This is a genomic window from Arthrobacter sp. P1_B3, assembly GCF_056406615.1.
This window is the reverse complement of record NZ_JBFTZV010000014.1, coordinates 56,706-114,376: the sequence shown is the minus strand read 5'-3', so window position 1 is coordinate 114,376 and position 57,671 is coordinate 56,706. Positions and strand designations below refer to the sequence as shown.

General features: G+C 65.4%; 47 protein-coding genes (2 of these 47 cut by a window edge). 22 read left to right on the top strand and 25 right to left on the bottom strand.

Annotated elements, in window-relative coordinates:
• The 10 genes from AC1D2F_RS15320 to AC1D2F_RS15275 form a co-directional block, all read right to left on the bottom strand.
• Positions 1–1,116 carry the 5' portion of a phosphotransferase gene (locus tag AC1D2F_RS15320; protein ID WP_229995383.1) on the bottom strand. Its footprint begins 12 nt before the window's first position, so 1,116 of the gene's 1,128 nt are visible here — the first part of the coding sequence; it begins with the start codon at positions 1,114–1,116; its stop codon lies beyond the left edge, outside the window.
• Positions 1,117–1,121: 5 nt separating this feature from the next.
• Entirely contained in the window at positions 1,122–2,252 is a 1,131-nt protein-coding gene (locus AC1D2F_RS15315) for a phosphotransferase (RefSeq protein ID WP_229995384.1), read from the bottom strand.
• Positions 2,249–3,571, bottom strand: a complete 1,323-nt coding sequence (locus tag AC1D2F_RS15310) for a phosphotransferase family protein (RefSeq protein WP_229995385.1) — start codon at positions 3,569–3,571, stop codon at positions 2,249–2,251. Before AC1D2F_RS15310 ends, AC1D2F_RS15315 begins: the two co-directional genes overlap by 4 nt.
• A complete protein-coding gene (locus AC1D2F_RS15305) occupies positions 3,568–5,454 on the bottom strand; it encodes an ABC transporter ATP-binding protein (protein ID WP_229995386.1) in 1,887 nt (628 codons plus the stop codon). Before AC1D2F_RS15305 ends, AC1D2F_RS15310 begins: the two co-directional genes overlap by 4 nt.
• Positions 5,451–6,626 (bottom strand): glycosyltransferase family 4 protein, encoded by a 1,176-nt coding sequence (locus tag AC1D2F_RS15300; protein ID WP_229995387.1) that lies wholly within the window; start codon positions 6,624–6,626, stop codon positions 5,451–5,453. Before AC1D2F_RS15300 ends, AC1D2F_RS15305 begins: the two co-directional genes overlap by 4 nt.
• Complete coding sequence (locus AC1D2F_RS15295) at positions 6,623–7,843, bottom strand: glycosyltransferase (protein ID WP_229995388.1); 1,221 nt, start codon at positions 7,841–7,843, stop codon at positions 6,623–6,625. Before AC1D2F_RS15295 ends, AC1D2F_RS15300 begins: the two co-directional genes overlap by 4 nt.
• Positions 7,830–9,080: a glycosyltransferase family protein gene (locus AC1D2F_RS15290; protein WP_364744410.1), complete on the bottom strand. Its 1,251-nt coding sequence runs from the start codon at positions 9,078–9,080 to the stop codon at positions 7,830–7,832. Before AC1D2F_RS15290 ends, AC1D2F_RS15295 begins: the two co-directional genes overlap by 14 nt.
• Positions 9,081–9,334: 254 nt before the next feature.
• Positions 9,335–10,867, bottom strand: coding sequence for a sensor histidine kinase (locus AC1D2F_RS15285; RefSeq protein ID WP_476967074.1), 1,533 nt, complete (start codon positions 10,865–10,867; stop codon positions 9,335–9,337).
• 51 nt (positions 10,868–10,918) lie between these two features.
• On the bottom strand, positions 10,919–11,584 hold the full coding sequence (locus tag AC1D2F_RS15280; RefSeq protein WP_229995391.1) for a response regulator transcription factor: 666 nt from the start codon (positions 11,582–11,584) through the stop codon (positions 10,919–10,921).
• Between the two features lie 475 nt (positions 11,585–12,059).
• Positions 12,060–12,956, bottom strand: a complete 897-nt coding sequence (locus tag AC1D2F_RS15275) for a serine hydrolase (RefSeq protein WP_476967073.1) — start codon at positions 12,954–12,956, stop codon at positions 12,060–12,062.
• Positions 12,957–13,092: 136 nt separating this feature from the next.
• Between AC1D2F_RS15275 and AC1D2F_RS15270 the strand changes: the two genes are divergently transcribed.
• Together AC1D2F_RS15270 and AC1D2F_RS15265 are read left to right on the top strand one after the other, a co-directional pair.
• Positions 13,093–14,013 (top strand): 2-hydroxyacid dehydrogenase, encoded by a 921-nt coding sequence (locus tag AC1D2F_RS15270; protein ID WP_476967072.1) that lies wholly within the window; start codon positions 13,093–13,095, stop codon positions 14,011–14,013.
• A 124-nt stretch (positions 14,014–14,137) separates the two neighbouring features.
• Positions 14,138–17,341, top strand: a complete 3,204-nt coding sequence (locus AC1D2F_RS15265) for an HAD-IA family hydrolase (protein WP_476967071.1) — start codon at positions 14,138–14,140, stop codon at positions 17,339–17,341.
• Here the strand turns inward: AC1D2F_RS15265 and AC1D2F_RS15260 are convergent.
• Both AC1D2F_RS15260 and AC1D2F_RS15255 read right to left on the bottom strand, forming a co-directional pair.
• Entirely contained in the window at positions 17,309–19,954 is a 2,646-nt protein-coding gene (locus AC1D2F_RS15260; RefSeq protein WP_476967070.1) for a cation-translocating P-type ATPase, read from the bottom strand. The two genes, AC1D2F_RS15265 and AC1D2F_RS15260, sit on opposite strands and share 33 nt — an antisense overlap.
• 134 nt (positions 19,955–20,088) lie before the next feature.
• Positions 20,089–20,559, bottom strand: a complete 471-nt coding sequence (locus AC1D2F_RS15255; protein WP_476967069.1) for a pyridoxamine 5'-phosphate oxidase family protein — start codon at positions 20,557–20,559, stop codon at positions 20,089–20,091.
• A 248-nt stretch (positions 20,560–20,807) separates the two neighbouring features.
• On the opposite strand from AC1D2F_RS15255, the gene ppsA reads away from it, so the two are divergent.
• A complete protein-coding gene (gene ppsA, locus AC1D2F_RS15250; protein WP_476967068.1) occupies positions 20,808–23,189 on the top strand; it encodes a phosphoenolpyruvate synthase in 2,382 nt (793 codons plus the stop codon).
• 17 nt (positions 23,190–23,206) lie between these two features.
• Here the strand turns inward: ppsA and AC1D2F_RS15245 are convergent, their stop codons facing one another.
• From AC1D2F_RS15245 to AC1D2F_RS15235, 3 genes are all read right to left on the bottom strand, one after another.
• Entirely contained in the window at positions 23,207–23,659 is a 453-nt protein-coding gene (locus tag AC1D2F_RS15245) for a universal stress protein (protein ID WP_476967067.1), read from the bottom strand.
• 240 nt (positions 23,660–23,899) lie between these two features.
• A complete protein-coding gene (locus AC1D2F_RS15240) occupies positions 23,900–24,637 on the bottom strand; it encodes a VOC family protein (protein WP_364744300.1) in 738 nt (245 codons plus the stop codon).
• A 45-nt stretch (positions 24,638–24,682) separates the two neighbouring features.
• A complete protein-coding gene (locus tag AC1D2F_RS15235; RefSeq protein WP_364744303.1) occupies positions 24,683–25,063 on the bottom strand; it encodes a VOC family protein in 381 nt (126 codons plus the stop codon).
• A 207-nt stretch (positions 25,064–25,270) separates the two neighbouring features.
• On the opposite strand from AC1D2F_RS15235, the gene AC1D2F_RS15230 reads away from it, so the two are divergent.
• The 6 genes from AC1D2F_RS15230 to AC1D2F_RS15205 all read left to right on the top strand — a co-directional run bounded on the left by AC1D2F_RS15230 (position 25,271) and on the right by AC1D2F_RS15205 (position 33,534).
• Positions 25,271–27,013 (top strand): ABC transporter ATP-binding protein, encoded by a 1,743-nt coding sequence (locus AC1D2F_RS15230; protein ID WP_229992097.1) that lies wholly within the window; start codon positions 25,271–25,273, stop codon positions 27,011–27,013.
• Entirely contained in the window at positions 27,010–29,037 is a 2,028-nt protein-coding gene (locus tag AC1D2F_RS15225) for an ABC transporter ATP-binding protein (protein ID WP_476967066.1), read from the top strand. The genes AC1D2F_RS15230 and AC1D2F_RS15225 overlap by 4 nt, the downstream gene beginning before the upstream one ends.
• A 630-nt stretch (positions 29,038–29,667) precedes the next feature.
• A complete protein-coding gene (locus AC1D2F_RS15220; protein ID WP_229992096.1) occupies positions 29,668–31,023 on the top strand; it encodes an MFS transporter in 1,356 nt (451 codons plus the stop codon).
• Positions 31,020–31,823, top strand: coding sequence for a putative hydro-lyase (locus AC1D2F_RS15215; RefSeq protein WP_476967065.1), 804 nt, complete (start codon positions 31,020–31,022; stop codon positions 31,821–31,823). The genes AC1D2F_RS15220 and AC1D2F_RS15215 overlap by 4 nt, the downstream gene beginning before the upstream one ends.
• Before the next feature lie 417 nt (positions 31,824–32,240).
• On the top strand, positions 32,241–32,606 hold the full coding sequence (locus tag AC1D2F_RS15210) for a VOC family protein (RefSeq protein ID WP_229992094.1): 366 nt from the start codon (positions 32,241–32,243) through the stop codon (positions 32,604–32,606).
• A 45-nt stretch (positions 32,607–32,651) separates the two neighbouring features.
• Positions 32,652–33,534, top strand: a protein-coding gene (locus AC1D2F_RS15205; protein ID WP_476967064.1) for an IS5 family transposase whose coding sequence is annotated in 2 segments (ribosomal slippage) — positions 32,652–33,011 and positions 33,013–33,534 — 882 coding nt in all. Because the reading frame shifts where the segments join, the coding sequence is not laid out codon by codon here.
• Positions 33,535–33,600: 66 nt separating this feature from the next.
• On the opposite strand, the gene AC1D2F_RS15200 is transcribed toward AC1D2F_RS15205, so the two are convergent.
• Genes AC1D2F_RS15200 through AC1D2F_RS15180 form a run of 5 tightly spaced genes read right to left on the bottom strand, consistent with a single transcriptional unit; the run spans position 33,601 to position 39,354 of the window.
• Positions 33,601–34,680 (bottom strand): LacI family DNA-binding transcriptional regulator, encoded by a 1,080-nt coding sequence (locus AC1D2F_RS15200; protein ID WP_229992092.1) that lies wholly within the window; start codon positions 34,678–34,680, stop codon positions 33,601–33,603.
• 38 nt (positions 34,681–34,718) lie between these two features.
• Positions 34,719–35,624, bottom strand: coding sequence for a carbohydrate ABC transporter permease (locus AC1D2F_RS15195; RefSeq protein ID WP_229992091.1), 906 nt, complete (start codon positions 35,622–35,624; stop codon positions 34,719–34,721).
• On the bottom strand, positions 35,621–36,502 hold the full coding sequence (locus tag AC1D2F_RS15190) for a carbohydrate ABC transporter permease (RefSeq protein ID WP_229992090.1): 882 nt from the start codon (positions 36,500–36,502) through the stop codon (positions 35,621–35,623). The genes AC1D2F_RS15195 and AC1D2F_RS15190 overlap by 4 nt, the downstream gene beginning before the upstream one ends.
• Before the next feature lie 44 nt (positions 36,503–36,546).
• The gene (locus AC1D2F_RS15185; protein WP_229992089.1) at positions 36,547–37,878 is read right to left on the bottom strand and encodes an ABC transporter substrate-binding protein; all 1,332 of its coding nucleotides are present in this window, start codon (positions 37,876–37,878) and stop codon (positions 36,547–36,549) included.
• 39 nt (positions 37,879–37,917) lie between these two features.
• Complete coding sequence (locus tag AC1D2F_RS15180; protein WP_476967063.1) at positions 37,918–39,354, bottom strand: glycoside hydrolase; 1,437 nt, start codon at positions 39,352–39,354, stop codon at positions 37,918–37,920.
• 159 nt (positions 39,355–39,513) lie between these two features.
• Between AC1D2F_RS15180 and AC1D2F_RS15175 the strand changes: the two genes are divergently transcribed.
• A complete protein-coding gene (locus AC1D2F_RS15175) occupies positions 39,514–39,735 on the top strand; it encodes a hypothetical protein (protein ID WP_229992087.1) in 222 nt (73 codons plus the stop codon).
• Between the two features lie 136 nt (positions 39,736–39,871).
• Here AC1D2F_RS15175 and AC1D2F_RS15170 read toward each other — a convergent pair whose 3' ends face one another.
• Complete coding sequence (locus AC1D2F_RS15170; RefSeq protein WP_476967062.1) at positions 39,872–40,309, bottom strand: GH32 C-terminal domain-containing protein; 438 nt, start codon at positions 40,307–40,309, stop codon at positions 39,872–39,874.
• A 454-nt stretch (positions 40,310–40,763) separates the two neighbouring features.
• On the opposite strand from AC1D2F_RS15170, the gene AC1D2F_RS15165 reads away from it, so the two are divergent.
• Positions 40,764–41,426 (top strand): plasmid pRiA4b ORF-3 family protein, encoded by a 663-nt coding sequence (locus AC1D2F_RS15165; protein ID WP_229992111.1) that lies wholly within the window; start codon positions 40,764–40,766, stop codon positions 41,424–41,426.
• A gap of 18 nt (positions 41,427–41,444) precedes the next feature.
• Here the strand turns inward: AC1D2F_RS15165 and AC1D2F_RS15160 are convergent, their stop codons facing one another.
• From AC1D2F_RS15160 to AC1D2F_RS15150, 3 genes are all read right to left on the bottom strand, one after another.
• Complete coding sequence (locus tag AC1D2F_RS15160; protein ID WP_229992086.1) at positions 41,445–42,530, bottom strand: AAA family ATPase; 1,086 nt, start codon at positions 42,528–42,530, stop codon at positions 41,445–41,447.
• A gap of 611 nt (positions 42,531–43,141) precedes the next feature.
• A complete protein-coding gene (locus AC1D2F_RS15155) occupies positions 43,142–43,636 on the bottom strand; it encodes a DUF1801 domain-containing protein (RefSeq protein WP_476967061.1) in 495 nt (164 codons plus the stop codon).
• A 231-nt stretch (positions 43,637–43,867) separates the two neighbouring features.
• Positions 43,868–44,473 carry a TetR family transcriptional regulator gene (locus AC1D2F_RS15150; RefSeq protein WP_476967060.1) on the bottom strand — a complete coding sequence of 202 codons (606 nt, stop codon included), beginning with the start codon at positions 44,471–44,473 and terminating at the stop codon, positions 43,868–43,870.
• An 83-nt stretch (positions 44,474–44,556) separates the two neighbouring features.
• On the opposite strand from AC1D2F_RS15150, the gene AC1D2F_RS15145 reads away from it, so the two are divergent.
• The 5 genes from AC1D2F_RS15145 to AC1D2F_RS15125 all read left to right on the top strand — a co-directional run bounded on the left by AC1D2F_RS15145 (position 44,557) and on the right by AC1D2F_RS15125 (position 50,972).
• Complete coding sequence (locus AC1D2F_RS15145) at positions 44,557–45,336, top strand: SDR family NAD(P)-dependent oxidoreductase (protein ID WP_476967078.1); 780 nt, start codon at positions 44,557–44,559, stop codon at positions 45,334–45,336.
• A gap of 238 nt (positions 45,337–45,574) precedes the next feature.
• Positions 45,575–46,477, top strand: a complete 903-nt coding sequence (locus AC1D2F_RS15140) for an aminoglycoside phosphotransferase family protein (protein WP_476967059.1) — start codon at positions 45,575–45,577, stop codon at positions 46,475–46,477.
• Positions 46,478–46,518: 41 nt separating this feature from the next.
• Positions 46,519–47,997 carry an HNH endonuclease signature motif containing protein gene (locus AC1D2F_RS15135; RefSeq protein ID WP_476967058.1) on the top strand — a complete coding sequence of 493 codons (1,479 nt, stop codon included), beginning with the start codon at positions 46,519–46,521 and terminating at the stop codon, positions 47,995–47,997.
• A gap of 172 nt (positions 47,998–48,169) precedes the next feature.
• The gene (locus tag AC1D2F_RS15130) at positions 48,170–49,462 is read left to right on the top strand and encodes a C-glycoside deglycosidase beta subunit domain-containing protein (protein WP_476967077.1); all 1,293 of its coding nucleotides are present in this window, start codon (positions 48,170–48,172) and stop codon (positions 49,460–49,462) included.
• Positions 49,463–49,493: 31 nt separating this feature from the next.
• A complete protein-coding gene (locus tag AC1D2F_RS15125) occupies positions 49,494–50,972 on the top strand; it encodes a C-glycoside deglycosidase beta subunit domain-containing protein (RefSeq protein ID WP_364744327.1) in 1,479 nt (492 codons plus the stop codon).
• A 65-nt stretch (positions 50,973–51,037) separates the two neighbouring features.
• On the opposite strand, the gene AC1D2F_RS15120 is transcribed toward AC1D2F_RS15125, so the two are convergent.
• A complete protein-coding gene (locus tag AC1D2F_RS15120) occupies positions 51,038–51,982 on the bottom strand; it encodes a LysR family transcriptional regulator (protein WP_476967057.1) in 945 nt (314 codons plus the stop codon).
• A 228-nt stretch (positions 51,983–52,210) separates the two neighbouring features.
• Here AC1D2F_RS15120 and AC1D2F_RS15115 point away from each other — a divergent pair, with 228 nt between their 5' ends.
• The 6 genes in view from AC1D2F_RS15115 to AC1D2F_RS15090 are tightly spaced (at most 54 nt apart) and all read left to right on the top strand, a layout consistent with a single transcriptional unit that may run on beyond the window.
• Positions 52,211–53,500: an ABC transporter substrate-binding protein gene (locus tag AC1D2F_RS15115; RefSeq protein WP_476967056.1), complete on the top strand. Its 1,290-nt coding sequence runs from the start codon at positions 52,211–52,213 to the stop codon at positions 53,498–53,500.
• 54 nt (positions 53,501–53,554) lie between these two features.
• Positions 53,555–54,514 carry a carbohydrate ABC transporter permease gene (locus AC1D2F_RS15110; protein ID WP_476967055.1) on the top strand — a complete coding sequence of 320 codons (960 nt, stop codon included), beginning with the start codon at positions 53,555–53,557 and terminating at the stop codon, positions 54,512–54,514.
• A gap of 3 nt (positions 54,515–54,517) precedes the next feature.
• A complete protein-coding gene (locus AC1D2F_RS15105; RefSeq protein WP_229992078.1) occupies positions 54,518–55,354 on the top strand; it encodes a carbohydrate ABC transporter permease in 837 nt (278 codons plus the stop codon).
• Between the two features lie 6 nt (positions 55,355–55,360).
• Positions 55,361–55,732, top strand: a complete 372-nt coding sequence (locus tag AC1D2F_RS15100; RefSeq protein WP_229992077.1) for a nuclear transport factor 2 family protein — start codon at positions 55,361–55,363, stop codon at positions 55,730–55,732.
• A gap of 30 nt (positions 55,733–55,762) precedes the next feature.
• Entirely contained in the window at positions 55,763–56,539 is a 777-nt protein-coding gene (locus tag AC1D2F_RS15095) for a TIM barrel protein (RefSeq protein WP_476967054.1), read from the top strand.
• On the top strand, positions 56,536–57,671 hold the 5' portion of the coding sequence (locus tag AC1D2F_RS15090; protein ID WP_476967053.1) for a GMC oxidoreductase. It continues 424 nt past the right edge of the window; 1,136 of the gene's 1,560 nt are visible here — the first part of the coding sequence; its start codon is at positions 56,536–56,538; its stop codon lies beyond the right edge, outside the window. Before AC1D2F_RS15095 ends, AC1D2F_RS15090 begins: the two co-directional genes overlap by 4 nt.

Below are 57,671 nucleotides of genomic sequence, written 5' to 3'. Positions count from 1 at the left end.
CTCCACTTTAGCGGCCGGAACCCCCTCGGCCAGGGCCTGTTCACCATCCGGAAGGAGAAACTCCTCTGCCACGGCCGCCCACTGCGGCCGGAAGGAATAGAGGCAGCCCAGCCGCAAGCGGGTCGCGGCAGCGTAGGCGTCGAACCGGGCGGGGGTGACCCGCAGTTCGTCGGCGGTGGCGATGACGTGACGGTGGGCGGTTTGGTACCTTTCGGCGGTCAGGCGGTGTTGGCGCAGGCGCAGGCGCAGGTGCACGGCAAGGTTCGCGAGGTCGGCGGCGGCCTCGGCCCGGCCGGCTTCGTCGAAGTCCAGCAGCCCCAGGGGAGCGCCGGGATCCCCGGTGAATATCTGCTTGTCGTGGAGGTCGCCGTGGGACCACACGAGTGGGTCCGGATCGGTCCGGAGCAGTTTTTGGGCGGTCTGCCCTGCGGCCACACGCACGGCGGTGCGCTCGGGCTGTGCTGCCGGAATATCCCCGGCGTGCACCAGCCACCGGTGCACGATGCGTTGCAGGTTCTCCAGTTCGACGGCGGCCGTCCGGGGCGGGAGCGCCTCAAGGGTCAGGCGGTGCTCCGGAGCCCGGGCCAGGGAATGCTGCCGGACCCAGGCCCGGGACCATTCTTGCCAGGCTTCTTCGAACACGTCATCACTGACGGCTGGGTCGTTTCCGAGCTCGAACAGGGAACGGCCGGGCAGCGCCATGATCGTGAGGCAGCCCGGGGTGCAGGAAACAATTTCCGGGGTGCGGAAGTCCCCGGCGCCGAGGAGCTCGTTCATCCGGGCGTGCCTGCCCACCGCTTCGTCGGACTGGCGGGCCCGGAAGATCTTGAGGTAGTGCTCCCCGGCCCTGACCACGGCCCGTTTGTGGGCCCGGTGCACCACCACCTCACCCAGCGGCGACGCGTGCTTCAGGGCGGGCAGACGCCGGTCGCGGCCGTCCCGCAGAAGCTCCAGCTGCCCCGCCCGGAGGTGGGCCGCCCGGACCCCTGCCCGGTCGGCGGCGGCCAGTTCCAGGACATAGTCCTCCGCGGAGTCGTCGGGCCAGGACCGGATGACCTGCCATTCGAAGTTGTCCGCATCCAGGACGGCGGCCGGGACGGGCGGGTGCCAGCCCATGTGGATCAGCTCCGGGATCCGAGGGACCGGCTGGCGGCCAGGATGGTGGATCCGAAGGACTCACGCTGCTTTACCCGGTCTTCGAGAACGCGGGTCGCCAGCAACGAGCCCGAAGGGAGCGAAGAACAGGCCAGTCGCAGCCAGCGTGCGTCCGCGTAGGCATCGAACCGATCCGGGCTGACCTGCAATTGCTCGGCGACGGCCAGCACCACCGTGTGGGCCTTCAGGTATCGCGCCGACGTCAGGTTATTGCGCCACATGCGCCGCTCCAGATGGAAATCCAGGTAGGCGAGGTCGCGGGCGGCCTCGGCCCGGGCAGTATCGTCGAAGTCCAGCAGCCCGAACGGGGACCGGCCGTCGCCGGCGATAATCTGCCGGTCGTGCAGGTCTCCGTGGGCCCATACCAGCGGGTCCGGTACCGAGCCGAGCAGGTTCGCCGTGACGTAATCTGCCATGGCGATCAAGGTGTCGCGTTGGGTGGACAGTTCCGGAACATTCGCTGTGTGGCGCAGCCATCGTTTCAACCAACGGGCCACGGCCTTCGCTTCCACTTCCGGTGAATGGACCGGCAGGGCGCCCAGAACGGTTTGTCTGCTGGCATCAGACGCCGCGCTCAGCTGGGCGAGCCACGCGCGGGACCACTCTTCCCATGCGCCGGCAAACTCCTTCTCGCCGATCGTGAAGTAGTCCTCGCCGATTTCGCCCAGCGTCGGTCCGGAGAGGGCGCTCAAAACGAGGGTGTCCGGGGAGCTCTGAAGTACCTCGGGCGCCGTAAAGGCGCCGGCGTCCAGCAGGAGGTCCGTCTGAGCGCACCGTTCGGCCGGGACTGCGGCCCTGCCGGGCCGGAAGACCTTGATGTAGCAACCCTCCGCCCGGATGATGGCCCGCGTGTACGGCCAGTGGGCAATGATTTCCCCGCGCTGTCTTTCGGTCCGAAGGGCCGGCAGCTCGGGATCGTCCTCCGGCAGGACCTCAAAGCGGCCATGGCTCAAATGTGCTCCCCGGACGCCGGGCCGTCCCGCAGTCTCGACCTCCAGCAGGTATTCTCCGGGTTCTTTATCGGGCCACGCCTTGTGGACGCGCCACGCGGTGCCGGCGTCGTCGGTGTAATTCCAAAGCGGTGGGTGCCAGATCATGCGATCAACTCCAGGGCTCGGCGGATATGCCAGCTCGTGTCGGCCGGCCAGTCGCTGGCCCGGTTCCGGAACGGGTCGACGCTGTTCAGGAACAGCCGGAACGCCGCCCAGGTCTCCACCCTGGCCTGCGATACGTGGCCGCCAGCCTCGCGGTAACCGTCGATCAGCTGGGCCGTCTTGCGGCCACCGGCCACGGGCCCGGCACCTGGGGGGTCTGCGATGTCCTCCACCGCGGCAAACGACCCAAGGTCCCTCGCCGGGTCGGAGGTCCTGACACGGTCGAAATCGATGATGCGGACGGCCGGGCCGTCCACCAGGACCTGGTCCGCCGAGAAATCGCCATGGACCAGCACTTGCGCGGGCCCGTGGGGGCCGGCGGCGCCGACGGTTGCCAGGAGCCGGCTGGTGAGCCGGGCTACCGGAGCCTCGAGCCCCGGGAGCAGGCAGGTGATCATGGACCGCGTGGCGGCGAGCTGCCGTACCAGGTCTTCCACCTCCGCCGCGGGGTCCGGCCCGGTTCCCGCGTCCATTCCATGGATCGCCGCCAGGGCTTGGCCGGCCCGGTAGGCGGCCGGGTCGTTGTCGCCGCCGCTCAGGTCTCCGTGGCCCCAGTCCGGGGAGGCGCTGATGCCGTGCGCGGCGCATTCCACGTCGGCGAGTTCGGGCAGGACCGGGATGCCGTTGCTCTCCAGCCGCTGCCGCAGGCGGAGGCCTGCGGCAGCTTCGTCAGCTTGGACAGCGGTCTTGACGACGACGGGCACCGTCGCCGAAGGGACCCTGGCAACGAGCCTGCGCTCCGGGTTGTATCTCAGCACGCTGACCGGGGGGTCCAGGAACCGCTCTGCCGCGGGGAGTGCTCCGAGCCGTCCGAGCCCGTGGTCCCGGAGCCACCGCAGGTTGGGGCGCAGCGGCCAGTCCTCCTCGATGGGGCCGACAGCCACCACGACGTCGGCGTGGGGATGATCGGGTTGGACCAGCAGGATGCCGCCGCCGCGCTTTTGCGAACTGTCCGCCCGCCGCTGCAGTTTCTCGGCGTGCTCCGGTGCTGTGGTCGATGCCCAGCCGTAGCTGCCGGCCCCGTAGCCGGCCCGGCGGAAGGCGACGAGGGCCGAGTTGTGCGGTTTGTAGCGGGTCCTGGTGATCCGGACGCTTTCGCCCAGGAGCTCGGAGAGCAGCTCGTCGTCGAGGACCCAGTTCAGGCCCGGGATCCGGGTGTCCCGGGCCGCCAGGGCACGGTCAGCTTCGCGCCGCTGCGGCTGCAGCCATTGTCCCTGCAGCCGTTGTCCCTGCAGCCTTTGTCCCTGCGGGGCGATGCTCATGACGGCACCTTGAACAGGTCACCCGGTTCTGCCGTCTGCTGCCGATGGACCCAGTCGGCGAAGCGGGAATCGGGATCTGTCAGCAATAACTGCGGCGGCCCATCTTCGAGGATTTTGCCGTCTTCGAGCCAGATCACCCGGTCGCATGATTGGGCCGAGTTGACGTCGTGGGTAATCGTGATGGAGGTCTGGCCTTGGGTGAGTGTGTCCAATGCACTGAGGACCGAATCCCGTGAGGCCGGATCAAGCCCGGCCGTCGCCTCGTCCAGAATCACAATGGGGGCCTTGCGGAGCATGGCGCGGGCGACGGCCAGCCGTTGACGCTGGCCCCCGGAAAGATCGTTGGCCGCCTCGCCGAGGACGGTTTCGTAGCCCTGGGGCAGTGCGCGGATGAAACCGTCGGCCTGGGCAAGGGCCGCCACGGCTTCGATCTCCTCATCGGTGGCATCGAGGCGGCCGAACCTGATGTTCTCCCGGACCGAAGTTCCAAACAGCACGGAGTCCTGGAGGAGGATTGAGACATGGGCACGCACGGAAGCGATCTTCAGGGACCGCAGGTCCTCACCTCCGAGGCTGACACTCCCCTCCCAAGGGTCCACCATCCGAAGGATCATGCTGGCCAGCGTTGACTTCCCGGCCCCGGAGGGCCCCAGCACGGCGCAGTGCTGACCCGCCGGTATGGTCAGGGTGATCCCCTTGAGCACCGCGGTTCCGTCGAAGTGACCGGCCCAGACGTTGTCGAACACGATGTCCGGGTGCGGGTTCTTGAGGGCGACGGCGTGCGGTGCCTCGGGCACGTCGCTCTGGGCCTCAAGCAGGTCTGCCACCCGTTCCCCGGAGGCCGTCGCGCGGGCGATACGGCTCGTGTACCTGGCCACATCCTTGAGCGGCCTTAGCCCGGTCTTCACGTAAAACAGGAAAACGACCAGATCACCGGGGGTCATCGCATGCTGCATCACCCTCCAGCCGCCGGCAGCCAGGACTACCGCCGTTGCGATTCCCGTCAGGACGTCGGTCTTCCGTTGCAGGCTGGCGGCCAGCCGCAGCGTGGTCACACCGGAGCCAAGTGCCGCCTGATTGCTCTTGCTGAAGCCCGAGCTGATGGTGTCTTCGAGTCCATACGCCTGGACTTCGCGCATTGCTCCGAGCGTCTGCGCGGCGGTGGTGGCAAGGGCGCTTTCGCCCTTGCGTGACTTGCGGGCCGCGGTGGTAATCGATCCCGAGCTCCTGCGGGACAACAAGACGAATATCCCGATGGACACGAACGTCACCAGGGCGATCAAAGGATCGAGCCAGAGCATAATGATCATCATTGCGATCAGCGACACGGTATTCCCGATGAGCGGGAGCCCCGCCGTGACGGCCACATCCTGCAGCCGGGACACGTCCCCGACGAGCCGCTGGACAGTGTCGCCGGTGGACGCGCGGCTGTGGTGGCGCATCGACAGGCCCTGGAGGTGGCGGAAGGTACGGGCGCGCAATTCGGAGGAAATCCGGGTACCCACGAGCGCAAACGAAATCGCGGACACGTAGCTGGCCAGGGCCCTGATGAGGCTGATGACGATCACTGCGCCGGCGCAGAGGAGCAGCACCTCCGCGCTCGCCTCCACGCTGAGCGGGGACCTGCGCAGATTGGCGCCGAGTGAGTGTGAGACGGAGTCCAGGACGATCTTCACTGGCCACGGCTCAAGAAGCCGGAAGAGGATTTCCGCGGCCATGGCAATGAATCCCCAGGTGATGAGCAGCCTGTGCCCGCGCAAATGCGGGCGGACGCACCGCAAGGTCCGCCGCAGCGGTGTGGGTTCAGCCGGCGCGTGGGTGCGGGTCCTTCGCCATAGGGTCCGCCAGCTGCGGGGGTGCGCATGCCTGGAAGCGGTGGTCATTGCCTTGCCAGTCTGCGTGCAGGCGGCAGTGCCTCGGTGATCCGGGACAGCACACTGCTCCAGCTGAACCTCAGCACGGCGTCGCTGCGGGCCTCGAGCCCCAGCCTGTCCCGCAGATTCGGGTCTTCGCCGAGCCGGATAAGGGCGTCCGCGAGTGCGGCGGGGTTCCCGGGCGGGACGAGGATCCCGGTGCGGCCGTCCTGGATGATGGACGGGATCTGGCCCACGGCGCTCGCGATCACGGGCAGCGCGGCCGCCATGTACTCAAAGACCTTCAGCGGCGAGAAGTAATCGTCCTGGCCGGGCGCGTCCGGGGGATAGGGGGCGGCGGCGGCGTCGAAGTCTGCCAGGAGGCCGGGCACGGCGGCCGGCGCAACGGCGCCGGTGAACACCGTCGGCACGCCGAGGGACCCGGCGAGGCGCTCGAGGTCCTCCCGGCCGGGGCCGTCACCCACCACGTGGACGTGCCAGCGCAGGCCCGGGTCAACGGTCTGTTGGTTGGCCAGGGCCACACCGTGCAGAAGGCTGGGGACACCGTGCCAGGGCTTCAAGGTTCCGACAAACCCGACCGTGAGGTGGTCCGGATTCCGGCGGCCGGGGCGGCGGGCCGGGATCCGCTCGACGTTCACGCCGTTCGGTGCCAGCACGGTCCTCGCGGTCGGCACCCGCGCCCGCACCCAGCGCACCACAGGATCCGAGACGCACGCAACGACGTCGGCCGTTGCGGCGTTGCGGCGGAACACCGTCTCAGCTTTTTTCACATCCAGCAACTGACGGTACCGCTGCTGCTCCTCGATGAGCGGGGCATTGACCTCAAGTACTGACGGCACATCCAGGATGCGGGCCACCACGGATAGTGCCGGGCTGAACAGCGAATAGCGCTCGTAGAACAGCCCGCAGCCGTTGCGAAGGACCTCGTCCGCCAGGCCCAGCGCGGCGTCCTGGACCGCCCGTTCCCGCGCGGGGCCGGGGACGGATTCCGGCTTGACTTCGACGACGTCGAGATCGGCAAGATCCTTGGGCCGCTCGGTGCCGAGCCGGGTGCAGTAGACCGTGACGGCGGCGCCGGTCCCGCGCCACGCCCGGACGATTTCCTGGACGTGCACGGAGGAACCCTTGGTGCCGAAAACAGGCACGCCCGGGTCGGCGCAGAGGTAGGCAACGCGTGTCATGCGACTCTCCTTTCGGAACGGGAGAGGGACCTCAGGAGTTCGGCCTGGCGGTGGACGTCGTAGTCCTCCTCGATCAGGGCGCGCGCATTGCGCGACACGGCGACCCTGTCTTTGGCGGGGGAGCTGAGCGTGCGGATGCCGCGGGCCAGGGCGTGCGGGCTGCCCGGCCGGACCAGGACTCCGGTGGAGCCGTTCCGGACCACCTCGGGGATTCCGGTGACGGACGTGCTGACGCAGGGGACGCCCGTGGCCATGGCCTCGAGCAACACCGTGGGCATGCCGTCCGCGTTGCCGTCGGCGCCGATCACGCAGGGCGCCACGAAGATATCGGCGGCGTGGAGCAGTTCGTGGATCTGGTCCTGGGTCTGGGGGCCGAGGAGGCGGACGTGCTCGCGTAGCCGGAGCTGATCGATGCTGGCCTCCAGCTCCTCGGCCATGATCCCGGTCCCGGCGATCCGGAGGTCCATTTTGACCCCCTGGTCCAGCAGTTCGGCGGCCGCGGGCAGCAGGTGCTGGAAGCCTTTCTTCTCTACCAGGCGACCGACGGCGGCGATCCGCAGGGTGGCTCCGAGCGGGCGGGGCTCCCGGTACGGGAAGCGCTCCAGCTCCAGGCCGTTACGCACCAGATGGAGCCTGGACGTCGAGTCCGGGAAGCGGCGGCGCAGGTAGCGCATGTTGTACTGGCTGATGGTCACGGCGTGGTGGGCCTGCTCCAGCTTGATCCGCAGATCCTCGTTTTGGACCGATTCATGGAAGATATCCACCGCGTGGGCGGTGAACGAGAACGGGATTCCGGTGATGAGGGACGCCAGCCGGGCCACGGTGGTGGCGCCCGAGGCGAAGTGGACGTGCATGTGCTGGATGTTCCGGGCCTGGAAGGCGGTGGCCAGATTGATGGCCTGGACGGCGTCGTCTGCCGTGGCGGCGGCGAGTTCGCCCAAATTCCGGCCGACGGCGGCCGTGAGCCCGGCCGCCTCGGCCATCCGGAGGCTCTCCCACAGGGCCACAGTCTTGATGGGTCGGTCAATGTACGTCACCGGTGCCTGGACCCGGGCGAGTTCAGGGTGGAACCGGGGGTCGTTGGTGGGCCGGAGGGAGAAGATCTCGATCCGGTCCCCCGCCGCCTCGCGGGCAAGGATCTCAGAAACGATGAACGTTTCGGAGAAACGCGGATACATCTTCAGGACGTACGCCGTCCCCGGTTCAAACGGCGACACGGCTGTCACCACCCTTCGCGCGCGTTCCGGCAACGCTTTCGTTCGCCTGGAACTGATCGGCACTGACCTGATCGGCGCTGAACTGATCGGAATCGGCCAGCGGCTGCAGCAGCTCGGCGGCCAGCTGCGGAACCCGGATCAAGCCGTCCAGCACCGCGCGGCGCCGGTCCACAGTGGTGCCGAGCCGGGCGGCAAGCCAGCCGGCAAGGATCTCGGGCGTCAGCGTGCCAATGTCGTGTTGCTCCAGGTACCCGGCCGCGGCCAGGGACGCGGCCCGGATCTGCTGCTCGGCGCGCGACTGAGTGCGTGGCACGATCAGCGCGGGGACAGGGGTGCTCATGATCTCGCACACCGTGTTGTAGCCGCCCATAGCGACGACGGCGGCGGCGTGCCGGATGTGGAACACGATGTCATCGACTGCGGACACCACTTTGACGCCGGGACGGGCGTGCTGGCGGAGGTCGTTGAGCTGCTCGGCGGGCATCTGCGGTCCGGCGACCAGTAAGTGTCCCAGCCCGTCCGGAACCGGTGCGGCGACGGCGATGCGGGCCAGGGCATAGCCGTCCGAGCCCCCGCCGACCGTCGTCATGAAATACCGGCCGGGCATGCAGCTGGTGCCGGAAACCGAAGGGCGCCCCTCAGCGAGGTAGCCCGTGTACCGGATGAGCTTTCGGAGGGCGAACGGTATCTCGCCGCAGGCCACGGGATCGTGGACGGCGGGATCACCGTAGACCCAGATGGCATCGAACAGGGCCTTGACCACGCGGGGCCCGCCCAGCCTGGCCCATTCGCTGAGGGCCGCGGCGGGCGAGTCAAGGACCTCGCGGAGGCCGAGGACCACGCGCACGGGCCCGGCGGTGCGTGCGCGCCGCAAGGCTATTTCGAGTTCGCCGTGGACGCCGGTGGCGTGCCGGTCCACCACCACCAGATGGGGGGCGAAGCCGGCCAGCGTTGCCTGCAGCAGGCTGGCCCGCAACGGCACGAGCTCATGCATGGGCAACGTCAGGTTCCGGGGCAGGTAGCCCGCGGACCCCTTGGCCACGCCGGGAAGAAGCACCCAGTCCCAGCCCTCGGGCAACCGGAACGCCGGGGCCAGTGCGGTGCCGGTGATGAGGATTCCGGTGACGGGGCGGCCGATCAGCCCGGGAAGCTGATTGTTCAGAGCATGGGCCAGTGCCAGATTCCGACGCACATGTCCCAGGCCCACTGAATCATGTGAGTACAGCACTATCCGCATTGGCTCCACTGCAAATCCTCCCCCGCCCCCGGTGCCCCGGATATGGCTGCGATCGCAACTGTGTCCGGTGCCGGCGCTGTCTGATGGTAGTTATCAGCCTGCGCCCCGAGAGTGAGGGCGGGATGAGGAGAAGATTAAGGATTTCTCATCCAACGCCGTGCCTAAGCGGCCCCGTGCTTAGGCACGGGCCAAGGTTGGATGCGGGCGTGAGTCAGCCGGCGGGCCAAATCCGACGCGGACGCCGGTGGACCAGCTCAGACGCGGACGCTGGCGGACTGCAAGGGGATCCCGATCAGGAACGTGGCCCCGTGGCCGTATTCGGATTCCACGGTGGCCTGGCCCCCGTGCGCCTGGGCGATGGCCGAGACGATTGCGAGGCCCAGTCCCGAACCTTCCTCGCCGCGGCCCGTGTGCGCCCGGCCGAACCGTTCGAAGATCCGTTCCTGATCCTCGGCTGCGATGCCGATCCCGTCGTCGCGCACCCACAGCAGGAGGGTGTCCTGTGGGGGCAGCGAAGTGCCGTCGTCCGCCGTCGAGCGCTCAATCCGGGAGCCGAGCGCGATCGTGGAGGACTGCCCGGTGTACTTGACGGCGTTGGCGGCGAGCTGGACCAGGGCCTGGGTGAGGCGCTGCGGATCCGCCTCCACCACGTAGTCGGCCCTTTCATCGATCTGCCAGTTTCGGTCGGCCAGGACGTGCACTTTCTCCATGACCTGGTCCAGGAGCTCCGGGATCCGGACGGGTTCACGCCGGATGAACCCGGGGTCGCCCGAGTTGGCGAGCAGCAGGAGATCGTCCACCAGGCGCTGCATCCGGTCCACCTCGTCCAGCAGCACGTCCCTCGTGGCAATGACATCGTCAGGATCATCCACCGTCACCAGCTCGAGGTGCCCACGGAGAATGGTCAGCGGGGTCCGCAGCTCATGGCCGGCGTCGTCCAGGAACTGCTGCTGTTGCTGGGCGCCCTCATCCAGCCTTTCCAGCATGGTGTTGAAGGTCTTGGCAAGCAGGGTGACGTCGTCCTCGCCCTTGCGGACCTCCACCCGCTGCGTGAGGTCTTCCGGGCCCACCGCCCTGGAAGTCTCGCGCATACGGCGGAGAGGGTCGAGCAACCGCCCGGCAACGATGCCGCCGATCACCGCGGCAGCCGAAAGCATGCCGAGGGCCACCATCGAATATGTCCGGACCGAGCTTGCGTTGTGTTCTTCCTGGTCGCCCGCGTCCCGGCCGACCAGGAAGAATGTCCCTGGGGCGCCCTTCATGGGCACCACCACAGCCCTGAGCGGGCGGCCGTCCGAGTTCAGCTCGCCGAAGGACACGCCGAACGGGTTCCGGAGATGGGCGGCGTCGGCAAACATCGTGCTGTCCAGGAGGTCTCGGTCCCCGCTGCCCTCAACGGTCCATGCCACCCGTCCGTCCACGATCCCGGCCATGACCTCGTTGCTGCGCGGTTCGATATCCTCGGCGGCCTCGTGAAGCGCGCTGATGTACGTCCTGTTGGCGTAGTCCCCGGACGTTTTCTTTTTGGTCTGGACGATCTTGACCACGGAGTTGGCCTTGTCCAGCACCGCCTGGTCGATCCTGGCATCGGACTCCTGGAACTGGACCACGAACGTGACCAGCCCCGCGGTGACCAGCCCGGCGAGCATCATGCCCAGCATCGCGGCCACCACGCGGAATCGCACCGAGTGGATCTTTGCGCCCCAGCCGGACGGGTCCTGGGATTCCGTCGAAGGGGAGACAGCCGCCTGGCCGTCCCCGCCGGGGTGTTCATCCACAGTGGCCACTTCCCTTCCTGTGACGATCAGCTGGCCTTGCAGCGTTTTGCAGTGTTCTGCCTAGCTCAGGCGGTACCCGGCGCCGCGGGTGGTGAGGATGCGCTCGGCGCCGAGTTTCATCCGCAATTGGCGCACGTACACGTCCACCACATTGGACGTGCCGTCGAAGTCGTAGCCCCAGACGTGGCTGAGCAGTTGCTGCCGGCTCAGGACCTGCCCAGGGTGGAGCAGGAACATTTCCACCAAGGCGAATTCGCGGGCGGAGAGCTCCACCATCCGGCCGTCGACGCTGACCGTGCGGGTGAGCAGGTTCAACTCCAGGGGCCCGTAGCGCATAACGCTTCCCGCCAGCACATCGCCGGTGTCCCCCTTGCGTATCCGCGCCCGGATGCGGGCCACGAGTTCCTCAAAATGGAACGGCTTGACGATGTAATCGTCCGCGCCGCCCTCCAGCGCCGCGACGGTGTCGGTGGACGAGCTGCGGGCTGTGAGGACAATGACCGGGATGCCCACCTGGCCTCGGCGCAGTGCCGCGAGGACGGCGTAACCATCCAGGCGGGGGAGTCCAATGTCGAGGAGCAGGAGATCGAATTCGCCGCTGGACGCGTAGTCCACGGCCGAGACGCCGTCGGCGACGACGGTGGGCGCGTAGCCGGCTGCGCGCAGGCCCTTTTCGATGAAGCGGGAGATGCGTTCTTCGTCTTCTGCAATGAGGATGCGGATCAAGGTTACTCCCTGGAAAAAGCCCGGATCCGGGAGGTCCCCCCTGGGCCGCGCGTCGGCGCGGGCCTTATTCGCGGGATCCTGGCCTGCCCCAATACTGCGGCGTCTCGTGCACACGAGCCGGAGAATATCCGAAGCCCCAGCAGCCTCGATCTGCCCGGAATGCGGGCGGGGTCCGGGCCCCATAGTGCGGGGCCCGCGGGTTGGTCGGCGCGTTTCCGGTCAGGGCGGCGCGTCGGGCCGTGCGGGACCGGAGGCCCCGGCGTCGGCGGGACGGCCGGTTCGTAATTCAAAAGGAATCAACATCTGGTGCTCCTCCAGGGGACGCCCAGCATCGTGGAGTTCCGTCGGGCAGCTGCGGCTGAGACTATTCCCGCTTCTTTCATCCTGCCCCCGTAATGGAGCGTGCGCCACCTTTGAGGGGTCGATTTTCAGCCTATTAACAGCTCACACGCAACATCACGCCAAGTCTGTCGTGTTAGCGCCCGAACAGGGCGCCGGTGACCTGGTGAGTCAGGTCGTGGATGAGGTCCAGACGGTTCGCGCTGTCGGCGTCGTCCGGGCCCCACGTGTAGATGACCACCGCGTAGGAGCGGTCCCCGGCGCTGAGCAGCGCGGCGTCGTGGACGTAGCCCTGCACCACACCGTACTTGTGGTGGACCGTGATGCCGGGGGAGAGCGCCGCCGGGATGAGTTCCTCGTCATTGGTGTGCTGCATGTAGCCGAGCAGCTCCGCGGTGTGATCCGGGTTGAGCAGCTTGCCCGTGGCGAGCTGCTGGAGGAGCAGGACCATGTCCGTCGGGGCGATGAGGTTTTTCTCGGGATCGTAGGTGATGCCGAGGGTTGCGGCGTAGGCGGTGAGGTTGGGGTAGCCGATATCCCGCATCAGCAGCAGCCACGAGTCGTCGCTGCTGGTGTTGATCATGGCCTTGAGCTGGAACGCGGCATTGAACGAGCCCAGGGGAGCATCGAGTGACTTTTCGCCGGTCTCCACGAGGTGGTAGTAGGCGGCGGCGGTCAGGACCTTCGCGGTGCTCGCCGCCGTGTACGGTGCCACGTCGCCGTAGCTTTGCAGCTGGCCGTCGCGGGTGTCCATCACGGCGACGCCGATCCTGTGATCGGGGTGTTCGCCGATGATCCGCTGGATCTCGGCGGGGAGGTCGACGACGGCGGGCGGCGGGGTGGCCGGGGCAGCGGCGGACGGGCTCGGCGCCTGCTGGTGGGCGACGGTCAGGAAATCTCCTTCCGTTGACGGGACGGTGCGGATGGAGCCGAGAACCACGACGGCGGCCAGCACCAGCGCGGCGGCGGCCCAGACCAGGACCATGTTCCTGCGGTGGGTGGGAGCGGCCGGCCGGGGGCCCGGAATCGTCATGTGCGTGGGCCTTCCGGACTCGACTGGGGTGACGCCTCCGACGTTAGGCCGGGCTGGGGGCGAAGTCCACGGAGCGCGCGGGGCGCGGCCAAAGTCGGACGAAACTCCCGCATCCTGGTCCACTACGCTGGCACTCATGAGCCGGAAAATTACTGTCAGCCTGCCGGACGCCGCGTTGCGTAAATACCTTCAGCCGCACGCGGACGTCACGATCCTGGAATGGGACCTCACCGGTGAGCCGCCCCTGCCCCGGATCGACATCGTGGTGCCGCCCTACATGGGGGGCCCGCAGGTCCTGCAGGGCCTGGAATCGGTGGACACCGCCCTGGTGCAGAGCCAGTCGATCGGGTACGACGGCGTGGCGGAGTTCCTGCCGTCCGGACGGGTCTTCGCCAACGCGTCCGGCGTGCACGAAACCTCCACGGCGGAGCTGGCACTCGCCCTGATCCTCGCCAGCCAGCGCGAGTTGCCCCGCCTGATCCAGAACCAGCAGGAGGGCAGCTGGGATGCCAGGCCCACCGCCAGCCTGGCCGACCGCCGCGTCCTGATCGTTGGCTACGGCGGGGTGGGCAAGGCGATCGAGGACCGGCTCCTGCCGTTCGAGGCGTCGGTGACCCGGGTGGCCAGCACGGCACGGATGGATGAACGCGGCCAGGTCCACGGCATTGCGGAACTCCCGGCGTTGCTGCCGGTGCACGACATCGTGGTGGTGGGGGTTCCGCTCAGCGACTCCACCCGGCACCTGATTGATGACGCTTTCCTCGCGGCCATGCCGGACGGCGCCCTGGTGGTGAACGTGGCCCGCGGCCCGGTGGCGGACACCGATGCCTTGGTCCGGCACACCGCCTCCGGACGGATCCGCGCCGCGCTGGACGTCACCGATCCCGAGCCCCTGCCGCAGGACCACCCGCTGTGGCAGGCCCCGGGTGTCATCATCAGCCCGCACGTGGGCGGGGCGAGCTCGGCGATGCGGCCGCGGATGGGCCGGCTGCTGCAGCGGCAGATCGAGCTCATGCTGGCAGGTGAGCCGCCGGTGAATGTGGTGCTGAACGGCTGACAGCTGAGCGGCTGGGATCGACGGGTCCAAGGCCCCTGTCTTTGCCGCCCTCAGCGGAGTAGCACTGAATAGCCAGGGCTGCGGTCGGTGATGCAATCCGCGCCCGCCGAGGGAGGAACCGCGCATGGCGCCCGAACCGCAGGAGTGGAGTGCATCGTCCACGGCGGCATCTGCCATGTCCCGGTTCGATGCCGTCATTTTTGACCTCGACGGGGTGGTCACTGACACAGCTGAAATTCACGAGATGGCGTGGAAGGAGCTATTCGATGGCGTCCTCCAGGATCCACGAGTACCCGGCACGGCCGGTGGGGACCCCTTCACGGGCAGCGACTACCGGCGCTTCGTCGACGGTCGTCTGAGGGAAGAGGGCATCCGCGCCTTCCTCGAATCGCGGGGAATCGCCATTCCGGCAGGACAACCTTCCGATCCGCCCGGTACATGGTCCGTAGCTGGACTCAGTGCCCGCAAGAACGAGATCTTTAATCGGAGACTCAAGAAGGGCCGTGTTCGGGTGTTTGCCGGGACGGTGGACCTGCTCCGGAGACTGCGTAAGGGGCACATGAGGACGGTGCTTGCCTCCTCAAGCCGGAACGCCCGTGCCATTTTGAAACGCGCCAGGCTGCTGGACGATTTTGATCTCATTATTGACGGGCGGGCTGCAGCGGATCTCCACCTGCCCGGGAAACCTGATCCTGCCCTTTTTCTCGAGGCGGCCCGTCAAATTCGTGTGCCCGCGGCGCGGGTGGCCGTAATTGAAGACGCGGTGGCTGGTGTCCAGGCCGCGCGGGCCGGAGGCTTCGGGCTGGTTGTCGGGATCGACCGGGCCGGGCAGCGTGCCGAGTTGGAAGCGGCAGGAGCCGACGTGGTGCTCAATGATGTCAGCGAATTCGATATCGGCCTTGTTCTTGCCGATCCCTGGCATCTCATCTACGAAGGCATGGATCCTGCCCACGAGGGCCATCGGGAGGCGCTGACCACCCTGGGCAACGGGTACATGGCTGTCAGGGGAGCCGCGCCGGAAAGCGCTGCAGACGGAATTCATTATCCGGGAACGTACCTGGCCGGGATCTATAACCGCCTCACGAGCGAGGTCCATGGGCAGCAGACCGAGGATGAGCACATGGTGAATGCGCCGAACTGGCTGCCTGTGGACGTTGCCGTGGTACCTGGCCGCTGGTGGTCGGCTGGAGGGCTCCGGTTACGCAGTGAGCACCGCGAACTCGATATGAGGCGGGCACTATTGTCCCGGACGGTCGTGCTCGAGACCGATGACGGCCGCCAGCTGGAAGTCATGCAGCGGCGCCTCATATCCGCGGCGCAGCCCCATTTGGCGGCGCTGGAAACGACGTTGACGGCGCGCGGCTGGGACGGGCAGCTGCTGGTTCGCGCCGCTCTCGATGCGGGGGTCACCAATTCAAACATTCACGCCGATGCCCTGCTGGCCCACCGGCATCTGCGTCCCGTGTCTTTTGGAACGACGGCAACCGGAACCGACTGGATCGAGGTGGCCACCAGCAGCAGCCATATCAGGATTTGCACGGCTGCCCGAATTCTTGGGCCTATGGCCGGGGTCCAGGAGCAACAACCAGCGCCGGACGCCACTGCGGCTACCCGGCTGAAAGGCAGGCTGTACCGTGATGCCCTGCTTGAGCTGCGGGCCGGGGCGCCAACAGCCTTCTGCAAAATGGTTGCGGTGGTTTCTTCGCGGGACACAGCCATATCGTCACCCCTTGGAGGGGCCCTGGATGTCTTGGCGCGGGCACCGGCTGGCTTCGACCAGATCCTGGCGGCACATGAGTCTGCCTGGCAGCGTTTGCTGGCCGCCTTTGCTTTGGAACTGAACACCGACCGGCAAACACAGCTGATCCTGAACCTTCATGTATTTCATGTCCTCCAGACCCTCACGCCGCATGCGGCCGAGCTGGATGCCGGCGTTCCTGCCCGGGGGCTGCATGGAGAAGGGTATCGCGGCCACGTGTTCTGGGATGAGTTGTTCGTCCTGCCCGTGCTCACATCCCGGCTGCCTGCCACCGCCAAGTCCTTGCTCGACTACCGCTGGCGGAGGCTGGACGCGGCGCGCGATGCCGCACGGAAGGCAGGGCTGCGGGGAGCGATGTACCCCTGGCAGAGCGGGAGCAACGGGCGGGAGGAAACCCCGCATTGGAAATTCAACCCTCGACTCAATGACTGGGTGGAGGATTATTCCAGCCTTCAACGCCATTCGGGCCTGGCGATTGCCTATAACACCTGGCAGTACTTCGAGGCCACCGGAGACCGGGCTTGGTTGACCGAGCGGGGGGCTGACATCCTGGTCGAAGTCGCGCGTCTGTTCGCTTCGATGGCCATGCATGATGCCGAGACAGACCGGTTCCACATCATGGGCGTGATGGGACCGGACGAATACCACACCGGCTACCCCGACCGGCCGGGGGAAGGGGTCAATGACAACGCCTATACCAACGTGATGGCCGCCTGGATCTGCGGGAGGGCGCTCCACCTCTTGAGGGGTGCGCTGCAGCCCCACGAGCAAGAGGACCTGGCATCGCGGCTGGACGTCGCGCCGGAGGAACTGAACCTTTGGGAACACATAAGCCACCGCATGTATGTCCCGTTCCACGGGGCCGGAATCATCAGCCAATTTGAGGGATACAGCGGCCTCAAAGAACTCGACTGGGAACACTACCGCCACCTCTACGGCAATATCGAACGCCTCGATCTGATCCTCGAAGCAGAACACCAAACACCCAACGACTACATGCTGGCCAAGCAGGCCGACGCCCTGATGCTGCTCTACCTGCTCGGGGAGCAGCAGCTGACCGATTTTCTCGGAACTCTCGGCTACTGCGTAGACTCAACCATGCTGGCCAGGACTGTTGACTTCTACCTCGCCCGAACGGCCCATGGATCGACCCTGAGCCGCATGGTCCATGCCTCCGTCCTGGCCGCCATGGACCCGGAACGGGCCTGGAGTACCTTCCGTGAAGCGCTCGACGCCGATCTCGACGACACGCAGGGCGGCACAACCCGTGCCGGAATCCACCTCGGCGCCATGGCGGGCAGCATCGACACCGTGCAACGAAGCTTCGCCGGGCTCCGGATGGAACAGGACGAACTGGTCTTTGATCCCCGGCTGCCCGCGGGTTTGCGCAGACTGGGCTTCATCGTCCGGTACCGGGACCAGCCGCTGGAGGTGGTCTTGGACCACAAACGGCTGACGGTGGCCGCCGCCGCAGGCGCCGGACATCCCGTAAGGGTGCGTCTGGGCCCTGACGCGGTCAGGTTGCATGCCGGGAAGTCACACAGCTTCCATCTTGGACCTGCGCGCTAAGTGATTCCCGTGACGCAGCCTCTTGTACAGGTAGTCGGCGGCCAGCACCGCCGGGACGGCAAGCAATGCCATTGCCCATCCCTGCGGGGGCGGAGGGGCCTGGCCCAGCAATGCTGCGACCGGTTCCACGCCGAGAAAAACTCCCAACGCCGCGAGTTCAAACAGGACGGACCACAGAAGCAGGCGGTTAGTGAACCAGCCCAACTGCCACGGCGGCCGGGTGGAGCTGCGGCAGGCGTAGGCGTTTGCCATCTGCCCCATCACCACGGCGGCGAAGGCTGCACCGGAAGCCGAAAGCAGCACGCTAGTGGAAGGAGGCGGACCGCCAAAGCTCCATCCGCCTTCCCTCAGCACGACGACAAAAGCCATCATCTCCACGAGCGCCTCGACGGGCCCGAGCAGGGCGAAGACGCGGACCAGTAAGTCTCTGTCCATCAGGTGACGGCGCTCGGGCGGACGCTTCATGAGGCCTTTGCTCGGTGGTTCCGCTCCCAGCGCCAGCGCCGGCAGCAAGTCTGTGCCGATGTCCAGGAACAGGATCTGCAGCACGCCAAGGGCAAGCGGAAAGGCGCCCCCGGAGAAGGCCCAGATCACGAACGGTGTCAGCTCAGCCACGTTGTCGGTTAGGTGGTAGGTGAGGAACCGGCGGATATTGGCATACGTGGCGCGACCCTGCTCGATGGCGGCCACTATTGTGGCGAAGTCATCGTCCAGCAGGACCAGGTCTGCCGCTTCCCTTGCCACGTCGGTGCCGGCAACTCCCATGGCGATGCCCACGTCCGCTTCCTGCAGCGCTGGCCCATCGTTCACCCCGTCCCCGGTCATCGCCACAACATGCCCGCGTCCCTGCAACGCCCTGGCGACCCGCAGTTTCTGTTCGGGGGACACCCGGCTGATGACGACGCCGTCGTGATCCAGCATGGCGCCGAGGACCTCTTGGTCCTCGGGCAGTTCAGCGCCTTCCAACACCCGCTCGTCGCCCAGCATCAAGCCGACCTCACGGGCGATTGCCGCCGCCGTCGTCGGGTGGTCCCCTGTGACCATGGCAACCTTGACGCCAGCTTCCCGGGCTGTTCGCAGGGCCTGCGCGACAGCGGGTCGGGGTGGATCATGAAGCCCGATGAGACCCAGAAGTGTCAGCCCGGACTCCACCGAATCAGCTGTCAGGGAGCCCTCCGCCAGCTCATTGAGCTCGGCTGGCGTCAGGGAGCGCTCGGCAACGGCCAGCAGACGCAGCCCCTGGCTGGCCATCCGCAGTATTTGCTGATCCACGTCAGCGGTGCCGGAGGAGAGGTGCGGGCGGTCGCGGTCGGCCGGCACACAAAGGGGGAGGACTGCTTCCGGCGCCCCCTTCATCGATAGCGTGGTCCCCACGATCACCGATTCACGCCGCCGCCCCGGGCTGAATCCGAATCGGATCGCAGACTCCCGGTCCGGCCAGCCGGCAGGGTTGACCAGCCGGTGCAAGAGCGCGGCCAGTGCCGCCTCCATGGGGTCGCCTTCCGGATACCACTCACCGTCGCGCACAGTGATCGTTCCCCTTGATGCCAAGGCCGCAGCTGCGCTGACCCTGCCCGCCCGGGCGATAGCCTGTTCACTGCCCGCTACGGAGGCGATCGGTTCGTACCCTTTTCCAGCCACGGTCACGGTACCCTCCGGCGTCCACACCTGCACGGCGCTCATCCGGTTCTGTGTCAGTGTGCCGGTCTTGTCCGTGCAGATGAAAGTTGTCGAGCCAAGGGTCTCGACTGCCTGCAGATGCCTAACGAGCGCCTTCCTGTGGGCCATCCTTTGGGCCCCCATCGCCAACGACAGGGTTACCGTGGGCAGTAGCCCTTCGGGGATCAGGGCTACCGAGACTCCGATCGCGAAGAGGAATCCGCTGTGCCAAGAGACACCTATGGCTGCAGATATCAGGAAGAACAGCAGCCCCACGCCCAGGGCCACGACGGCGATGGTCCGGACGATTCGCCTCAGCTCCATCGTCAGCGGACTTGGCGGCGGCTGGACCGTTGCGGTGAGCGCGGTGATTTCCGCGAGCCGGGTCCTCCGTCCGGTTGCTGTAACGATGCCCTCGGCCTCTCCGTTGGTCAGGAAGGTCCCTCCGATTCCGGCGTCCATCGGCTGCTTGGTGACGGCATCACTTTCCCCGGTCAGCATCGACTCATCAACGGTGCAGCTGTCCGTGAATCCGAACTGAAGGTCCGCCGGTATGCGGTCGCCTGCGGAGAGAATGACGACGTCCCCGGGCACGAGGTCTGCTGCGTCCAGGCTGACCGAACGGCCGTCCCGGCGGACCCGGACCTGCGATGGCAGCAGGGCACGTAACTTGGCGGCGGCATGTTCGGCGCGTTCTTCTTGCACGTAGGAAAACAGGCCGTTAATGAGGACCACGGCTACGACGGCCACTCCGAGCTGTGGCATGCCGGCGATGAAGGCCATCGCGGCGGCAACCCACAGAAGCGCGGCGAAGAAGTGAGTGAATTCCCTCAGGAAGCGGCCCCAGGCCGGGGCGGACGCGACTTCCGGTATGCGGTTGGGGCCATGCCGGGCGAGCAGGGACTGCGCCTCCCGGGCGGACAGGCCCGTCGCATGTGGCAAGTTCCCGATCATTACCGGTCCTGCCAGCGGGCGCCCCCAAGCAACGCTGGGACAGCACCCCCTACCCGCCAAGCACGCATGGTTCCCCCTTTCATGGGGCAACGCGGCTCTGCCGGGGGCTCACTCCGGCCGGGTGCAGATTTCCGTCATTCCAACCCGGCGCGGGTGGCATCGTCCAGCGGGCCCGACCAGGTCAGCGGCCGGGCGATCTGGAAGCGCCTGCCGCTCACGCTGCCCGGGACAATCCGTACGAAGTGATCCTTGTTTCCGGTCTCCCACGGAAAGAGGAGCGGCCCAATCGTGTCCAAAACCTCTTGCGTGCTTTCGAGGGCTGTGGCTTGGCCCTTCACCACAACGCTCCACGCGACGCCGGCATCCGCATCGACGCCGTCGGCTTCTATGGCAACCGGGGTTCCAGCCAGGGCAGCGGAGAGTTTTGTCCCCCCACCCGTACGAAAGACCAGAGTTCCGTGTTCGATTTTGTAGTTGACGGGGAAAATGTCCGGGTGGTCATTCACCCAAACAGCGAGGCGACCCACCGAAACACTGCCCAACAGCCGCCAGCACTCTTGCGTTGCGAGGACATCTGCCACCGGTAATGATGCATCGTTCAACATGGCGCCGACCTTACGCCGTCGCCCGGTGGCCAAACAGGGCCCAAGGACCCTCGAAGCCAGCAGCGCCGGCAGGCGGCCAAGCTTGATCCCTATCCGGACTCGATACGCCGATTCACCGCACCAAGGTCATTGGGCTCTAGGTTCATCCCGGAGGGAGGCGAACGATGGTTGCACGGGCGAGGGGCTGCTGAATGCCGGGCGCCCGGGCAACTCTTGCTGGCAAGAACCATGATGGGCGGAACTTTCAAATGTTGGAACGGCGTGTGGTCTGGTTTGAGGACGTCGGCATGGGTGACGTTCCGGAAGTCGGCGGGAAGAACGCGTCACTGGGCGAGATGACCCGGTCACTCATGACCAGCGGCGTGCGCGTCCCTGCCGGTTTTGCTACAACGGCCGCCGCGTACCGGGCGTTCGTGGAGGCGAATGGCATCGATTCGGCGCTGCACCAAAGACTCCAGCTGTTTCGCGCCGGTGATGCATCGCTCCGCGACACAGGGGAGGCGCTCAGGTCCTTGGTCCTCAACAGCTCATTCCCGGACGACATTGCCGAAGCGATCGTGAGCCATTACCGGTCACTGGCTAAACGGTCCGGGCTCGATGATCCAGCCGTGGCCGTTCGTAGTAGTGCCACGGCAGAAGACTTGCCGGACGCCAGTTTCGCCGGCCAACAGGAGAGCTTCCTCAACGTTGCGGGGGAGGCGGAACTGCTCGACGCGTGTCGCCGCTGTTACGCGTCGCTGTTCACCGACAGAGCCATCAGTTATCGGGAACTGAAAAATTTCGACCACTTGAGCGTGGCCCTGTCCATTGGCGTGCAACTGATGGTGCGATCTGACGTGGGTGCCTCGGGAGTCATGTTCTCCATCGACACGGAGTCCGGCTTTCCGCGGGCGGCCGTGATCAGCGCGGCGTGGGGCCTGGGCGAAACCGTGGTCCAGGGAAGCGTCGACCCCGACAAATACGTGGTCTTCAAGCCCCTTCTCGCCGAACCGGCCATTGTCCCGATTATTGAAAAAATCCTCGGAACCAAGGCACAGAAATCGGTGTACGGGCAGAATGCGAACGGCCGCACGCGGATTGTCGATACGTCCGAGGAGGAAAGGCAGGCGTTCGTCCTCGCCGACGCCGAGATCGTCTTGCTTGCGCGCTGGGCACTGCTCGTCGAAAACCACTACGCCTGTCCGATGGATATGGAATGGGCCAAGGACGGCTTAACGGGGGAAATCTATATGGTCCAGGCACGCCCCGAAACTGTGCAGGCGCGAAAGAGCGGCACCCGGTTTACGGTTCACCGTCTTCTGCAGCAGGGCAACATACTCCTGACGGGGTCGGCCGTCGGCGATTCGATTACGCGCGGTGAGGTTTGTGTGATCCGGAATCCGGCGGACATCGAGAACTTCCGTGACGGAGCCCTGCTCGTCACGGAGATGACCGACCCCGACTGGGTGCCGGTGATGAAGCGGGCTGCCGGCATCATCACCGATCACGGCGGCCCGACCAGTCATGCCGCAATTGTGAGCAGGGAACTGGGGGTGCCGGCCGTTGTCGGCACCGGCAAGGCAACGGCGGTCCTCACGGAGGGTCAGACAGTGACTCTTTCCTGCGCCGAGGGTAACGAAGGGCGCGTCTACGAGGGCGCCCTGGCATTTGATTCTGTCGACGTCGACCTGGGGGACGTGCCCCGGACGAGGACCTCCATGATGGTCAACGTCGCCAGCCCGGCGGCAGCTTTCCGTTGGTGGCGTCTGCCGGCAGAAGGTGTGGGCCTGGCACGTATGGAATTCATCATCGCCAGCCTGATCAGGATTCACCCAATGGCCCTCGTCCACCCCGAGCGCGTGCGGGACCCCGAGGTGACCCGGCAGATCCAGGAAATCACCAAAGACCACAGCAATCCGCAGGAGTATTTCGTGGAGACCTTGGCTCTCGGCATCGCGAAGATAGCCGCTGCCTACTATCCAGGGCCGGTGATTGTCCGGTTGAGTGATTTTAAGTCCAACGAGTACGCCCACCTGATCGGCGGCGAGTACTTCGAACGGCCGGAGGAAAACCCGATGCTAGGCTTCCGGGGCGCCTCCCGCTACTACCATGACCGCTACAAAGACGGCTTCTCGCTGGAATGTAAGGCCCTGAAACGCGTGCGGGAAACTATTGGCTTCACCAACGTGATTATCATGGTGCCGTTCTGCCGCACACCCGCTGAAGCGGACCTCGTTCTGCAGACCATGGCAGCCAATGGTCTAAGGCGGGGAGACAACGGCCTGCAAATCTACATGATGTGCGAGATCCCCTCCAACGTCATTCTGGCCGAGGACTTCGCCCGGCGGTTCGACGGGTTCTCCATCGGTTCCAACGATCTGACTCAACTCATCCTGGGTGTTGACCGGGACGCGGAGGACCTGGCCGGGCTCTTCGACGAACGCAACGAAGCGGTCACCTCAATGATCAGTGACGTAATCCGAAAAGCTCATGCGGCCGGCATCAAGATCGGTATCTGCGGGCAAGGTCCCAGCGACCACCCCGATTTCGCAGCCTTCCTCGTTCGCGAAGGCATAGACTCACTGTCCCTCAATCCCGATAGCTTCCTGCACACACTTCACATCGTTGCCCAAGCAGAATCCCAGACGTAACCGGACGGTCGCCCAGTTCAGCGCTCTCCGGACTCTTGGCCCACCACAACGACCGGGCAAAAGGCGTGCGCGGCACAGGCGCTACTCACGGAGCCGATGACCTGGTTTAAGAAGCCGCCGTGGCCCCGGCGGCCCACGATCAGGAGTTGCGCATCCTTGCTCTCCTCGACCAAAACCTTCGCTGGTGTTCCAAACTTCACCGTCGTGGAGAGCCTTGGTGGATGATCCTGACCGAATGCGGTGTCAATGGCCTGATCCACCAGGCGTGCAGCGACCTCTTCCAGCTGAGTAGCCACTTCATCACTGACACGCGAGAGATGGGCCGGGAGGTAATAATCGGACAGACCAACGCAGGTTATGACCTCAAGGGGTGCGCCCAACGCCGCGGCAAAGCGCCCGGCAAGCCGCAAGGGCGCCGGCGAGTATTCAGAGCCGTCGATACCGACAACGATGCGTTCCGTGGATTCCATGGAAACACCGTGGACCCGGTATCCGTGCGGGTCTAGGGTCGAAGGTCATCGCGAGTCCACCCCGGTTCACTTAGGTCGCGAGTGGTCGGGGCGGAGGCCGGGCCGGGTCAACTGCCCGGCCCGGTGGACGGGCGCGTGAACGTGGTCCAGGGCGCTGCGACAAGCTCGCCATCACCTACCCCGCCGTCTACATCCTCCGCGTCTGCACCGCCTGGACTCGTGCAGGAACCAGGCTCCGCGTCACCGCGGGGCGAGGACGCAGAACTCGTTGCCCTCTGAGTCGGCGAGGCACACCCATGGCACATCGCCCTGGCCGACGTCGGCGTCAGTGGCGCCCAGCGCCCGCAGCCGGGCCACCTCTGCCGCTTGATCATCACCGGGGTACGGCATCAGGTCGAGATGGACACGGCCATTCACGGTCTTCCCGGCGGGCGTGCGCAGGAACTCCAGATACGGCCCGACACCCTTGGCTGAACGCAGCCTCGCATGATCGTCGGTCACTTCGTGCAGGGTCCAGTCCATCGCCTCGCCCCAGAACCGGGCCATGGCCCGCGGATCCGCGCAGCTGACCACCACCGCGGCGATCGGCCCCGTGTCCCGGTAGATCGATCGGGGCTCCAGCACGCGGAACAGGTTGCCCTCCGGGTCGGCCAGAACCGCCCATGGCACATCACCCTGGCCCACGTCGGCGGGCGTCGCACCGAGCTCCAACAGGTGCGCGACCAGCTCGGCCTGATGGGCCGCAGAGGTGGTGGTGAGATCGAGGTGCGCGCGGTACCTCACCGTCTCGGGGTCCGGGACGGTGACAACGTCGACGCAGACGGCGGCCGGGTCCGGCCAGTCGAAGCCCACGGGTTCAACATTGGTCACGCCGGGTCCTTCGCTGGAAACACCCCAGCCGAGCGCCTCCGCCCAAAACCGGCCGAGTGCCGAGTCATCGCGGGCCTTGAAATTCACCTGAACAAGTCGCAGCGCCATACCGCCCGATCCTATACAGGTAACACCCGATATGGGAGGCGCACCCTAGGGGGTCGCGGGTGAATTGGCCGTCCCGGCGGTGTCCACCACGCAGAACCTGTTGCCTTCCGGATCGGCAAGTATCACGTAGTCGGCGTCCGCCGGCCGCTGGCTCCATTCGACCCGGGTGGCGCCCAGGGCCAGCAGGCGCTGCACTTCGGCGTCCTGGGTGTCCGTGTACAGGTCCAGATGCAGGCGCGGGGGAACCTGGACGGCCGCGGGGACCCGGTCCAGGGAGATGCACGTGCCCACGCCGCCCGGCGGCTGCAGGATCACGAAGTCGCCGTCGGGCGCGTACCGCGGCTCATAGCCCAGGGCAGCCTGCCAGAAACTCATCTGGCGTTCCAGGTTGTCCACCCGGATCACGATCGAGCCAATGCTCAGCATCCGCCTCAAGCTACACCCGGGCCACCGGCCCGGCAAGCCAGCACTGTCCGGCAAGCCAGCACTGCCCGGCAAGACAGCCCGTCCGGCAAGCAAAAACATAACCGCAGGCCCACCCGCGATTCGCCCTGAGAGGAACCCAGCTATCTCCGGGTAGCCGGACGTAGACTGACCCACACAAGTGCCCGTGACGCGTGAAGTGGAGACCGGATGCTCTGGAAACTGCTCGTCGAATACCTGCGGCCGCAGCGGCGGCTGCTGTTCGCCGTCGTCGTCTTCCAGCTGGCGGCGTCCATTGCCTCGCTGTACCTGCCCACCCTGAATGCGGACATCATCGATCAGGGCGTGGCGACGGGGAACACGGAGTACATCCTGCGCATCGGCGGCCTCATGCTCCTGGTTACCCTGCTGCAGATCGTCTGCACGGTTGTGGCCGTGTATTTCGGGGCGAAGGCCGCGATGGCGATGGGCCGGGACGTCCGCGGGGCAATCTTCACCCGGGTGGCCGAATTTTCCGAGCAGGAAGTCACCCGGTTCGGCCCACCCAGCCTGATCACCCGCTCCACCAACGATGTCCAGCAGGTCCAGCAGCTGGTCCTGATGTCTGCAACGCTCATGGTCACGGCACCCATGCTCTGCATCGGCGGGGTGATCATGGCCATCCGGCAGGACCTGCAGCTGTCCTGGCTGATCGCGGTCAGCGTGCCCGTGCTCCTGATTGCGGTGGGGTCGATCATTATCCGGATGGTGCCGCTGTTCCGGCTCATGCAGACCCGGATCGACACCGTCAACCGGGTGCTGCGCGAACAGCTCACCGGCATCCGTGTGGTGCGGGCCTTCGTCCGGGAGGACGTGGAAACCGCACGCTTTGCCCGCGCCAACGAGGACGTCACGGACACCGCGCTGCGCGCCGGCCGGCTCATGGCGCTCGCGTTCCCCACCGTGATGCTGGTGCTCAACGTCTCCAGCGCCGCCGTGATCTGGTTCGGCGCGTTCCGGATCGAGGACGGGTCCATGCAGGTGGGCACACTCATCGCGTTCCTGAGCTACCTCATGCAGATCCTGATGTCCGTCATGATGGCCACGTTCATGGCGATCATGATCCCGCGCGCGGCGGTGTCGGGGGACCGGATCGGCGAGGTGCTCGGGACCGAGTCCAGCGTCCGGCCGCCGTTGCGTCCGGTTTCGCGCGCGGCCGGGCGGGCGGCGCGCGGTGAGCTGGAAATGCGCGACGTCGGGTTCGCCTACCCGGGGGCCGAGCAGCCGGTGCTCTCGGACGTGAGCTTCACCGCCCGCGCGGGGCAGACGACGGCGATCATCGGCAGCACCGGTTCCGGCAAGACCACCCTGGTGAACCTGATGCCGCGGCTGTTCGACGCGACGTCCGGCTCGGTGCGGATCGACGGTGTGGACGTGCGCGAGCTCCACCCGGACCTGCTGTGGGGGCACATCGGACTGGTCCCGCAGAAGCCCTTCCTGTTCTCCGGCACGGTGCGCAGCAACCTGCTCTACGGCAAACCCGACGCCACCGAGGACGAGCTCTGGCGGGCCCTGAGCATTGCGCAGGCGCAGGACTTTGTGGAGGAGCTCGAAGGCGGACTGGACGCGCCGATCTCACAGGGCGGCACCAACGTCTCCGGCGGCCAGCGGCAGCGGCTCGCGATCGCCCGGGCGCTCGTGAAACGGCCCGAGCTCTACATTTTTGACGACTCGTTCTCCTCGCTGGACACGGCCACGGACGCCCGGCTGCGGCAGGCGCTCAAGCAGCACACTGCCGGGGCCACGCTGGTGATCATCGCCCAGCGGGTCTCGAGCATTGTGGACGCGGACCAGATCCTGGTGCTGGATCGCGGCAGGATCGTCGCGCACGGTTCGCATGAGGAGCTGCTGGAGACGTCCGAGACGTACCAAGAGATTGTGAACTCCCAGCTCGCGGCGGAGGAGGCGGCATGAGCCGCACCGACAAGGCGCCGACGCCGGTCCCCGCCGCCGCCCCCGGGGTTTCCGGGGCGCCCGCCGCGCAGGCCCCGCTGCGGATTCCCCGCCCCGCGGGTGGGCCCGGCCGCGGCGGACCGTTTGCCGGGATGAACATCCCGGCGGAGAAGGCCATGAACTTCGGGCCGTCCGCCCGGCGGCTGCTGGGGGAGCTGAGACCCGAACGGCTGTGGCTGACGCTGGTCCTGCTGCTCGCCGTCGTGAGCGTGACGTTCTCGGTGATCGGGCCCCGGCTGCTGGGCGAAGGCACCAACCTGATCTTCGCCGGCGTCGTGTCCAAGCAGCTGCCCGCCGGGGAGACCCAGGCCCAGGTGATCGCGCAGCTGCGCGCCGCGGGGGAGACCCAGCAGGCGGACATGCTCAGCGCCATGACGCTGACGCCCGGCGCCGGGATCGACTTCGCCGCGCTGGCCACCGTGCTGCTGTGGGCGGTTGCCCTGTACGTGCTGGCCTCGGCGTTCGGCTGGCTGCAGGCGTATATCCTCAACGGCGTCGTGCAGCGCACAGTCTTCCGGCTGCGCGAACGGATCGAGGCGAAGATCAACGGGCTGCCGCTGCGCTACTTCGACTCGATCCAGCGCGGCGAGCTGCTCAGCCGGGTGACCAACGACGTCGACAACATCTCCCAAAGCCTCCAGCAGTCCATCAGCCAGGCCGTGACCTCGGTGCTGACCGTGGTGGGGGTGCTTGTGATGATGATCCTGCTCTCGCCCACGCTGGCGCTGATCGCGCTGGTGACCATTCCGCTGACCCTGGTGACGACGGCGGTGATCGCCAAACGCTCCCAGAAGCTGTTCGTGTCGCAGTGGAAACACACCGGCGAGCTGAACGGGCAGATCGAGGAGACCTACACCGGGCACGCGCTGGTGAAGGTCTTCGGCCGGCAGCGCGAAGTGGAGGAGCGGTTCCGGCAGAAGAACGTGGAGCTGTACCAGGCGAGCTTCGGCGCGCAGTTCATTTCCGGGCTGATCATGCCGGCCATGACGTTCATCGGGAACCTGGTCTACGTGGGGATCGCCGTGGTGGGCGGCCTGCAGGTGGCCTCGGGGGCGATGCAGCTGGGCGACGTGCAGGCGTTCATCCAGTACTCCCGGCAGTTCACCCAGCCGCTGGCCCAGCTGGGCTCCATGGCGAACCTGCTGCAGTCCGGCGTGGCCTCGGCCGAGCGGGTGTTTGAGCTGTTGGACACCGAGGAACAGTCGGCGGATCCTTATCCGTCGGTGGCGCCTAACGGGGGCCGCGGCCGGCTGGTGTTCGAGGACGTCTCCTTCTCCTACTCCCCGGACAAGCCGCTGATCTCAGACCTGAGTCTCGTGGCCGAGCCGGGCCAGACCGTCGCCATTGTGGGGCACACCGGCGCGGGCAAGACCACCCTGGTGAACCTGATGATGCGCTTCTACGAACTCGACGCCGGGCGGATCACACTCGACGGCGTGGACGTCACCGCGATGACCCGCAACGAGCTGCGCTCGCGGATGGGCATGGTGCTGCAGGACACCTGGCTGTTCGGCGGGACCATCCGGGACAACATCGCCTACGGCCGGCCTGGTGCTTCGGAGGACGAGATCCTGGAGGCCGCCCGGGCGACGTACGTGGACCGTTTCGTCCGGTCCCTGCCGGAGGGCTACGACACCGTGCTCGACGACGAGGGCTCCAACGTCTCCGCCGGTGAGAAGCAGCTGCTCACGATTGCCCGGGCGTTCCTGGCCCGCCCGTCCGTGCTGATCCTGGACGAGGCGACTTCTTCAGTGGATACGCGGACCGAGGTCCTGGTGCAGAAGGCCATGAGCGCGCTGCGGTCCGACCGGACTTCGTTTGTCATTGCCCACCGGCTCTCCACCATCCGCGACGCCGACCTCATCCTGGTGATGGAGTCCGGGCAGATCGTGGAGCAGGGGACGCATGCTCAGTTGCTGGCTGCGGGCGGGGCGTACGCGGCGCTGTACGCGGCGCAGTTCGCGGCTCCCGTGGCGGAGGTTTAGGGCGCAGAACATTTCTTCTGTCGGCCTCGAGACGGGTAGTTCGTCTCTGCGCGGATCGACTTTACGTCATATCCGCTATCGGTGGGATGAATGTGAGTACTGGAGTAGGGGGCGAGGTCATGCTTTCTCACCTCCGGTGGTCGAGGAAACAAGACCCCGCCGGCTCTCCCTTGGGGCAAGAACCGGCGGGATCACGCGTGAATCAAGGACTAGGGCGTGTCTCCTTATTGTCGTAGCCAGATGACGACGGCGTAGAGGACGACGCCTGCACGCGGCCTACTGCCTGACCGACTACCTCGCGCGGTCGGAAGAGCACCAGACGGCGGTCCATGCGTCGGGGCCCGAGGCTTCGAACTAGCGCTTCCCCGCCTTAAATCCGGCAAGAGCCGCGACGACTGCATCACCGTCAACCCCTTGACGGTGTGATCTGCGTCGCGTAAATTGTTCAACAAGTTCGGATTGTTCAACAATCCAACAATTGATCGCAGTCCCGACTTCCGCAGCCCATCACGGTAGCCGCACACGCACCCGGATGTCCCCACCTGCAACGACGCAGGTCCGGACAGAAAAGGCGCACAAACACCATCCGCCCGCACTCGGATGACATCCACACTCTTCATGGAGGTACAAATGGCCACTCCATCTGTAATGGCCCCCGCTGACCCGAAACCCTTTGTGGGGCGCAAGGGCATGTACAAGGCATTCGCGGCCAGCCTGACCGGAACCGCGCTGGAGTTCTATGACTTCGCCGTCTACTCCGCCGCGGCTGCGATCGTTTTCCCGCTGGTCTTCTTCCCGGCCTCGGACCCTGTCACGGGCACCCTGCTGGCCTTCTCCACCTACGCCGTGGGCTACATTTCCCGGCCCGTCGGTGGCATCATCTTCGGCCGGCTCGGGGACGAGATCGGCCGCAAGAAGATCCTGGTCATCACGCTGATGCTGATCGGCGTCGCCACGTTCCTCATCGGCCTGCTGCCCACGTACGACACCATCGGCATCATCGCCCCCGCCATCCTGGTCTTCCTCCGCTTCGCGCAGGGTGTCGGCGTCGGCGGCGAGTGGGGCGGGGCAGTCCTGCTCTCCAGTGAATTCGGTGACCCGAACCGCCGCGGTTTCTGGGCATCCGCCGCGCAGATCGGCCCGCCCGCCGGCAACCTGATGGCCAACGGCGCGCTTGCCGTCCTGACTTTGACCCTGTCCGAAGAGGATTTCCTGAACTTCGGCTGGCGAATCGCCTTCCTGATCTCGGCACTGCTGGTGGCCTTCGGGCTCTGGATCCGGCTCAAGCTTGAGGACACCCCCATCTTCAAGGCCATGGAGGCCAGGGGAGACAAGCCCAAGTCCCCGATCCGCGAAGTCCTGGCAACCCAGCGCCGGCCCCTCATCGCGGCCATGCTCAGCCGCATCGGCCCGGACGTCATCTACGCGATGTGCACCGTCTTTATGCTCACCTACGGCATTCAGAAACTTGGCTTCGACCGCGGCCAAGTGCTGGTGGCCGTCCTCATCGGTTCGGCACTCCAGATTTTCACCATGCCGCTTGCCGGGGCCATCTCTGACCGCATCAACCGCCGGCTGGTCTACGCCATCGCCGCAGTGGCCGCCGCCGTCTGGGGGTACCTGTTCTTCATCGTCCTCGAAGGTCGGTCCCCGGTCATGCTGATAGTGGGAACGGTGCTGGGCCTGCTCTGCCACTCGTTTATGTACGGACCCCAGGCGGCCTTCGTTGTTGAACAGTTCTCGCCGCGGCTCCGCTCCACCGGCAGTTCGCTGGCCTACACCTTCGCCGGAATCATCGGTGGCGCCATCGCACCGTTCATGTTCACCCTCCTGCTGAGCACCTTCAACAGCTGGGTTCCGGTTGCCATCTACCTCAGCGTTGCCTGCCTCCTGACCCTGGTGGGCCTGGCCCTGGGACGGGACTCCAACGTTGCCGAGGACCAGGAGTACCTGCAGTCTTCAACTGAGCTGGCGGAGACCCGGTGAACCAGATCAACGCACTCCAGGCACCCTCCGATGCGCGCCTGAAGTTTCGCAACGGCCTGGTCACCCCCACCTCCGGATGGAGCGACGGCTACACCCAGGCAAACCTGATAGCGGTGACGGCCGACTACGCCGACGAATTCATCGAGTTCTGCCGGCTCAACCCCAAGGCCTGCCCCGTCATCGACGTCATCCCGGCGGGACAGTACGAGAGCGCCCTCGCCGCAGGGTCTGACATCCGCAGTGACATCCCCGCCTACCGGGTGTGGGTGGACGGCGAACTTGCCGATGAAGTCACGGACGTCGCATCGGTCTGGCGTGATGACATGGTGGGCGTCCTCATCGGCTGCAGTTTCACCTTCGAAGCCGCGCTCGCCAGCGAGGGCGTCCCGCTCCGGCATACCGAAACGGGCCGTAACGTCCCCATGTACCGCACGAACATCGCGTGCATCCCTGCGGGACGAATCCACGGACCGATGGTGGTTTCCATGCGCCCGATGCCGCCCGAGCTGGTCGAAACGGCAATCAGGGTGACGTCGGAAGTGCCCAAGGTCCACGGCAGCCCGGTTCATGTCGGGGCGCCCGGGGACCTCGGCATTGCCGACATCAACCGCCCCGACTTCGGCGATGCGGTGGAGATCAGGCCGGGGGAAGTGCCGGTTTTCTGGGCCTGCGGCGTGACACCGCAGAGCGCAGTGATGGCATCCAGGCCCGCCTTCGCCATCAGCCACGCCCCCGGACACATGTTCATCACTGATGTTCCCGAAAGCACCTACCGGGAACCGGCAGGAGCGTCATTGTGAAGAAGAGACTTCCCGTTGCCGAGAAACGGGCACGCAGGATCATCAACCTCTCGGCGCCACGGCGGCAAGCCACCGGCACCCACTGCGAACTGACCGGAGTCTGGCAGAGTCCGGCGGGAGCGAGCATCTCGCTGTACGAAGGCCAGCTTCTCCCGAGCGATGCCGGCCGGCCATGTGTCTGGACGTATGCAGGCCAACCGGCAAGCAAGGCCGATTCCGGAGAACCCCGGTGGGCAGCTCCGGAGCATCACAGACTGTAGGGCAGCAAACGGCAAGCGGACGACGGCGGGACTCCCCGCCGTCGTCCGCTTGCCGTTGATTCGACAATCGCCAGCAGCTGCAAAAGCTCCGCACCATTGTGTGCCCGGGCATTCGGTCGTAGGGTGGGTGCGTTCTCACCCAAGACCAGGAGGAGCCATGTCCGGCGAGCCAGCGTTCTTTGAAATCGGCGTCAAAGATCCCCAGCGCGGCAAGGCGTTCTACGGGGCGCTCTTCGGCTGGGACTTCACGCCCGGGCCCTCCGCCGGCGGAGGATTCATGATCGGCACGCCCGGGCTCTCCGGCGGGATGCACGGCGGCGACTCCGGCGCCGTGCCGTACATCTTCTTCGGGGTGGACGACATGGATGCCGCACTGGACCGGGTTCGGGAGCTCGGCGGCTCAGTCGACGAACCCGAGCTTGGGGATGAGACCAGTGCGGGGGAGTACGGCAGGTTCAAGCTCTGCAAGGACGACCAAGGCTCGGCATTCGGACTTCACGAACCTCCCCGGCCGGCGGACTAGGGCGTGTCTCCTAAATAGGGGGTTGCTGGCTGGAATGCTTAAACGGTGTCGAGAACATCTGTTTTGAGTGATGAGCAGTGGTCCCGGATCGAGCCGTTGCTGCCCAGCTCGGACGGACAGCGGGGGCGCCCGTTCCGTGGCCACCGCCAGGTCATTGAAGGCATTATCTACCGGTACCGGTGCGGAATTGCATGGCGGGACCTACCTGCGGAGTTTGGTCCCTGGCAGACGGTATGGAAGCGTCACCGGCGTTTCGCCTCCGACGGGACATGGGACCGGATCCACGCGAGGCTTCTGGCCGAGGCGGACGCCACCGGGCAGGTCGACTGGGCAGTTTCGGTGGATTCGACCATCAACCGGGCCCACCAGCACGGGACGAACCTTCCCCGCAGCACAGGGGGAACTCCCGAAATACAAGAAACTGTTTGCTGAACCCTCAGACCACGCCATCGGCCGCTCCCGCGGCGGGCTGAGCACCAAGATCCATCACGCCTGCGACGGAAAAGGCAGGCCGCTGGCCATGATCCTGGGCCCCGGACAGGGCGGTGACTCGCCGATGTTCCCGGTCTTCATGGAGGCAGTGCGGGTGCCCCGTCTCGGCGGGGGCCCGGCCAGAACGCGGCCGGATGCCGTGATGGTCGACAAGGCGTACTCCTCCAGGGCCAACCGGTCACTACTGCGCGGTCGGGGCATCAAAGCCGTCATCCCGGAACCGTCCGACCAGATCGGACACCGGAAACGCCGTGGTTCACGCGGCGGGCGCCCCGTGAACTTCGACGCCGAAACCTACAAAGGCCGCAACACTGTCGAAAGATCCTTCAGCCTCTTCAAACAATGGCGCGCCATCGCCACCCGCTACGACAAACTCGCGCTGGCCTACCGTGCAGGCGTCGTCCTCTACGCCGTCGTCATCTGGCTACGACAATAAGGAGACACGCCCTAGCCCCGGGTGTTCCTGGGGGGAGTGCGGGCTGCGCAGGTATCCGCAGGCCGCCTATGCCGGTGCCAGCGCCTGGACGGAGGTTCGCTCCACTGTGGGACAGTTAATTTTTGCGGCGGCATTGTCCGGTGCCTCGTCAAGGCCCAGCAGCATCCGGACTCCGGCTGCGCCCAGTTCGTAGTGGGGGAGAGACACCGTGGAAAGCGGGGGCCGGAGATGGGCGGCGATGACTTCTTGGTTGTCGAAACCCACCACGGCCATGTCGTCCGGGATGGACAGGCCGTGCTCGCGCAGCCCGTCGTAAAGTCCCATCGCCATGCGGTCGTTGTAGCAATACACGGCCGAGACGCCGCGCTTGAGGAGTTCCACGGTCGCCCCGTATCCGCCTTCCTGGTTGGGATAGGCTTCCAGGACCAGGCCCTCGTCGAACGGGATCCCTGCCGCTTCCAGGGCATCCCTGTAGCCCTGAAGGCGCCCGTCCTTGGCAGGAGCGGGGATGGTGGCGTTGATGAAGGCAATCCGGCGGTGGCCGTGCCGCAGCAGGATTTCCGTCGCTGAACGGCCACCTTGTGCCTCATCGGGGACCACGGCCCGTGCGCCCGGTTCCGTCGAGAAGCAGTTGACGAGGACGAAGTCCGCTTCGCGAAGAGAGACCGGTATGTCGGTGGCGCGGTGGAACCAGGTCGAGTAGAGGATGCCGCGGACCTTGTATTCGAGCATCATGGAGATCGCGTCCGTCTCAAGCTCGCTATTGCCTTCGGTGTTGGCGATCAGGAGGGCGTATCCATGTTTCCAGGCCTCATCCTGGGCCCCGTGGATGATCTGGCCTGCGAAGGGTGTGGTTGCGATGGAGTCGGCTACGAGGCCGATGAACCGGGAGCTGCCGCTGACCAGGGTTTGGGCCATCGCATTGGGCCGGTAGCCAAGGTCCCGAATCGCGTCCCGAACCCGTTTCCGGGTGGCGGCAGAGATGCGGGCGTCCTTTTTCATGTTGACGACCAACGAGACGGTGGCGGTGGAGACGCCGGCTGCTTCCGCGACCTGACGCAGGGTGATGGGGTGGGCGCGCGTGGGCTGCTTCGGGGGTGCAGCCTCAACCGATGGCGTGCCCGAACTATTCTCCATTGAAATCATGTGCCCTCCTTCAGGAGTATATCCGTCCGTTGCTGCCGTCATCCCTTGGTCGCCCCGCTTTCCAGGCCCTGGATCATCGCCTTGTTGAGCACCAAGAAGACCAGCAGCAGCGGGGTGATGGTGACGCAGACGGCGGCGAACGTGGCCGTCCAGTCGGTCTTCCCCATGGCTCCGATGTAGTTCTGCAGGCCAAGCGGGATGGTCTTGAGTTCCTCAGAGAGGACGAAGGTGTTGGCAAAGATGAAGTCGTTCCAGATGAAGATGCTGTTGACCAGCACGACGGTCACGACGGTGTTGACCGACAGGGGCAGGGTGATGAGCCCGAAGATGCGGTAGGGCCCCGCTCCGTCAAGTGAGGCCGCCTCGTACGTTTCCCGGGGGATGTAGTTAAAGAATGAGGAGAACAGGTAGATCGACATCGGAAGGGCAAAGCCGGCCAGGGGAATGATCATCGACGGGTAGGTGTCGAGCAGGTTGATCGTCGAGTAGTCGATGAACAGCGGCACGAGAGCGATCTGCACGGGCACGATGATGCCGATCAAGAACAGGCCCCGGACGACCTTGCTGAAGCGGAAGCCGAGGACCTGGAGTGCATAGGCTGCCATCATTCCCAGCAGCACGATCAGGAGGTTGGCTCCCATGGTGACGATGAAGCTGTTGAGGATGTTCATCCCGAGGTTGCCGGTTTCGAAGGCGCGGGCGTAGTTATCCCAGGTAAGGGACTTCGGCAGTGCAAACGGGTCGCCCGTCGCGAAGTCCTGTTCGGTGCGAAGGCTGGTGATGAAAAGCCATGCGAGGGGGTAGACCTGCACGATGACGATGAGGGCGATCAGCACCTTTGACAACGTGCCGTAGAGACTGGGCTTGCGCCGTCTGCGCAGCGGAGGCGGGCTGTCCGGTGAAGTCATGACAGGTCTTGTAATCGGGGCTGCTTGCGCGGTCATGCGTCCGCCTTTCGTTTGAGCATGAAGAGGATGAGCCCGACGGCGGCCAGGCATTCGACGACGATGAACACGGAGATGGTGCTGGCGTAGCCGAAGTCGGTGCTCGTGAATGCCGTCTTGTACATGTAGGTGGTCAGGAGCTCCGAGGACTGTCCGGGCCCGCCGTTGGTCATCAGGTAGGGGATGTCGAATCCGCGCAGGCCGTAGGTCGTAGCCATGATGGTGGTGGTGATCCAGACGGGCCGGATGTGGGGGAAACGGATCTTGGTGAACAGTTGCCACCGCGAAGCTCCGTCGAGGCGTGCTGCTTCCTCCAGTTCCAGTGGAACGGAGAGCAACGCCGCGTAGAGGATGAGCATGTACAAGCCCGTGAACCGCCATCCTTCCGGCACCGACACTGCGGCCAGGACGGTGTTGATGTCCGAGAGCCAGGGGCGTTCGAGGGCGCCGAGGCCAATCCACTGCAGGACCTGGTTGAGCAGGCCCACCGGGTCGATCGAGTAGATACGCACGAAGAGGAACGCGATGGCCACCGTCGAGATCACTGCCGGCAGCAGGTAGAGGGTTTTTATCAGTTCCCGGCCCCGGCTCAGCGAGGTGAGGAGGCTGGCGACCAGCAGGGCGCCGCCAAGCTGCAAGACCAGGCAGATGGCCAGATAGCCGAGAGCGTTGAAGAAGGAGCGCCAGAAGATGTCGTCGCCGGTGAACATCCGCACGTAGTTTGCCAGTCCCACGAATTCCATGTCGCTGATCCCGTTCCATGAGAAGAAGCTCAGGACCAGGGACTGGAGAATCGGGAACAGTACGGCAGCGCCGTAGAGCAGCAGCGGCGGGAGGAGGAAGACCAGGACTGATAGTCGTGACCTGTTGGGAAGCATGATGAGGCCTTTCGGGTGGGGACCGGAGCCCCCCACCGCAGCGGTTACTTGAAGAACTTCGGGGCGTTTTGCGCGACGGCGTTGTCCATCGTGCTGGTGAACTGTTCGGGCGTGATGTTGCCCTGGACGAGGAGCACGAGTTCCTGCTGCAGCCGACCGTTGGTGGTCGGGTCGAGCTGGGTGTCCCACGGCATGGCCTGTTCGTTCCCGAGGTCGTTCGCCTTCTCAAGGGCCTTCTTGTACAGGGGTGTTGCGTTGGCCGGTACGGCGGTTTCCACATTGGTCGTCGGTGAGAGCGCTCCTGTGGCTGCGTATTCGGAAGGGTACTTCACCAGGGCGAACTTCAGGAAGTCGCTCACGAGCGGGTCGTAGGTCTTGGTGTTGACCGCCATGCCGATGCCGGACGGGGAGACGTACTCGTTGGCCGCCGTGACGGATCCCTGGGTCGTCGGGAGGGTGAAGAAGTCGGTGTTATCGCGGACTGCCGGATTCAGTTTGTCGGTTGCCAGGCTGGGCAGTTCCCAAGTGCCGATGTTGTACATGGCGGCCTGGCCGGAGGTGAACTGGTTCTGGGCATCAGAGTATCCCTGGGAGGAAAAGCCGTCCTGGAAGCACTTGGCCTTGCCGAGCGCTTCCATCCACTGAACGGACTTCTGGCCTGCGGGGTCGGAGAACTTGGCTTCGCCCTTCTTTAGCTTCTGGATGAAGTCCGGACCGGCTTCCCTGAACGGCTGGTAGGCGACATACCGTTCGAGGGGCCACTGGTCCTGGCCGTCGATGGCGATGGGGGTGATGCCGGCCTTGCGCAGGGCGGTACACATGGCGGGGAGGTCATCGAGGGACTTCGGGACGGACACTCCGGCCTTCTGCAGCAGGGCTTTGTTGTACCAGATGAACTCCAGCTCGAACTGGAACGGAATCATGTTCAGCGACCCGTCGTCGAACCGCTGGTAATCAAGTGCGCTGGGCCGGTAGTTGTCGTAGACGCCTAAGTCTTTGAGCAGCTTCTCGGCGTCGACCATCTTGCCCTGTTTCGCCAGCTGCTGGGCGAACGGTGTGGCGTCAGTGTCGAAGAGTTCCGGAAGCTTGTTCGCGGCGGCGAGGGTCTCAAGTTTCTGGATGTATGAGGGCCTGTCGGGGGTGGTGATCAGGTTCAGCGAGAAACCCGGGTGGTCCTTGGCGTAGTCGTCCGCGAGCTTCTTCATGATGTTGATGACGGCGCCGTCGGCCGGCCGGGACAACAGCCACGAAATTTCGCGGGGCTTGATTTCCCCGGTGGGGCTCACGTTGGAGGGGTTACTGGCCCCTCCGCCGCATGCTGCCAAAGCCAGGGCGGTGACGGCTGCCACTGCGGCAGTTCGGAAAAGTTTTATCATTACGGCAATCTCCCTTGATTGGAGTGAGGATGGGTCGAGTTAGATATCGGTGCGCTGGCGTGTTTCAAGTTCGGTGATGGTGACGGATCCTTCTCCGGCGAAGATGCCGATCCGGCCCTCGGACAGGTCATAGAGCCTCGTGCTGAGGGACACCTGCCGGTCCAGGACGGCGACACAGAGGTCTCCGTCCACGACCACTTCGAGTACGTGTTCGCCGGGGCTGAGGTCACAGGGGCGTTCCAACTCGATGTCGTACGGAACGTCGCCCGAGACATGCCATTGTGCATCGCCGGTGATTTCCCGGGGCCACCGGTCAAACACCATGCGGCCGCGCTTTGGTTCCAAACGGAGAACGTAGGACCGGTCTCCGTCGGCACTGGAGCGGAGCAGCAGGCCGCATTCTGTGGTGCCGGGTGCGATCTGCAGAACCGCCTTGGCGTAGAACTGCGGAGGCAGGACCTCTTCGGACACAACGGCTGCGAAGCCGTCCGGAACAGTGAGCGTCGCGGGAAGGTCCCGGTCGAAGGACACCGGGACCTCGTCCCAGAAGCTCTCCACCAGTTCGTCGGCGAAGGAGAACGCCAGGGTGCCGTCGGGGTTCCGGTGTGCTTCCAGGACGGACATGGTGCCCGCCCACTGCCATGCGCCGTCGTCGGAGTTGTCTTCCTTCCTGGCGATCCAGCCGAAGAAGAAGCGGCGCCCGTCCCGTTCGGCCGTCTTGGAGGCATAAAAGGCGCGCCCGTCGATGCTGTCCAGGTCCGGCACCGTCCAGGGGCCGTCGGGGCTTTTGGCCATCCGGTAGCGGGTTGTGAACGACTCGGAGAACTCTGAGTAGACCATGTACCACCAGTCGCCCCAGGAGAAGACGTCCGGGCATTCATGGGTGATGTAGCGGCGCGGATCCCAGAACGGCTCGGTGTGCTGCCAGGTCATCAGGTCACTGGACACGCACTGGGCTATGACCCCGCGGCGGCGTTCCGGCCCGTCGGAGTGCCGTGCCGCCAGCAGCATCCGCCACTGGCCTGCGGCCTCGTCCCGGAAAACGAAAGGGTCGCGCCAGTCGCCTGACTCGTAGCCGGCCGGGGCGCCGAACGTCAGTTCCGGGTGCTTGACCCAGGTCGTCATGCCGTCCGTGCTCGTGGCGTGCATGACGAGCTGCAGCGGCGCTCCGTCGGAGCCGAGGTTCCGGGGGTTCTGCCCCGTATAGAACAGGTGGTGGATGCCTGACTCGTCGCACACGATGCTTCCCGTGTACGCGTTGAAGTCCAGGTCGGTTTCACTTCCGTGCTGGAGGGAAACGCCCTGGTCTTCGAACTGGGTGAGGTCTTTGGTGGTGACCAGGTTCCAGGACGTCCCGGGCTTGGGGTCGGTGCGGACCTCGTGAAGGTAGAAGAGCCAGAACTCGCCGTCCTTCTCGAAGGGGATGAGATCTCCGACCCAACCGTCGGCGGGCTGGAAGAATACTGAGCGTTTCATCGGCGCTGATGTCCATTCTGCTTAAGCGTTTGATCAAAATCAAAGATAGCCTGATGCAAGACTTTGATCAAGCGTTTTAGCAATTTAACGTGGACGCAATCTTCGGCCCCTACTCTGAATTGGTGGGGGTTGGCCCTGCTGGCAGGGGAATGAGGGGTCATGACGGAAGAACAAGCAGCCGGCATCGTGCGAGATCTGAGGGATCTCACCGCGGGCGATGCAATTGAAGCCTGGCACGACGGACGACGCTACCACCGCGGCAAGGTGCTTCAGACAGTGCCGTCTATGGGCATGTTCTGGATCCTGGACAGCGGCAGCGGAACCCGGAAGCTCGTTGAGTTCGAGGCCATGATCGTCCGGCGTATCGAACAAGAACGCTGAAACAAGCCAGGCCCGAAAAATAAGAGAGGGCCGGATCTTGGGTTAGGGGAAAAGGGGCCGGCACCTTCAAAGATCTCAGCCTAGGTCCAGGCATCGGGGGAGAGCAGCCGCACGGCACCTTCGGCGGCCGCGAGACTCACGCGCTGACCCCCAGGGTCGGGTACACGCGGGCCGTGAGCGGCTTGCCGTTGGCGAAAATCTCGACGGCGGATCGATCCAAAAGGACGCGCAGGTGCACCCGGCCGTCGGGCATGCGGACGGGGCCCAGTTTGTCCTCCATATCCACGGTGGGGTCGAGGCTGCTGCGGGTTTGGTCGAGACGAAGGGTGCCATGGCCAGCGGTTCCGGGGCCTTCAAGCGTGCGGCCAAGTTCAATGACCGTTTCCTCGTTGTCGTCCGCGGAAGTTAGTACGCGGAGGCGCAGCGCAGCACCGAGGCGCGTTGGACGCGCGGCCTGGAATTGCCATGGGAGCCTACTCCCGCGTCGAGGTGAAACATTTAGCCGATAACCGACGTTTCGTCGAGGCTCGCCGGCTTGTCGGCAGAGGCGAACCGGCCACGCAGCCAGGGACATGGGAAGGTCACGGGCGACGCTCTACGGAAGAATTCATGAACTCGGAGCCCGAGGATAGCTGGCGAAGATAAAGCTGGACTGGCAGGGCTGCGGCTTTCGAAAAGCACTGGTTGTGCCCGGATTTGTCGCCTTCAAGCCGGTTGCGTCGGCGACGGCAACGCGGCGCGTACCCGGGGGACCGGCCACGAAGGCGGCCCAATGCAGCGGAAGCTGGGGAATCAGATCGTATTGCCCCGTGAGGACGTCATCGATCGATGTTTGACCTGCAATGTATTGAGCATCATCTGTTCCTTTCGCTTCTCCTTTCCTTGGCATGCCTTGACCCTATGAGCACGGCGCGCGGCCTACGTCCCGGACACGCGGGCACGGCACATATACGACCGATCGCAGACGCAGCTCATCGTGGCCTCTCCTCGTTGAGGGAGCGCGGATCTGCGAGGATTATCCAGTGAGCATGAGGGGAATCGAGAACCTGGCCGGGCCGGACTGGGTCCTGGAGCTGCGCGTGGGCCTGGTTGACAGTGACCCGGAGATCTGGCGTCGGTTGGAGGTTCTGGGCTCCATGCCGCTGGGGCTGGTTCACGAGGTGCTGCAGGTGGCGTTTGGCTGGGAAGATGCTCATCTGCATCGGTTTGTCGACAGCGATCCTTTCGCGCCGCTGCGGCCGGTCAACGGCGAAGTTCCCGAGTCCCTGCAGTGGCTCCCGGCACAGTGGTGCGAGGAAGAGACCGACCTGGACGAGGACGGCTGTTCGCTGGATCAGCTTCTTGCGCGTGGATCGGGGGAGGCCTTCTATGAGTACGACTTTGGCGACAGCTGGCTCCACCGGATCGAACTGGTTTCCCGCCGGCCGGCTGACCGGGACGCCCCGCCGGCGCAACTGATTGACGGTGCCCGGCGCGGCCCGTTGGAGGACTGCGGCGGTTTTCCCGGTTATGAGGAGATTCTGGATGCCCTGGCCGACCGGACGCGCCCGGATCACGCCGAGTACTCGGCCTGGGCCGCGGAAATGGCGGGCACTGACGGGCCCTTCGACCCGGATTCCCTGAGTATCGCGGACGTCAACCGGGACATCGCCAGCCGTTTTGCAGCCATGGCAGCCGCACCCCCTGAGTAGGTCCGGGGACAGTTGCTTCTATCCCCGAAGATATTGGCGAAGCCCTGGGATGGCGAAGTCAACTTTCCCGTAGCCGGCGGATTCGATCAGGCCGGCGGCGATGAGCCGGTTCCGGTATTTTGAGACCACGTTGGGTTTGGACTTGATGAGGTTTCCGATCTGGGCAGCTGCGGACGGGCCGTCCTGCTGGGCCATGGCATCGAGGAACTCGCGGTCCTTCTCTGAGATGTCCGAGAGTGCGGACTCGACGACGACCAGGGTGTTCCGTCGCTGGGCGGCCGCGATGGCGGTGCGGACATTGTCCTGATCCAGGGTCCAGCCGGCCTTGTCCGCCGCCATCCAGAGGTAGTAGCCAACGAGCTGGATCAGGAAAGGGTAACCCTCGGTGGCTTCCGCCGCTTCGCTGATCAGCTCGGGGGAGACGTCGATGCCTCCCTCGCTGAAAAGCTCAAGGTAGGAGGCGGTGACTTCGGCGGTGGCTGCTTCGTGAAGGTTGATCCTGTCGGCCCGCCGCAGGAACGTGGCCACGCCTTCGTTGAGCAGATCGGACACGGCCGAGGGGAGGCCGGCGAAGATCAGGCCGATGGGCAGTCCGTCGCGGATGAAGTGCTGCACGTCGGCAGCCAGTTGGGAGATTTCGGTCCGGTCCACGGCGTGGATTTCGTCAATCGTGATGACCAGGCCCGTCCCCTTGGCCTCCAACAGCCGCAGGAGTTCCTCTCCGGTCCGGCGCCAGTCCGGAACGCGGTCCTGGGGCAGCTGGGTGGTCAGTCCGAACCCGGCGGCGGAGAAGGCGGTGATCTTTCGCGTCGGCGGGCCGTCCCCGAGCTCGTCAACCAGGCGCAGCATGTCGTCACCGATTCTGGCCAGAAACCCGGGGTTGGCTGTCCGGGAGATCACGGCCCAGCCGTGGTTCCTGGCGATCGATTCCGCTGCGCTGAGCATCACGGTCTTGCCGATGCCCCTGGACCCGGTAATGATCGTAAGGAGCCCCGGGGCGCCCGGCCCCTGCTGCAGCCCGTATTCGAACTCGTCCAGGAGACCTGCCCGGCCGACCAGATCCGGCGGGGTCGCCCCGGCGGTCGGCTTGAAGGGGTTTTGCACCGTTGCCTCCAATGCACGTGGTTGTGGGGTGAAAGATGGTGAAACCGGTGAAAGTGGTGAAACTCCGGCCAGCCTACCAGCCCGGGCCTCATCCATGATCTTCAACCGGCCTGGATCAGCCGCCGGCCCCGACGTCACCTCGGCGGGCAGCGGTAAACCTTGGTGGACGGACCTGCCGCTGGTGCCCTAACGGCCGGAATAGGCGTTAGCGGATACTGTCTGGCAGGCATGGGGTGCATGCGCCCAATTCACACACGAACCCGCTATTCCCACCATTTTCGAGGACCGCGGCGTGGGGCCCGATGCAATCTACCTCCCGGACCATCCAAACCGGCAAGGGCCGCAGAACGGCCGTCAACCGCCAGGACCGGGCGCCTCGGCGCCCGGCGCTTCCACCTGAGCGGATTGGGGGGCCGGGGAGTGCGCACGAGGCTGGTGAGATGTAGACTGAAAGGAGCGCAATTTGTCCTTACATTCTGACAACTTTACATAACGTCGGTTATCGGCCTTCGATAATGGGTGGGGAGTTGCCGCGGAAGGGCTGTCCCTGGCATCGCCTCACGTGTCATGCGTTTCTCAGCGACCGTTTGCGTCTGCAGCAAGCCTCGGATTCAACGCTTCTTGCCCCCAACACCCGGCACGGACGCGACTTGTTTCATCCACGCCGCGATTTGGCGTTCGTCGATATCGTCCACGGATTCGAGCTCCACACCCCGCGTCGACTTGCCCATCCCCACCGGCGTCACCGGCGGTACAGGCTCGAGCGCAACGCCATTCACAAACATGAGCTTGACATGGCCGGCAAAGCCGCCGCAGCTGAAGCACCACCCGTCGCCGACGCCGTAGTACGACATGCCCCACTTCACCGAGCGCCGGAGGTCGGGCAGCGTCTTCGCCGCCAGCGCATCGACCGTTTCGGCGATGCCGCGCTGCGGCTGTGGCAGGCTGGCGATATATGCGAAGACCGGCTTGTCGCCGACAGCCGCTTTCGCGGGGCTTGCCCTGCCGGTCATGGCTTCCGGCAGCGTGATGGCTGCGTCGACATGGGTCGCTGTGCGCGTGGCCGGCTTTTCGGCTTCCCTCTCACCGATCTCCCTACTGGTCATGGAGAGTGTTATTATTCACGCATCGCGGGAAGGAGCTAGAGCGCATCTTCTAATGCACCAGCCCGGGTGACGACCGGCTTACGGGCAACTACGAAAGTCGCAAGCCGCTGTTTCGGCGGAGCGGCCCGTTTCCATCCGGGTCGCGGCCGGCCTTCGTACGGCCACTTGCTAGTTTCCTTTCACGGCAACAGGCTGGCCCTTGGTCGAAGAGTGAACCCCGATTCGCAGTCTTTAAGCCTCCGGCACCCGCAGCACCCCAACAGCGGCCACCAGATACGGCAACGGATCCGGGTCCGTTCCGGCGGCCCATTGCATCCAGGCCTCGAACGTCGCGCCGATCAGCGCGGCGCACAGATAGCCGGCAATGTCCTCGGGGACGCCGGCCGAAACCAGGTACGCCCTGGCCTGCTCGCGCTGCGGCGCCAGGGACTCATAGCTCCGGCTGGCCAACTCGGGGTGTTCGGCGATCAGCCGCAGACGGCCACGCGTGACCGCCAAATCCGGAAGCACGGCAACCCCGGCGACAACCGCCTCGCGCAGCCCCGCCAGGACGTCGCCGTCGGACGCGCCGGCAACGCGGGCTAACTCCATAACCCGCCCCGAGGCTTCGATCACCGGTTCCATGCCGCCCCAGACGAGCTCGGCCTTGCTGGAGAAGTAGCGGTACAGGCTCTTGCGCCCGATCCCCGCCTCACGCGCGATGTCCTCCATGGAAGTCTGCTCGTATCCGCGTTCGGCGAACAGCCTCAGCGCGATCGCGGCCACGGCGTCGGGATCAATCGTCACCGGGCGCCCGGTGGAGCGCGGAACGGCGGTGGTTACAGCATCCGAAGGCATCCCACCAGTATTCACCCTTACATAATGACACAGAGTGTCATAAGGTGGACCGCATCAGGATCAGCAACGTCTGGAAGGACATCATGGGCAACGAAGCTAAATGGCAGGAAACCGCCACCACCGGCCGGTTCGCCGGCAAGACCGTCATCGTCACCGGCGCAGCCTCCGGCATCGGCCAGGCCACCGCCCTGCGGATCGCCAAGGAAGGCGGCCGCGTCATCGCCGCCGACATCAGCAAGGAACGCCTGGACGACCTGGTGGCCGAGAACGCCGGGCTGGACCTGGTCCCCGTGGCCGGCGACATCTCCACCGAAGAAACCGTGGCCGCCGTCGTCGCTGCCGCCGGCGGACGCATCGACGCGCTGGCGAACGTCGCCGGCATCATGGACAACTTCGCCCCGATCCACGAGGTGGACGACGACCTCTGGGACCGCGTCTTCCGGATCAACGTCACCGCCCTCATGCGCCTCACCCGCGCCGTGGTGCCGCTGATGCTGGACGCCGGCACCGGCTCCGTGGTCAACGTCGCCTCCGAGGCCGGCCTGCGCGGGTCCGCCGCCGGCGCTGCCTACACCGCGTCCAAGCACGCCGTCGTCGGCCTGACCAAGAACTCGGCCGTGATGTACGGACCCAAAGGTCTGCGCTTCAACGCCGTGGCCCCCGGCCCCACCATCACCAACATCGTGGCCGACTGGGGATCCCAGCTCGCGGCCGAACGCCTCGGCCCGCTGATGCAGGCCAGCGTCCCCACGCCCGCCACCGCCGCGCAGCTCGCCGCGTCCATCACCTTCCTGCTCAGCGACGACGGCACCAACATCAACGGCGCCATCCTCGCCTCCGACGGCGGCTGGTCAGCGCTGTAAAGCACCTCACTAAAACGCAGGCGGACGACGGCGGGAAGTCCCGCCGTCGTCCGCTTGTGTCGCTCGTTCACCTGGTCGTCGTCGCAACACCATGGCGGTCACAGACCCCGCGTCGGTCACCAAGGACCGTTCGACGCTGACCTCGTTCGGCCCCGTCCGCTGTTGGGGTCTTGAACTATATTCGGACAAGGGAAAGGATCGGGCTGCATTGCAGGCACAAAGGAAGGCGGATTTCTGAATGGCTGAAATGCCGCCAGCCACGGTGGAAGTGAGTAACGCGGTGGTCCAGCGCCTTGTCCGGGACCAACGGCCCGACCTTGGCGATTGTCCGATAGCGCTGGTTGCGAACGGCTGGGACAACGCGACTTTCCGGCTCGGTGACGGCCTGGCCGTCCGGCTGCCGCGCAGGGCGGAGGCCGTTCCGCTGATACTGCACGAGCAGCGCTACCTTCCCGATATAGCTCGCCGCTCCCCGGTTGCTGTTCCTGTCCCCGTCCATGGCGGCAGGCCGACGTCGGACTTTCCATGGCCGTGGAGCATCGTGCGGTGGGTCCCCGGAGCCGCTGCGGCCGACGTCGGCCCGGCAGGCCGCGGGCCGGCGGCTAAAGGCCTGGCCGATTTCCTGCTGTCCCTTCACGTGCCCGCCGAAACCGGCGTCCCGGTGAATCCTTTCCGGGGCGTACCGCTTGCAGACCGTGACGCTGTGCTGGTGGAACGGCTCGGGGACCACGAACGCTACCCGCAGGCGGCAGCGCTGAGAGCAGTGTGGGCGCAGGCCTGTGCCGCCAAAGCCTGGGATGGTCCGGCGATGATGCTCCACGGGGACCTCCACCCTGGCAACATCCTGCTGGCGGACGACGGCTCCCTGGCCGGCGTCATCGATTTCGGCGACGTCGGGGCAGGGGACCCGGCTGTCGATCTTGCGGTGGGGTGGCTGATGTTCGACGCCGGCACTCGCCACCGCTTCATGGGCGCCTTTGGCTCCGCAGTGGAAGGGGACACCTGGATGAGGGCCAGCGGTTGGGCCCTCATCCTGTCCACCGCCATGCTGAGCAACTCCGACGATAATCCGCGGATGTTCAGCGTAGGAAAGTTCGGGATCAGGCAGATCCTGGATGACGGACTCAGCCTGCAACTCTGACGCCGGCGTTAAATGTCAGTGGCTCCTGCCATGCTGTGGGTATGGAAGGCAGAGCAGCTGCGGAGACGTTGGAGGCCATGGAGGCCTCCCTTGCCAGGTTGTCTGCATTTGCCGGTCGCCGAGCGGGGAACGCGGCCTCGACTGGCGCCGACCCTCTTCGGGACGAAGCGGACGCATGCCTGGACGGTATGGCTGAGGTGGCCAGCATGGAAGCCAGGCTTGCCGCGCTGAAAGTGCACTTCGCCGTCGGATATGCCCGCGTTGCCGTCGCCATGGCGGCCCCAGCCGCTTCCCCGCAGGAGCGCACCGCCCAGGAAATGGCCGTGACAGCAGAGGTGGCGTGTGCCCTGACTGTGAGTGAAAGATCGGCGGCGGCGCTCCTGGCGGAGTCAGCCGCTCTGACCACTGGGTTGCCCCTGACGCTGTCTGCGCTGCAGGCAGGGAGCATTTCATGGCAACACGCGCGGGTGATGTGTGATGAGACGTCCGGTCTGGACCCCGCCGGGGCGGCTGCTTTGGAGGCTCATTTCCTGGACCCCGAAGCTCCCTTTGCGGCGCGTGGCTGCCCGGCGGGGGAGCTGGTGCCGGGCAGATTCCGGGCCAAAGCGCGCAGATGGCGTGAGCTGCACCATCCCGTGAGCATCGAAACGCGCCACCGCAAGGGCGTGGAGGATCGTCGGCTGGAATATGTGCCGGACCGGGACGGCATGGCCTGGCTCTCGGCATATCTGACTGCGGATGTGGCGGTGGCTGCATGGTCCCGTGCCACGGAAGCGGCGCGTGCCCTGCAGGAGCCGGATGAATCCCGGACCCTGACCCAGCTCCGTGCGGACGTCGCCGCTGACTGGCTGCTGGCGGGGGTGGCGGAAGGAACTCCGTCACCCAAGGCGCAGGTCCTGGTGACCGTGCCGGTGCTGTCTCTTTTGGGCGCCGTGACTGAACCGGCCACGCTGGACGGGTATGGTCCCGTGCCGCCGAGCATCGCCCGCCGGCTTGTGGGGGATGGCGCCGGATCGTTCCTGCGTGTGCTGACCGATCCGCGCAACGGAGCGCCGCTGGAGATCGGACGGACCAGCTACCGGGTTCCGAAGCCGATGCGCCAATGGTTGCGGCTTCGGGACGGCCGGTGCCCTTTTCCGGGCTGTAACAACCATTCCCTGGATAACGAAGCGGATCATCTGTTGGCTTGGTCCGAGGGAGGCGGCACAGGGGTCACCAACCTGGGCCAGCCATGCCGGCGGCACCACCGACTCAGACACACCACAGCGTGGAGGCCGGTTGACGCGACCCGGGACCAGCCACCCGGCTGGATCTCACCTGCGGGACGCTCCTATCCAAGCGAACAACAAGACTGGGAACCACCACGCTGGCCGCAGCTCCTCGGCCACGCGGGTGAAGGCCGGGAGTTGGAACCGCCCGACCGGCTCGACGTACTTGCCGGCGCCGTCGGACCCGGAGAGGCCGGGCCGCCATTACCGGTGGATCCCTTTCCTGACTGGGCACTGTTCATCGCGGCGTAGGATCGGCGCTCCATGTTCCTGCCCGTTGCCGCCGCCCTCCATCCACCAGGCTCCCTGGCCTGGCACCCTCCGCCGAGCCTGGGAAACTTTTGGCGGTTGTGCGCTTACTTAGGTGTAAAAGCGACAGAATGATTGCTACTCTGAAATCTGCACCTAGAGAGAGTGAGCAATGATGCTTCTCGAAAGAGACCTCATTCAGTCCGTCGGCTTCCGCAACGTAACGGACGGCGGACGTGTAACCGGCTTTCAGTTCCGGGTCCGGATGCCTTCCTACCGGGGCATGGCCGCGTCCCTCATCGATGGCATCGCCGTTAGCGTTGGCGGCATCGTCGACGTCGGACCTGACGTTCCGCTGTGGACCTTCGGCAGGCGGACCTACAACCTGCGGCAGCTCTGGGAAAGTGATGGCGTGCGCTGGCCCCTTGAGGAAGCGGCAGTGGTCACCGTTCCCCTCGACGGCGGCCTGCCGCAGGGCGTCCACGAGCTCTCCATCGAGCTGCGGCTGCGGATGTCCTATATTCCGGTGGAGCACCAGCCCACCGTGCACCGGACCAGCCGCAAGGTGACGCTCGCGCCGGAAGGCGGCGAAGGTACCTTCCGCTACGGCGTTTCCCTCTACAGCTTTATGGGCGATTACGGCACTGTGATGGACCTTGAGACGGCGCTGGCCGCCGTCGCTGACGTGGGCGCAACCGGCGTCGAGATCCTCGGCGAGGGCCACGTCCCCAACTATCCGGAACCGTCGCCGGCCTGGATCGATAACTGGTTCGGCCTGCTGGAGAAGTACTCGCTGGAGCCGACGAACTACGGTTCCTGGATAGACACCCGTCTTCACCCGGGCCTCACCATGACGGTCGCGGAGGGTGCAGAGGCCCTGCAGCGGGACCTGCGGCTTGCCAACCAATTGGGTTTCGGCTTCGTGCGCCCCAAGATCGGCGTGGTGTCCAGCGATCTGGTCCCAGACCCCATCTGGACCGGGTCCGTGGAACGCTCCCTTGATCTGGCGCACGAGCTGGGGATCATCATCTGCCCCAAGATCCACTCCCCGACGCCCATCAAGCACCCCGTCGTCGAGGACTACATCGGACTCATCGAACGGACCGGAACCAAGAACTTCGGCCTGCTCATCGACACCGGAATCTTCCAAGACCGGCCCATCCCGCTGCGCGCAGGTGAGACCCGCGAGACCCGGCCCGCCTTCCTCGACGGCATCGGCGTCGACCCCGCCGACTTCGCCGATATCGCCCAGTACGTGGTGTTCGTGCAGGCGAAGTTCCACGACATCAACGAGCAGCTGGAAGACCAGCAGATTCCCTGGCTGCCCGTCCTCAAGGCCCTCAAGGAATCCGGCTACACCGGTTATCTCTCCAGTGAATATGAAGGCGAACGCACGCCGTGGCGCGCCATTGAGCAAGTGCGGCGCCAACACGCCCTGATCCGCCGCATCACCGGCGAACTTACCTGACCCATCCCATTTCCCAGTAAAGAGAACAACAATGCCAAACGGACTTCTTGACGATGCAAGCCTCCGCACCCACCCCGACGGTCTCGCGCTTGCCCTGACTCTGCCGTGGTACCGGAGTCTGTGGCTCTCCTCGGTCTCCAGCCTGCGGCTCACCGTCGACGGCCAGGATATCCCCGCCGAGAACTTGTCCCTGGAACTGGGCGGTGTCCGCTATGCGCTCCCGGACCTGCCCGCTCAAAGCGAAACGCTCTGGTACCTCCAGGAACATCCCTTGCTTATCGCCAAAACGGAGAGCCCTGTTGCCTTGGGCGAGCAGCACACCGTCCGGCTCATCGGTGAGCTGCGCCTGCCGTACATGCAGATTGCTCCCGGCCAGGACGGCGGTCCCGGCATGTACGTTCCCAACTTCGTGAACCAGGCGCTGGAGCTGACTGTCACGGACAGGGCTGCGGCGGCACCGGACTTGACGACGGTGGTCACGCCGCCCCCACCGAAAGCGGAGGACGATCCGTTCTCGCTGGGGCTCACCCTGTACTCGGCAAGTGCCGAATTCCGGGCCGGCTGGTACGACTTCGACGGTCTGCTGAACCGCGTGGCCGAGCTGGGCATCGGCCCCGGGATCGAGATTGTGGCGTCGCAGGTCCTGCCTACCTATCCCAACGTGACTGACGACTTCGTGCGCTCGTGGCAGGAGGCCTTCGACAAACACGGCTTCACCGCCAGCTCCTTCGGCGCCAATCTGGACATGGGACGCCGCCGTGACCGCGACATGACCCCGGACGAGGAGTACGAGTTCACGCAGACACTCTTCCACGGCGCCAAGAAGCTCGGTTTCCCGCTCGTCCGCATCCAGAGCGCGAAGCCGGAGCTGCTTCGCCGGCTGCTGCCGCTCGCCGAGGACCTCGAACTCAAACTTGCCTACGAGATCCATGCACCGCTGGGACCCAACTCGCCCGAGATCATGAAGGTTCGCGACGTCTACGCCGAGCTTGATTCACCGCTGTTGGGCTTCGTGGCTGACTTCTCCTCAACCATGCACAGCATGTCTCCCACGCTCCTGCGCGCGGTTCGCCGTGCCGGGCTGGACGATGAAGCGGTGGAAAGGCTGCAGGCTATCTGGGGCACTGAGGCGCCGATGCGGGTGCGGCAGGAGGAGTTCATTGCGTACCTGCGGGGACGTGACTTCGATCCTGCCCGGCTTGGGTCCTTCGCACACCTGGCGTTCAACATGCACGGCCACGTCAACCCGAAGGAGTGGGCTGACATCATGCCGCAAATCATGCACGTCCACGCGAAGTTCTACGACATTGATGAGCAGGGCAACGAGCCGGCCATCGACTATCCGGAACTGGTCCGCGTATTCGTCGAAGGTGGCTACCGCGGTTACTGGTCCAGCGAATGGGAAGGCCATGCCTTCGCTGAGCTCGGTGAGGTGGATCCGCTGCTGCTGGTGCGGAAGCAGCATGACCTTGTCCGCAAGAGCATGCGGACGGCGCTGGCATCAGCCTGACCTGAAAGACCGACGTCCCATAGCCTCGATGCCCGTCCGTTTTAGCCGGCCGGGCATCGAGGCATTTAAGGGGCTCCCTTGGTTGCGGCGGCTGCCACGATGTCAGCAGCCTCTTTGAAGAGGCCCCGCATCCACTCATGCTCGGAGTCGCGGTTGTGCACGGGGTGCCACCACAATGCATTAACCAGCGGCGTGGCATCGAAGGGCAGCGGCAGGATCCGAATCCYGCCCACGCGCAGAGCGAACGGCACCAGGGCCGCCTGGATGAGCGCGATCCGGTTGGTCCCAACCACAAAGTGCGGCAAGGACTGGAAACTTTCAACAACCACGTCCACGCGTGGCTCAACGCCCAACTGCTGGATCTGCCGTTCCGCCGATGTTGAGGCTGAGCGCGTCTGATAGGTCATCACCCAGGGAAGTTCAGCGATGTTTTCCATGGTGATTTGCTCGCCGACGGCTTCATTGGACGTGGAGACCATGGCCACCCACCCGTCCCTCCACAGGTCCAGGTAGGGCAGCCCGGTGAGGAATCCATGGGGAATCACCATGCCGTCCACCGATCGAAGGCGGTTGGCTGCATCCTCCACCACCATCGGATTGTGGAGCATAAACCGGAACCGGACTCCTGGGGCGCGCTCGGCTGCAAGCTCGGAAGCAACCCGGCCAATGGTAGTGAAGCCGTAATCCGAGCCGTAGATGGAGAACTCGCGCTCGGATTCTGTGGGCTCCCAGGTGGCCTGGCTTTCGAAGACGCGGCGGGCGGCCTCCAGCGCGGTGGTGGTGTGCTCCGCGAGCCGGAGGGCGAAGGGGGTGAGCTCATAAGCATTACCGCGGCGGGCCAGGATCGGGTCCCCAAAGTGGGATCGGAGCCGGGCGAGCGAGGCGCTGAGCGCCGGCTGGCTGAGGTGGAGCCGCTCGGCCGCCCTAGTAACGCTTCGCTCGGTAATGAGGGCATCCAGCGAGATCAGCAGGTTGAGGTCGAGACGGGAAAGCAGGACATGTTTCGTCACGGCGCAGCGATCCTTTGGAAGTGGAACCGTTTCAAGTGAGTTTATCAGCGGGATCTATAACATGGGCGAAGTCATCAGGCATCTGGATAGACCTTCCGCGGACCTCCGTTGGACTTATGTCCGTCATAGCGAATACTTATGTGTGTTTTAGGCACATCTCCTGCATACTTGTGAGTGACCGGGGTCACGACACCCGGATTTTGGACAATGAAGTCAGAAAGGCTGGACATGACACAGCACCGTCGCTATTCGGGCCTGAAGGTCGGCGCCCTCGCCGTCCCCACCGTCGCAGCACTCATTCTTACCGGTTGCTCGGCCTCCACCGGCAGCAGCTCCTCTTCGGGTGGTTCCCAGGAATTTTCACTGTCCTTCGCGACGTCCAACACCATCGAGAGCCCCTTCCAGGTGTTGGCAGAAAATTACATGAAGTCACACCCGAACGTGAAAATCACCTTCAATCCTCAGCCGAACGACTCCTACGACCAGACCCTGCGCACACAGCTCCAGGCCGGAAACGCCTCAGACGTCGTAGTGACCTCACCCGGCTCCGGCACCGGCCGCAGCATCCTGCCGCTCGTCCAGGCAGGTTTCCTTGAGCCGCTTGACGATGCCGCGAAGCAACTGCTCCCCGAAGGAAGCACCAGCACCTTTGGATCCGACGGCAAGGTGTACGGCCAGGCCACGGAAATCACGATCTCTGCCTTGGTGAGTAATGAGACGGCTGCAGATGCAGCCGGTGGCTTCCCTGCCGACTTTTCTTCCCTCCAGCAGCAGTGCAAGGCTCTGGAGTCCTCCGGTAAATCCCTCTTTGCCCTTGCCGGATCAGCCCCTCCCAACACAGGGCTGATGGCGATGTCCCTGGCAGCCTCGCGCGTCTACGCGGAAGACCCGAAATGGAACGATAAGCGCGCCGCCAAGGAAACCACCTTCGCCGGCTCGGACGGTTGGAAGGCAGCCCTCGAAGCGGTTAATACCTTGAAGGATGCGGGCTGCTTCCAGAAAGGTGCTGCCGGCGGCGGTTTCGACGCCATCACCAAGGGGCTTGCCAGCGGAACGTCCGTGAGCGGCTTCATCCCGGCCCCAAGCTGGAAGCAGCTGCAGTCCGCCGCTGGGGGCTCCCAATTCGCCGTACGGCCGTTCCCGGCGGAACAGGGCTCGGGCAACAGCTACGTATTCGCCAGCGCAAACTACGCCTTCTCCATCAACGCGGCCTCCAAGAACAAGGACGCTGCCAAGGCCTTCCTCGACTGGGCCGCACAGCCTGAGCAGACCAAGGCCTTCGCAGAAATCGACGGTGCCCTGCCGGTCAGCGGACTCGACAAATACGATTTCGACGGCGGCGCCTACAAGAACGTCGGCGTCCTGATCAAGGACGGCAAGTACGGCCCCCTGCCCAACATCCAGTGGCCGAATTCCGCCGTCTACGACGCACTGGCCACGGGGGTCCAGGGCATCATCACCGGCCAGAAGAGCCCTGACCAGGTCCTGCAGGCCATGGACGCGGCCTGGGAACAGTAGCAGTTCTTCACCATCAACGTTCCGACGACTCAAAGGGACAAGCAAGGAATACCAATGACTGCGACGATGCAACCGAAAAGCGAAGCAGCTGAAGCACCCCGGCGAGGCAGGCGGACGCCGGGGACTGGTGAGAACACCCGTCCCCGGCGGGCGCCCATGCAGTTCGGACACTGGTGGTGGGCGCTGCCCGGGATCGCCCTGGTGTTTGCCATCCACTACGTGGCAACCGGTATCGGCGGATTCTTCGCCTTTACCAACTGGACGGGCATCGGCTCGTTCAAAATCACGGGCTGGGCAAACTTTGAGGCCATCTTCAAGGACCCCACGAAACTCGGAGCCCTCTCCAATACCCTCTTTCTGGCCTTTGGCTCGGTTCTCCTGGGCAACATCGCCGGGCTGGTCATTGCGCTGGGCCTGAACCGCGTCCTCAAGACGCGCTACATCCTCCGGACCCTCTTCTTCATGCCGGTGGTGCTCAGCCCGCTAGCCACGGCCTACATCTGGAAATATATCTTCGACTTCGACGGTCCGCTCAATGCTTTTCTTACGGCAATAGGCGCCGGCGACCAAGCCAAGCCGTGGCTGGCCGACCCGCAGTGGGCCATCTGGACCGTCCTGGTGGTGCTGGTCTGGTCTTCCACCGGCTTTGCCATGGTGATTTTTATGGCCGGCCTGGCAGGTGTCCCCGTGGAAGTGGAGGAGGCGGCGGCCATTGACGGCGCCAACCTGTGGCAGCGGTTCCGCAACGTTACCCTGCCCGCCATCCGCCCCGCCGTCGCCATCGCCACCACGCTGGGAATCGTCCAGGGGCTGCGCGTCTTCGATCCCATCATGGCGCTCACCGGCGGCGGACCGGCCGGAGCGACGGAAACGCTGGCCACGCTGGTTTACAAGCAGGCCTTTGCGCTCGGGAACTTCGGGGGCGGTGCCGCCCTGGCCCTGGTGCTCGCCGCTATCATCCTGATCTTCGCCGTTCTCCAGCAGCGGCTGACGCGTTCGAACCCTGAGGACTAAGCCATGTTCCGCTACACCAAACTCACCCTGCTCCGCGAAGTCGGCCTATGGGCGCTCGCCCTGCTGTTCCTCGCGCCGTTCTACTTCCTGGTGACAACTGCCCTGAAACCGGACAACGAGTTGTTCACCACCTCGGCCCTGGCTCCGCCAACAAGCCCCGACTTCAGCAACTTTGTCGACGTCCTCACCGCCACCGGCAACTCCAACGTGGTGATGGGCCTGGTCAACAGTGCCATCATCACCGCGGGCAGCATCGTGGGGCTCATCGCACTCGGTTCCATCACCGGATACGTCATCTCCCGCAGCACCCGACGCTGGAGCAAGGGCGCGTATTACCTCTTCCTGATCGCCATCATCCTCCCCGGCCAGCTCGGCGCCGTCCCTCTCTACATGGGTGCACGGGCCCTTGGACTCACCGGATCCGCTTGGGGCCTGATCATCCTGTACACGGGCATGCTCCTGCCGTTGTCGATCTTCCTCTACGCAAACTTCTTCCGCGGCCTCGGCACGGACTACGAAGAAGCGGCCACCATCGACGGCGCCAGCAAATCCCAGATTTTCTCCAAGGTGGTGTTCCCCATGATGGCCCCAGCCACGGGAACGGTCACCATCTTCGCCGGGCTCATCGTGTGGAACGACTTCTTCACGTCGCTGATCTTCCTGGGCGGCTCCGCCAACCAGACACTGCCGGTGGCCATGTACTACTACATCGGTTCCCTGGTCTCCCAGTGGAACTCGATCTTCGCGATAGTGATCGTCTCCATGATTCCCATCCTGGCGCTGTTCCTGTTCGCACAGAAGCGGTTCATCCAGGGCTTCTCCGGCGGCCTGAAGGGCTGACCCGCGATGGTGGACAACCGCGCAGCGTTCGAGCGCTTCGTGGAGATCTTCTACACCCAAAAACGGGTGCGTGAAGCCTTCGACTTCCTTGTGGCCGGCGACTACCGGCAGCACAACCCGACCATTCCTGACGGGCCTGAGGCGGCAGTAAGAATGCTGACGCCGAAGTTCGACGGATCGCCAGACTCCCGGTTCGAGGTTCAGCGCATCCTGGTGGACGGTGACCTGGCGTTGGTGCATGTACGCGCTTCAGGTCCCGGGCGACCCGACGCCGCCGTCGCAGACATTTACCGCTTCGAAAACGGGCGGATTGTTGAGCATTGGGACGTGCTTCAGCCGGTTCCTGAGCATCCGGTCCACGACCACCCCATGTTTTAGACCACTATTTCAATTCTCTAGGAGACATCCATGTTCCAACTTTCGCCCAATATCGACCTTTTGTTCGCCGAAGCAGGCGAAAGTGCTGCTGACCGGGTTCGCGCGGCGGCAGCGGCCGGCTTCGACGCCGTCGAAATGTGGGGCCCGACGGGCAAAGACATTCCGGCCCTGAAGGACGCACTCGAGGAAACCGGAGTCCAGCTCACCTCCCAACTGGCGGAACCGCGCATGCAGTTCATGATCCCGCCCCGCAACCACGATGCTTTCTACACCGGTCTGGACGCCGGCGTCGAAGTTGCCCAGCAGCTCGGCTGCCCCCGGATGGTAGTGGGCAGCGGTACCGGATTCGGTGGGCGCAAGCGGCAGGACCAGCTGGACGAACTGATCGAGATCTTTACCAAGGGCACAGCGCACATCGAGGGTTCGGGCATCACGCTGGTCCTCGAGCCGGTGAACGTCAGGGTTGACCACCCGGGAGCCCTCCTGGACCGGACCTCGGAAGCCGTCTACATCGCCCAGGGCGTCAACTCGCCCAACTTCGGCGTTCTCTACGACCTCTACCACTCCACGGTCGAGGGCGAGGATGTGGCGGCCGAGCTCGCCAATGCCGGCGACCTCATTAAGTACGTGCAGATCGCCGACGCTCCGGGGCGCGGGGAGCCCGGTTCCGGTTCCATCGACTGGCGCGCCCGGCTCACGGACCTGAGGAACAGCGGCTACGCCGGCCCCATCGGGCTTGAGTACTACCCGACCATCGACTCGGCGAAGTCCGTCCGGCGCATCCAGGAACTGGTGGCGGGACGGTGAGCGGGAACCGGTATCCCGCTGCGGTCGACGTCGCCATCGTCGGCAGCGGCCCCACGGCATCGGCGTACGCACGGATCCTCAGCGAGGAAGCCCCTGGCGCCACCATCGCCATGTTCGAGGTGGGCCCCACAGTCAGCAATCCACCCGGGGCGCACGTCAAGAACATTGAGGATCCTGAACGCCGAAGCCTCGCGCAGCGGGCATCGGAAGGCCCCGGTGCAGGTGCCGAGACGGTGAACTCACCCGGCGCGGTCAAAAGCGGGGAGCGAAGGGCCAGGCCCGGAACCTACCTGCTGCAGGACGGCTACGCCTTCCCCGGCGAGGACGGGATGCCCGTTGCCGCCATGTCCAGCAACGTGGGCGGCATGGCCGCCCACTGGACCGCTGCCTGCCCCCGCCCGGGCGGCAAAGAGCGCATTCCGTTCCTGCCGGACCTTGAAGAGCTTCTTGACGACGCCGACCGACTGCTGGGGGTGACCACCCGCGCCTTTGACGGGGCCCCGTTCTCCGACCTCGTCCGCGAACGTCTTTCAGCCACGGTGGATCAGGGTCGGGACCCTGCCCATCGCGTCCAGCCCATGCCGCTCGCCGTACACCGGCGGGAGGACGGCGGCCTGGTCTGGTCAGGTTCCGACGTGGTTATGGGGGATGTGACCCGGGAAAATCCGCAGTTTGAACTTTATGATGAGTCGCTGGTGACGCGCGTGCTCCTGGAGGATGGCGCTGCTGCCGGCATCGAAGTCCAGGACCGCCGCAGCGGCGAAACCCATCAGGTGGCCGCCCGCTACGTTGTGGTGGGTGCGGATGCCCTGCGCACGCCGCAGCTGCTGTGGGCTTCCGGGATCCGGCCCGACGCCTTGGGCCGCTACCTCAACGACCAGGCGCAGGTGGTGTTCGCGAGCAGGCTGCGCGATGTCACGGCTCCGCAGGGCCGGGCAGCCGCCAACGGCGCGCTCAGTGAGCAGAGCGGAGTTGCCTGGGTTCCCTACACGGACGAGGCGCCCTTCCACGGCCAGATCATGCAACTGGATGCGTCACCTGTTCCCTTGGCCGATGATGACCCCGTTGTCCCGGGCTCTATCGTGGGGCTTGGCCTGTTCTGCGCCAAGGATCTGCAGCGAGAGGACCGGGT

Bases quoted from the DNA above. Each gene is read 5' to 3' on its own strand.
- AC1D2F_RS15315 (WP_229995384.1), bottom strand. From the start codon at position 2,252: ATGATCTGGCACCCACCGCTTTGGAATTACACCGACGACGCCGGCACC.
- AC1D2F_RS15310 (WP_229995385.1), bottom strand. From the start codon at position 3,571: ATGAGCATCGCCCCGCAGGGACAAAGGCTGCAGGGACAACGGCTGCAG.
- AC1D2F_RS15305 (WP_229995386.1), bottom strand. From the start codon at position 5,454: ATGACCACCGCTTCCAGGCATGCGCACCCCCGCAGCTGGCGGACCCTA.
- AC1D2F_RS15300 (WP_229995387.1), bottom strand. From the start codon at position 6,626: ATGACACGCGTTGCCTACCTCTGCGCCGACCCGGGCGTGCCTGTTTTC.
- AC1D2F_RS15290 (WP_364744410.1), bottom strand. From the start codon at position 9,080: ATGCGGATAGTGCTGTACTCACATGATTCAGTGGGCCTGGGACATGTG.
- AC1D2F_RS15275 (WP_476967073.1), bottom strand. From the start codon at position 12,956: ATGACGATTCCGGGCCCCCGGCCGGCCGCTCCCACCCACCGCAGGAAC.
- AC1D2F_RS15270 (WP_476967072.1), top strand. From the start codon at position 13,093: ATGAGCCGGAAAATTACTGTCAGCCTGCCGGACGCCGCGTTGCGTAAA.
- AC1D2F_RS15265 (WP_476967071.1), top strand. From the start codon at position 14,138: ATGGCGCCCGAACCGCAGGAGTGGAGTGCATCGTCCACGGCGGCATCT.
- AC1D2F_RS15260 (WP_476967070.1), bottom strand. From the start codon at position 19,954: ATGATCGGGAACTTGCCACATGCGACGGGCCTGTCCGCCCGGGAGGCG.
- AC1D2F_RS15255 (WP_476967069.1), bottom strand. From the start codon at position 20,559: ATGTTGAACGATGCATCATTACCGGTGGCAGATGTCCTCGCAACGCAA.
- ppsA (WP_476967068.1), top strand. From the start codon at position 20,808: ATGTTGGAACGGCGTGTGGTCTGGTTTGAGGACGTCGGCATGGGTGAC.
- AC1D2F_RS15245 (WP_476967067.1), bottom strand. From the start codon at position 23,659: ATGGAATCCACGGAACGCATCGTTGTCGGTATCGACGGCTCTGAATAC.
- AC1D2F_RS15240 (WP_364744300.1), bottom strand. From the start codon at position 24,637: ATGGCGCTGCGACTTGTTCAGGTGAATTTCAAGGCCCGCGATGACTCG.
- AC1D2F_RS15235 (WP_364744303.1), bottom strand. From the start codon at position 25,063: ATGCTGAGCATTGGCTCGATCGTGATCCGGGTGGACAACCTGGAACGC.
- AC1D2F_RS15230 (WP_229992097.1), top strand. From the start codon at position 25,271: ATGCTCTGGAAACTGCTCGTCGAATACCTGCGGCCGCAGCGGCGGCTG.
- AC1D2F_RS15225 (WP_476967066.1), top strand. From the start codon at position 27,010: ATGAGCCGCACCGACAAGGCGCCGACGCCGGTCCCCGCCGCCGCCCCC.
- AC1D2F_RS15220 (WP_229992096.1), top strand. From the start codon at position 29,668: ATGGCCACTCCATCTGTAATGGCCCCCGCTGACCCGAAACCCTTTGTG.
- AC1D2F_RS15210 (WP_229992094.1), top strand. From the start codon at position 32,241: ATGTCCGGCGAGCCAGCGTTCTTTGAAATCGGCGTCAAAGATCCCCAG.
- AC1D2F_RS15200 (WP_229992092.1), bottom strand. From the start codon at position 34,680: ATGATTTCAATGGAGAATAGTTCGGGCACGCCATCGGTTGAGGCTGCA.
- AC1D2F_RS15195 (WP_229992091.1), bottom strand. From the start codon at position 35,624: ATGACCGCGCAAGCAGCCCCGATTACAAGACCTGTCATGACTTCACCG.
- AC1D2F_RS15190 (WP_229992090.1), bottom strand. From the start codon at position 36,502: ATGCTTCCCAACAGGTCACGACTATCAGTCCTGGTCTTCCTCCTCCCG.
- AC1D2F_RS15185 (WP_229992089.1), bottom strand. From the start codon at position 37,878: ATGATAAAACTTTTCCGAACTGCCGCAGTGGCAGCCGTCACCGCCCTG.
- AC1D2F_RS15180 (WP_476967063.1), bottom strand. From the start codon at position 39,354: ATGAAACGCTCAGTATTCTTCCAGCCCGCCGACGGTTGGGTCGGAGAT.
- AC1D2F_RS15175 (WP_229992087.1), top strand. From the start codon at position 39,514: ATGACGGAAGAACAAGCAGCCGGCATCGTGCGAGATCTGAGGGATCTC.
- AC1D2F_RS15170 (WP_476967062.1), bottom strand. From the start codon at position 40,309: ATGTCCCTGGCTGCGTGGCCGGTTCGCCTCTGCCGACAAGCCGGCGAG.
- AC1D2F_RS15165 (WP_229992111.1), top strand. From the start codon at position 40,764: ATGAGGGGAATCGAGAACCTGGCCGGGCCGGACTGGGTCCTGGAGCTG.
- AC1D2F_RS15155 (WP_476967061.1), bottom strand. From the start codon at position 43,636: ATGACCAGTAGGGAGATCGGTGAGAGGGAAGCCGAAAAGCCGGCCACG.
- AC1D2F_RS15150 (WP_476967060.1), bottom strand. From the start codon at position 44,473: ATGCCTTCGGATGCTGTAACCACCGCCGTTCCGCGCTCCACCGGGCGC.
- AC1D2F_RS15145 (WP_476967078.1), top strand. From the start codon at position 44,557: ATGGGCAACGAAGCTAAATGGCAGGAAACCGCCACCACCGGCCGGTTC.
- AC1D2F_RS15140 (WP_476967059.1), top strand. From the start codon at position 45,575: ATGGCTGAAATGCCGCCAGCCACGGTGGAAGTGAGTAACGCGGTGGTC.
- AC1D2F_RS15135 (WP_476967058.1), top strand. From the start codon at position 46,519: ATGGAAGGCAGAGCAGCTGCGGAGACGTTGGAGGCCATGGAGGCCTCC.
- AC1D2F_RS15130 (WP_476967077.1), top strand. From the start codon at position 48,170: ATGCTTCTCGAAAGAGACCTCATTCAGTCCGTCGGCTTCCGCAACGTA.
- AC1D2F_RS15125 (WP_364744327.1), top strand. From the start codon at position 49,494: ATGCCAAACGGACTTCTTGACGATGCAAGCCTCCGCACCCACCCCGAC.
- AC1D2F_RS15115 (WP_476967056.1), top strand. From the start codon at position 52,211: ATGACACAGCACCGTCGCTATTCGGGCCTGAAGGTCGGCGCCCTCGCC.
- AC1D2F_RS15110 (WP_476967055.1), top strand. From the start codon at position 53,555: ATGACTGCGACGATGCAACCGAAAAGCGAAGCAGCTGAAGCACCCCGG.
- AC1D2F_RS15105 (WP_229992078.1), top strand. From the start codon at position 54,518: ATGTTCCGCTACACCAAACTCACCCTGCTCCGCGAAGTCGGCCTATGG.
- AC1D2F_RS15100 (WP_229992077.1), top strand. From the start codon at position 55,361: ATGGTGGACAACCGCGCAGCGTTCGAGCGCTTCGTGGAGATCTTCTAC.
- AC1D2F_RS15095 (WP_476967054.1), top strand. From the start codon at position 55,763: ATGTTCCAACTTTCGCCCAATATCGACCTTTTGTTCGCCGAAGCAGGC.